Here is a 57,671-nt window from a genome sequence, read left to right as displayed (position 1 = left end):
AACGAAGGACAGCTCAAGCCCGGCCAGGGCGGGCGTGTCTTCCCCGTGGAAGGCAAAGGACCGGATGGAAGCTGCCAGGGCCGGGGTGGCGGTAGCGTGCATGCTAGGTCCCCGCCGCGGTGGTCCAAAGCCGCGCACCAATGGCCGCGACTGCAGCCAGCACCAGCGCGGCGCGCAGGATGTGCTGCCCGCGGGAATCGGGCACTTCCCGGTAGCTGGTGCGCGGACCGCTGCTGCTGAAGCCGCGCGCGTCGAGGGCCGCGGCACGCGTGCCGGCTTCCTCGACGAGCGACAAGACAAGCGGTACCGCCTGCAGCCGGAACGACGCCATCCGGTGGAGGAGCCCGCGGCGGATGACCAGGCCGCGCGCCTCCTGGGCCTGCCGGATCACCGCGGTCCTGGCTGTAATCGCAGGCAGCAGCGTCAGGGTGGATGCCAGGACAAAGGCGACCCTGCCACTGACGCCCCGGGCGGACAGGGCAGCCACCAGGTCCGGCACCCTGACGGTGAAGGAGAACAGCAGCAGGGACACCACCACGGCGGCCAGCAGGGCCGTCCGTTCCAGCGCGAACGCCAGCCCCTCAGCGGTGATCCGCACCGGCCCCCATTGCGCCAGAACAGTACGTCCCTCAGGAAAAAATAACCCATGCACCATGAGCAGCGAGACAGCCAGCGGCAGCAGCACGGCTGCTGCCGCTGGAAGCACCCGGCGCGCCGTCCCGCCCTGAAACGCAAGCGCAGCGCAGCCGGCGGTTACGGCCAGCGAGAGCGGCAGGCTCGCCGCCGCAGTCGTTATGGCCGCAGTGCTGCCGGCCGCTGCCAGCGAGGTCAGCGGGTGTAGACGCATGGATGCTGCCTAGGCGTCCTGTCCGGGAACCTTGCCGGCCAGCACCCTGTGGCGGCGGACGAACGGGAACTGCAGGCGGGCCCGGCGCGGGAGGGCGTAGACCAGGATGGCCACGACAGTGAAGACGATCGCCTTGTCCATCGGGTCAGAAATCAGGGCCTGTTTGGTAATGGCGGTCAGCAGCGAGTCGCCCATGGCGCGGAAGGCGCTGACGATTGCTCCGGTGGCAACGCCGGAGGTGCCGCCGAAGACGAAGGCTGCGACAGGCGCCGAGACCACGCCGGCCAGAATGCCAGTGGCGAAGCCGGCCACGGGGGCCAGGTAGAAGCGGCGGAAGAGCCCGTAACGGGCGGCGAGCCCGGCAAGGCAGCCGATCAGCGCGGCGCCGGCGGCGAAAGGCAGGACCGTGGGGTTGAAGAAGGACCAGACGATGCTGCTGAGAACGCCGGTCGCGGCACCGGCGGCGGGGCCCGCGAGGACTGCGATGAGGACTGTGCCGATCGCGTCCAGGTAGAACGGAACCAGGGTGCTGCCCACGAACTGGCCCAGCACGATGTTCAGCACCAGCGCCACCGGGATCAGCACCAGCGTGGAGGTGGGGAGGGTGGGCAGGACGGCGACGATGAGCAGGACGGCGCCTGCCAGGAAGCCGGAGAGTGCGATCAGGGCCGAGGCGCTGCCGGGGCCCCCTGTGATATCTGCCGGCTGGTTCAGGACAAGGTAGATGTAGGTGCCGGCGATGGCCACGGCGCCGAGGATCTCGAGCAGGCGGCGCCTGCGGGCGGCGGCGGGTGCCGGGGACGGCAACGTCAGGGAGGGCGATGACATGCGGTTTCCTTTGGGTGCAGGCGCGGGAGGCCCGGAGGTTCCGGGCCCTGGGGAACGCCGCCTATGTCACCTCGGCAGCGGCGGCCGGGCAGCAGTGCCTGGCCGGACCGCCCCCATTCTACCGCCGGGACAGGCCGCCGCTCAGCCGCGTTCCCGCGCCAGGCGGCCGACCGTCGACACCAGTTCAGTGAAGGCCTGCGCGGGGTTGTTGTCGGTGACAATGCGGGCATTCGGGGGGAATCCCCAGAGGCCGCGGAAGTCGGCAACGGTTGTCCCGGCCAGCAGCGGCGAATCAGCTTCCACGTCCACCGTGGCAGGCCGGGCAGAATACTCCAGGGTGCCGGCTGCCACGCCCGCAGCGAAGAAGTCGTGGACATGGGCCAGGTAGCCCTGGTCGTAGAGCCGGTGGAACTCGAAGTAAAACCGCAGGGCGTCCGACAGGTGGCGGATAACTATGTTGTCCGAGGTGCTGCGCTGCCCTTCGGGTTGCTCCGGCAGGACCAGCTCAGGTACCGAGGCGCCCGCGGCTTCGGCCAGCAGCCGGAGGTGTTCCGGGCGAAGTTCCATGCGCTCCGTGGTGTCCAGGGAGCAGACGACGGGCAGCCTGTCCACGGGCCGGCCGCGGTACGCGGCGTAGACTTCCTTGGCCGCGTGCGGGTCCACGTGGGTATTCCACTCGGCTGTGGGCGTGGTGTTGCCCTGGTAGTAGAAGGATCCGCCCATGATGACCACCCCCGCGAGCAGTTCCGGCAGGTCCGGCTCCTGCCGCAGGGCCAGGGCGAAGTTGGTCAGCGGCGCGGTGATGAGCGCCGTCAGCTCCCCCGGGCGCCCCCGGGCCTTTTCAATCCAAAGGTCGACGGCGTTGCGCGGCGAGAGCCTTCCCTGCGGTTCCGGCAGGACGGCATGGCCGATGCCCTGCGGCCCATGGGTTTCGGGGGTGGTGAGCAACGGGATGGACAGGGGGGCGCGGGCCCCGATGGCCACCTCCACGTCCGGCCGGCCGCAAAGCTCCAGCAGGGCAAGGGTGTTGCGGGCCACCTGGTCCGCGTCCACGTTGCCGGGCGAGGCCGTGACGGCGGCGAATTCGGTGTCCGGCAGCGCGGCCAGGTACACCAGGGCCAGGGCATCGTCGATGCCGGTGTCCACGTCCAGCAGGAAGGCGGCCACGGCTAGAAGAGGGCCACTTTGGGAACGGGCGGGAAGATGGCGTCCAGTTCCGCGAGATCCTCCACCGACGGCGCCCATCCGGCGGCGGCCGCGTTCTCGCGTATCTGCCCGGGGCTGGTGGCACCGGCGATGACGCTGGCCACGGACGGCTGGGCCGCGAGCCAGGAGAAGGCTACCTGCACCTCGGTCAGCCCGCGCTCCCGTGCGAACAGGCTGAACCTGCCCAACTGGTCCCAGTCGGCGTCTTCCACCATGTGGGTCCGGGTGTGGCTGAGGCGGGATCCCTCCGGAGCCCGGCCCGGAGCGTACTTCCCGGTCAGCAGCCCGTTGGCCAGCGGGAAGTACGGCAACACCCCGAGGCCGAAATCCTCGGCAGCCGGTATGACCTCCAGTTCAGCGCGCCGGTCCAGGAGATTGTAGTGGTTCTGCGTGGAGATGAAGCGGGTGCTGCCGAGTTCGCGGGCAACGTATTCAGCCTGCGCGATCTGCCAGCCGGCCCGGTTGGAGTGGCCGATGTACCGGACCTTGCCGCTGCGGACCAGGCCGTCCAGGGCTGCGAGGGTCTCGTCGATGGGCGTCAGCGGATCCGGCGTATGGAACTGGTAAAGGTCGATCCAGTCTGTCGCCAGCCTGCGGAGGGAGGACTCCACGGCCTGGATGATGTACCGCCGCGAACCCCGCGCGCCGTAGTCGGCGCCGTTGGCCCCCTTCATGTCCATGCCGAACTTGGTGGCCAGCACCGCTTCGGCCCGGCGTCCGCCCAGGGCCCTGCCCAGCATCGTTTCGCTCAGGCCAGGCTCGCGGCCGTAGGTGTCGGCGACGTCAAACAGGGTGATGCCGGCGTCCAGCGCTGCGCGGACCACCGCATCAGTGCCGGCCTGGGATTCGGTGGCCGTGTTGGCACGGCCCAGGTTGTTGCAGCCCAGGCCCACCGCGGAAACAGTAAGTCCGGATTTGCCGACGCGTCGGTACGGGGTCACGGAACCCTCCTAAAGGCTGAAGCTGTTTGCTGGTTTGGCCGAGTGCTTGAGCTTGAACCGGTCCGGCTCCCCGAACGGTGCGGCGCCGATGCTGAGCTTGGTGAAATCCAGGTCCTCGCCGCGGATGCACACCTTGATGGCGTTCACGGCCTTGCTCACTTCCGGAGACAGGCAAAAGATGTTCAGCTTGTAGTCCGTGAATTCCGAACGTTCCACGGTGCCCAGGCCACGCCAGGCCAGGTGGCTGATCAGCGCATCGGTGGCCTTTTCCTGGAGGTAGCGGTCGCGGTCCGTGCCCTCCCGGGTCTTCAGGGCGAACTGGGCAACGACCCAGGACTGCTCCTCGTCCGGGATTTCCTTGTAGCCGTCCTCGGCGCACTGTGCGGCGAAGGCATCCAGCAGGCCCTCCGCGGCGCCGGCATCGGGCACGTCCGTCTCTTCGGTCTTGCTCTGGTGTCCCACCACGCCGTAGTTCATCACGAACTGGCTGTAGTCCTCATCGAACCAGGCCTCCCGGAAGTGCAGGACACCTTCGTCGTCGCGCCGGTAAACCCTGATGATGCCGCTCATGTGCGTCCTTTGGTAAACCATTCGGCGTCGGTGCCGTCGAACGGTGCGTACTGTGCCTTCACTGCGTTTAAAAGCTGGTCTGCTGCCGCCTCGAGCTCTCCGGCCAGCTCCTGCGGGTAGTCCATGGCCACCCGGTGCTGGGCGAACTCGTCCTCATCGTCGATGAAGACGCCGCGACCCGAGGTGCGCACCACGTCCAGGTCCATGTCGATCACATGGAATTCCATCACGTCGGGCCGGATGGATTGCCACTCGTGGGCGACGGCAAGGTCGATGTAGACGCGGACTCCGCCGGGGTGGGCGTCATCGTAGAACGTAGCCACCCATTGTCCTTCGCGGGGTATGAGCAGCACTGCGTCCGACTGCGTGTAGAACGCAGCCCCGGGGCGTGAACAGAATTCGTTGGTGCCCTGGAAGATCCACCAGCCATGCCGGTCCTCCCCCAGGTAGCGGCCCGGCACCACCCAGTGCGCCTTGCCGTTCCACTTCCGGTTCCGCGCCACGACCAACTGGCCGGGCCGGAGTCCTTCCGGCACCCGCGTGGCGCCCGGGTGCCCGGGGCCGGCGGGCTCACCCAGCACCCCGGGGTATTTGAGTTCCGCCTCGCCCCTCACAGGATGGGAAGGCTGCCGGTGGTGGGGTGCTGCTGCCCGGGCAGGGGGCGCGCAAAGGGAACCTTTGTTCCCAGAACCTGCGCAACGACGTCGTGCGTAATCTGCTGGGCGGTGACGCCCACGCGCTCCAGGACCTGGCTGCGCGTGCCGTGGTCCAGGAATTCGACCGGCAGGCCCACTTCGTTCAGGGCTGTGTCTACTCCGGCCGCGCGCATTTCCTGCCGGATGCGCGATCCCACGCCGCCGGCGCGCACGCCGTCCTCAATGCAGACCACCAGGCGGTGGTGCGAGGCCAATGCAACGATCGAACGCCGCACGGGCAGGACCCAGCGCGGATCGACGACGGTGGTGCTGATGCCCTGGGCGCCCAGACGGTTGGAGACATCCAGCGCCAGTTCGGACATGGCGCCCACGCTGACGATCAGGACGTCGTTGTCGGTGGATCCGGCGGGACGGCGGGCCAGGACGTCCACGCCGTCGCTGAGCCGCTCGATCGCTTCGATTTCTGCGCCTACCGATCCCTTGGAGAAGCGGACCACGCTGGGGGCGTCGGTGATGGCCATGGCCTCGCGGAGCTCTTCACCCAGGCGGCTGGCGTCACGTGGCGCGGCAAGGTGCAGGCCGGGCACAATCTGGACCATGGCCATGTCCCACATGCCGTGGTGGCTGGCACCGTCAGGGCCTGTGACTCCGGCCCGGTCCAGGACGATGGTCACCCCGGCCTTGTGCAGCGCCACATCCATGAGCAGCTGGTCGAAAGCCCGGTTTAGGAAGGTGGCATACACGGCCACCACAGGGTGCAGGCCGCCGAATGCCATCCCGGCGGCTGAGGTGAGGGCATGCTGTTCGGCGATGCCGACGTCGATCACCCGGTCCGGGTGGCGGGCCGCGAACTTGTGCAGGCCCACGGGGATGAGCATGGCGCCGGTGATGCCGACCACGTCCTCGCGCTCATCGGCGATGTCCGCGATTTCGTCCGCGAAGACGGACGTCCAGGACTGGGCTCCGCCGCTGCCGGTGGGTTCCCCGGTTTCGGGGTCAATGATGCCGACGGCGTGGAACTGGTCCGCCTCATGGGCGCGGGCCGGGGCGTAGCCGTGGCCCTTCTCCGTCATGGCGTGCACGATGACCGGCCCGTTATAGTTCCGCGCCGTGGACAGGGCGTGCTCCATGGCCTGGAGGTTGTGCCCGTCCACAGGGCCGATGTACTTCATGCCGAGGTCCTCGAACATGCCCTGCGGCGCCCACCAGTCCTTGATGCCCTTCTTCATGGCATGCAGGCTGCGGTAAGTGAACTGGCCGACGGGGCCGCCGTTCTGGAGTTTCTTCTTCCACCAGTCCAGGGCCACCTCGTACGCAGGGGCGGCGCGGAAGGAATCGATGGTGGGGCGCAGCGACGCGAGGTAGTCGGCGAAGCCGCCAACAGTGGGTGCGTAGGAGCGGCCGTTGTCATTGACCACGATCACCACGCGGCGCTTCTTGTCCGCCGCGATGTTGTTGATGGCTTCCCAGGCCATGCCGCCGGTGAGGGCGCCGTCGCCAACCACGGCCACCACATGCCGGTCGCCTTGGCCGGTGAGCTGGCGGGCGCGGGAGATGCCGTCTGCCCAGGACAGGGATGAGGAGGCGTGCGAGCTCTCCACAATGTCGTGCTCCGACTCGGCGCGCGAGGGGTAGCCGGAAAGTCCGCCTTCCTGGCGGAGGGTGCTGAAATCCTGGCGCCCGGTCAGCAGCTTGTGCACGTAGGACTGGTGTCCGGTATCAAAGACGATGCTGTCCCGCGGCGAGTCGAAGATGCGGTGCACGGCGAGCGTCAGTTCCACCACGCCCAAGTTCGGTCCGAGGTGCCCGCCCGTCTGGGAGACGTTCGTGATCAGGAACTCCCTGATCTCCGAAGCCAGCTGTGACAGCTGTTCTTCGGACAACTCGTTCAGGTCCTGCGGATTCCGGATGGTGTCCAAGATTCCCAACGACCCCTCCTTCGGGTGGTAGACGTGCCGTTTAACTCTAACGCCTTGGTTTGGGTGCAAAGCCGAAGCCCCGGCTGGTCGGTGACCGGCCGGGGCTTCGGTAAAAGGGTGCCTGCTGGCGGGATCCGTTAGTTGGCGGAGATCTGGCGCAGGACGTACTGCAGGATGCCGCCGTTGCGGTAGTAGTCCGCTTCGCCCGGGGTATCGATGCGCAGGACGGCATCGAAGGACGTGGCGGTTCCGTCTTCGGCGGTGGCCGTGACCTTGAGGGTCTTCGGCGTGGTGCCCTCGTTCAGCGCGGTGACGCCCTCAACAGAGAAGGTTTCCGTGCCGGACAGGCCCAGGCTGGCGGCGTTCTCACCGGCCGGGAACTGCAGCGGCAGGACGCCCATGCCAATGAGGTTGGAGCGGTGGATGCGCTCGTAGCTCTCGGCGATGACGGCTTTGACGCCCAGCAGGGCGGTACCCTTGGCAGCCCAGTCGCGGGAGGAACCCGAACCGTATTCCTTGCCGGCCAGGACCACCAGCGGGGTTCCCGCTTGCTGGTAGTTCTGCGCAGCATCGTAGACGTAAGCCTGCGGGCCGCCTTCCTGGGTGAAGTCGCGGGTGAAGCCACCCTCGACGCCGTCCAGGATCTGGTTCTTGATGCGGATGTTCGCGAACGTACCGCGGATCATCACCTCATGGTTGCCGCGGCGGGAGCCGTAGGAGTTGAAGTCCTTGCGCTCGACGCCGTTGGCCAGCAGGTACTGGCCGGCCGGGGTGTCGGACTTGAAGGAACCTGCCGGGGAGATGTGGTCGGTGGTGACCGAATCGCCCAGCTTCAGGAGCACGCGGGCGCCCGTGATGTCCTTGACCGGCTCGGGCTGTGCCTGCATGCCCTCGAAGTACGGGGGCTTCCGGACGTAGGTGGAGTTCGGATCCCAGGCGAAGGTGTCGCCGGCCGGGGTGTCCAGCGCCTTCCAACGCTCGTCACCCTCGAAAACGCCTTGGTAACCCCTGGTGAACATGTCCTTGTCGATCGAGGAGTCGATGACCTGCTGGACCTCAACCGGGTTGGGCCAGATGTCCTTCAGGAAGACGTCGTTGCCGGCCTCGTCCTTGCCGAGGGAGTCGGTTTCGAAGTCGAAGTCCATGGATCCGGCCAGGGCGTAGGCGATGACCAGCGGCGGGGAGGCCAGGTAGTTCATCTTGATGTCCGGGTTGATGCGGCCTTCGAAGTTGCGGTTGCCCGAGAGGACGGCCGACACGGCGAGGTCGTTGGCCTGGATGGCCTCGGAGATCTCGGGTTCCAGCGGACCGGAGTTGCCGATACAGGTGGCGCAGCCGTAGCCAACGATGTAGAAGCCCAGCTTCTCCAGGTAGGGGGTCAGCCCGGACTTCTCGTAGTAGTCCGTGACAACCTTGGATCCGGGGGCAACAGAGGTCTTGACCCACGGCTTGGCGGTCAGGCCCTTCTCGACGGCGTTGCGGGCAAGCACTGCGGCGGCCAGCATGACGGACGGGTTGGACGTGTTGGTGCAGGACGTGATGGAGGCGATGGTTACCGCTCCGTGGTCCAGCTCGAACTCGCGTCCGTCCGCCATCTTGACCGGCACGGGCTTGGTGATGCGTCCCGCGCCGCCATGCGCTGCCGAATACTTCGGCGGTTCACGGTCGGTGTCGGAGATATGGGTGGCTCCGGCGGTGAAGGACGGTGCATCGGAAGCGGGGAACGATTCCTCAAGTGACTCGTCCAGGGTGCCGGCGTCCGCTTCGTGGGAGACGTAGTTCTTGAGGTCGTGGCGGAACTCGTCCTTAGCCTCGGTCAGTTCGATGCGGTCCTGCGGGCGCTTGGGGCCGGCGATGGACGGAACAACCGTGGACAGGTCCAGTTCCAGGTACTCGGAGAACTTGATGTCGCGGGAAGGATCGTGCCAGAGGCCCTGTTCCTTGGCGTAGGCCTCCACCAGGGCGACGTTCTGCTCCGAGCGGCCGGTGAGGCGCAGGTAGTCCAGGGTGACGTCGTCGATCGGGAACATGGCGGCGGTGGAACCGAATTCGGGGCTCATGTTGCCGATGGTGGCGCGGTTGGCGAGCGGCACGGCGGCCACACCTTCGCCGTAGAACTCCACGAACTTGCCCACCACACCGTGCTTGCGCAGCATTTCGGTGATGGTCAGCACTACGTCGGTTGCGGTGGCGCCTGCGGGGATGCTGCCGCTGAGCTTGAAGCCCACGACGCGCGGGATCAGCATGGAGACGGGCTGGCCGAGCATGGCCGCCTCGGCTTCAATGCCGCCGACGCCCCAGCCGAGCACGCCCAGGCCGTTGACCATGGTGGTGTGGGAGTCGGTGCCCACGCAGGTGTCGGGGTAGGCGCGGAGGGCGCCGTCCACTTCACGGGTCATGACGGTGCGCGCCAGGTATTCGATGTTGACCTGGTGGACGATGCCGGTTCCCGGGGGAACCACCTTGAAGTCGTCGAACGCGGTCTGGCCCCAGCGCAGGAACTGGTAACGCTCGCCGTTGCGCTGATATTCGATCTCCATGTTGCGCTCCAGTGCGCCGGAGTTGCCGAAGGCATCGATCTGGACCGAGTGGTCGATGACCATCTCGGCAGGCGCCAACGGGTTGACCCGCTTGGGGTCGCCGCCCAGTTCCTTGACCGCTTCACGCATGGTCGCCAGGTCCACCACGCAGGGGACACCGGTGAAGTCCTGCATGATCACGCGGGCAGGCGTGAACTGGATTTCTGTATCGGGCTGGGCGTTGGGATCCCAGCCTGCCAAGGCGCGAACGTGATCGGCAGTGATGTTCGCGCCGTCCTCGGTCCTCAACAGGTTTTCAAGCAATACCTTGAGGCTGAACGGAAGGTTTTCTGCACCTTCAACGGAGTTCAACCGGAAAATTTCATATTCGGTTCCGGCTACATTAAGTTGGCCTTTTGAACCGAAGCTGTCCACAGTGCTCATCGCAGGACTCCTCTCGCAACAGTTTCATCTTTGTCGCGCGGTTGACCGCCTGCTAGTTAGGACGCCCTAATTAGTTCGGGCCCGAAAATTGCACACGGCCGGCCGTGATTACGGGCGCGACGTGGGACTACTACGGCCATCGTAGTCGAAAACCACCTCCGGCATCATGGCGCGGGAGTCAGCAGTGCCACGGTCTCCAGGTGGTGGGTGTGCGGGTAGAGGTCGAACGCGCGCAGCCCGGAAAGCTCCCACCCCACCTGCCGGAAGTAGCCAACGTCCCGGGCAAATGAAGCGGGGTCGCAGGAAACATAGGCGATGGCCCGCGGTGCCGATGCCACCAGCTGCCCCACGACGGCCTTGCCGGCCCCGGCCCGGGGCGGGTCCAGGATGAGGGCGTCGAAGTCCCGCGATTGCTGGCGGAGGACCCGTTCCACCCTGCCCTGCACAATCTCCACCTGGGGCGCGGCGTGCAGGTTCTTGCGTGCGTCGCGGCTGGTTCCGGGCGACCCTTCAACGGAAAGGACGGAGCCTGTCTCGCCCACTGCGTCGGCCAGCACGGCAGTGAACAGGCCGGCGCCGGCGTATAGGTCTGCCACCACCGAGCCGGGGCGGAGGAAACCGCCGTTTCCGAGGAAATCTGTGACCGCACCCACAAGTGTCCCGGGCGCGTCGCGGTGGATCTGCCAGAACCCCGCCCCGGTCACGCGGTATTCATGTCCCGCCGCGGTTTCCTGCACCCAGGTGCGGCCCCGGACCTGGCGCACCTCTTCAGTGGCCGGGTCGAACGTTGCCACGGACACGTCCTGCGGCAGGGCCGCGACGACGGCGCTGAGCCGCTTGCCCTTCGTGCCCTGCAATGGTGCCAACAGGACCAGCGGCCGGCTCCCGTTGGCCGGCGCCGCAACCTCGACGCGCTCGATGCCCTGCAGGTCTGCATCCCACAGCCGCAGCGCGTTGATCGCATCGCTGGCCAGCGGCATCTCCCGCACGGGAACGATGTGGTCGGAGCGGTGGGCGTGCATGCCCAGCCGGCCTGACGGTGTGACCGAGAAGCTCGCCCGGGTGCGCCACCCGAGGCCCCCGCCGCCGTCGGACGCTCCTTGCTGCCGGGGTGTACCGCCCACGGCCTCCACGGTTATTCCCCCACCGCCGGCGGAAAGGTCCGCGCCGGACGGAAGGCGGTCGACGCCGGCCAGCCGCCTCAGCTGCTCAGCCAGCACCTCGGCCTTCAGCCGCCGCTGCCGGGGCAGGGTGATGTGGCCGAATTCAGCGCCGCCTACCGGCGGGTGCCCGTGGGACCAGGCCCGCCCGGAGTCTGCAGGGTGCCAGAAATGCTCCACACGGTCCGGGGAGGCTTCCAGGACCTCCACGACGTCGGCGCGCCAGAACTTGGCACTGTCTTCGGCGTCCGTGAACCGGACCCGGACTTTTTCGCCCGGGATGGCGTGCCGGACGAAGACCACCCGGCCGCCGTCGCGGGCGACGCAGTGCCCGCCGTGGGCCACGGGCCCGATATCCAGGACGGCTTCGCGGACTGCGCCGGCGGGACCATCGGTCCGGGATCCGTTGGTGGAGGGGATGTGGGAGGTCATTGCACGTCCTGCATGTTCTTGGCTTCTTCGGATGATTTGAGCTGCCACGGAACACTGGCCACCATAACGCCTGGTTCAAAGTGCAGCCGGGTCTTGATGCGCAGTGCCGTCTGGTTATGGACCAGCTGCTCCCACCATTTACCCACCACGTACTCGGGGATATAGACCACGATCAGGTCGCGGGGTGAATCGCGCCGCATCTGTTTGATGTACTCCATGATGGGCGTCACCGTCTCCCGGTACGGGCTGGCGAGGACCGTCAGCGGCACCGGGATCCCGAGCTTCTCCCAGTCGGCCACGGTACCGGCCGTCTCCTCCGCATCGATGTCCACGGTGACCGCATCCAGCCTGGACGGGCGCGATGCGCGGGCGTAGGCGAGGGCCCGCAGGACAGGCTTGCGCACGTGCGAGACGAGCAGCACCGCGTGCACCCGGGTGGGCAGGGCCCGCGGGGACGAATCCTCGTCCACGGCAAGTTCCTTGGCCACGTTGTCGTAGTGCGCCCGGATGCTCCACATCATCAGGAACAGGCCCAGCATGACGATCAGCGTGATCCAGGCGCCCTGTTCGAACTTGGTGACGACTACGATGACCAGCACCAGCGCGGTCATGCCGAAGCCCACGCTGTTGATCGCACGCGACTTGGCCATGCGCAGCCGGGTGGGTTTGTCCCTTGCCAGTTTGAGCTTCCTGCCCCAGTGCCGGATCATGCCCAGCTGGCTGGCGGTAAAGGAGATAAAGACGCCCACGATGTACAGCTGGATGAGCTTGGTGACGTCGGCGTTGAACGCCAGGATCAGGACCAGCGCGCCGGCAGCCAGGGCCAGCACTCCGTTGCTGAACGCCAGGCGGTCGCCGCGGGTGCGGAGCTGGCGGGGCAGGTAGCCGTCCTGGGCAAGGATGGAGCCCAGGACCGGGAAGCCATTGAAGGCCGTGTTGGACGCGAAGACCAGGATGAGGCCGGTAGCGGCCACCACCAGATAGAACGGCAGGGATCCGGCCCCGAAAATGGTCTGGGCGATCTGGCTGATGGCCGGGTTCTGGATGTACCCCTCGGGCAACGGTTTGCCGTCCAGGAGGAACTCCGTGGCCGGGTCCAGCACAATGTGGACCTTGGTGGCGTTCGCCAGGTAGATGACCCCGGCAAACATGACGGCACTGAGGAGGCCCAGCAGCAGCAGGGTGGTGGCAGCGTTCCGGCTCTTGGGCGGACGGAAGTTCGGCACCCCGTTGCTGATGGCTTCGACGCCGGTCAGCGCTGCAGCGCCGGAGGAAAAGGCACGCAACAGCAGGAACGCACCGGCCAGGCCCACCAGCCCTTCGTCGAACCCGGGGGCCGGAACAATGGTGAACGCCGCCGACGGCGCTTGGCCCAGGGTGCCGGTGGACGCCTGGAAAAGCCCTACCGCAGTCATGCCCAGGATGGCCACCATGAAGATATAGGAGGGTGCGGCGAACAGGGTTCCGGCTTCCTTCACGCCGCGGAGGTTTACCAGGGCCAGTCCCGCCACCCCGGCTGCCGCCACGAAGGCCTGCTGGCCGTGGAGCGCCGGGATTGCGGTGGTCACGTAGGAAGCGGCCGAGGCCATGGATACCGCCACGGTCATGACGTAGTCCACCAGCAGCGCTGACGCCACCGTCAGGCCGGCGTACTTGCCCAGGTTCTCGTTGGCTATCTGGTAATCGCCTCCCCCGGAGGGATAGGCGTGGACGTTTTGGCGGTAGGAGGCCACCACGGTGAGCAGCACCACCATGACGGCCAGGCCAACCCATGGCGAGAAAGCGACAGCGCTGACGCCGGACAGTGCCAGGGTCAGGAGGATTTCATCGGGCGCGTAGGCTACGGAGGACCAGGCGTCGGACGAGAACACCGGAAGTGCGATCCGCTTGGGCAGCAGCGTGTGGGTCAGCCGGTCATTCCTGAACGGCCTGCCCACCAGCACCCGCTTGGCGGCATTGAATATTGTCAGCACCCCACAAAGCTAGTCTGATTCCCGGGCGATGTCATGACGGCCTGCCCCGGGCGCGATCAGGGGACGGGCCGGTAGAGTTTCGTGCTGCAGCACGTTGTCGGTGATGAAGAGGAGATACGGTGGCGCACTTCGTGATCATGGGATGCGGCCGGGTGGGTGCAACCCTCGCGCACACGCTCGAAGATGCCGGGCATTCCGTGGCCATCATCGACCAGGACGACCGGGCTTTCCGCCGGCTCCGGCAGGGCTTCACCGGCCGCAAGGTGACCGGCGTGGGCTTCGACCGCGATACTCTGCGGCAGGCAGGCGTTGACGAGGCCTACGCCTTCGCCGCCGTGTCCAGCGGGGACAACTCCAACATCCTGGCCACCAGGGTGGCGCGCGAGACGTTCCACGTCCCGCACGTGGTGGCCCGCATTTACGACCCCGGCCGGGCCGAGATCTACCAACGGCTGGGCATTCCCACCGTGGCGGCAGTCCGCTGGAGCGCAGACCAGGTCCTGCGCCGGATCCTTCCCGAACAGCACCTCGCCGGCGACTTCCGCGAACCGTCCGGCCGGCTCGTCCTGGCCGAACTGGACCTGGACGCAGCCTGGGTGGGACATCGGATCAGCAGCATCGAGGCGGCTGCGGGCATCCGGGTGGCGTACCTGACCCGCTTTGGCGAGGGCCTGCTGCCGGAGGCCGGCACCGCCTACCAGGACGGCGATACCGTCCATGCCATGCTGCACGTGGACCGCAGCGCCCAGGTGGCGCAGGTCCTGGCCAAAGCACCCGCCAAGGAGTTTCAGTGAAAGTCGTGATTGTTGGCGCAGGCAGCGTCGGTTCCTCCATTGCCAGGGAACTGCTGGCCCACCGCCACGAAATCCTGCTGATCGACCAGAAGCCGGAGGTCATCGGCCGCAGCGGGCTGCGCGGCGCGCACTGGCTGGTGGGCGACGCCTGCGAACTGAGCACACTCCAGGGCGCCAAAGTCGAGGAGGCGGACGTGGTGGTTTCGGCCACGGGCGACGACAAGGTCAACCTGGTGGTCTCGCTGTTGGCCAAGACGGAGTTTGGAGTGGGCCGGACCGTGGGTCGGGTGAACAATCCGAAGAATGACTGGATGTTCAACGACTCCTGGGGCGTCGACGTCGCCGTCAACACCCCGCAGCTCATGACAGCGCTGGTGGAGGAGGCGGTGGAGATCGGCGACCTGGTCCGGCTCCTCACGCTGCAGACCGGAGTGTCATCGCTGGTGGAGTTCACCGTCCCGCACGATTCGCATGTGATCGGGAAGACGGTAGGCGACATCCGTTGGCCGGAGGATTCCACCCTGGTGGCCATCCTCCGCGACCATGCTCCCATCACCCCCAGCCGGGATGATGTCATCGACGGCGGCGACGAGCTGTTCTTCGTCACGACCATCGCCGCGGAGGACGAACTGCGGGCACTGCTGTCAGCGGAGGAGGCAGAGACCGCTCCGGGCAGGGAAGCCGCAGCCGAGCCGCAACAGGCCCAGGAGGATGACGGCTTCGACGGTTAGGAGGCGGCAGGCGCAGGTTTGGTGACCAGCCAGGCCACCCACACGCCCAGGATGTACAGCGGCGCCCCCATGATGAGCCGTGTCGTGGCTAGGGCGGTGAGTCCGTCCGGGCCCAGCAGGTACAACGGCACCTGGACAACCAGCCGCAGGGCCAGGACAGCCACGATGATCCAGGTACCCAGCCGGTAGGCCTTGAGCCGCCCCGGGTCCTTCCGCCAGTCCAGGCCCTCATTGCGGATGAACCCGAAAAGCAGGCCGGCGACGGGCCACTTGGCCAGGATCGAAATGACCATGGCCACGATGTAGGCGGCGTTTGTGAAGAAACCAGGCAGGTAGAAGTCCTCGGCCCTGCCCGTGGTGTTTGCCAGCCATGCCGAAATTCCAACACCCACCACACCCGCCAGGGCCTGGGTCAGGGGGCGCCGCTGGATAATCCGGACCACAGTGAAGACAGCGGCTCCCGCGAGGGCGGCGACCAGCGACGGGGTCAATTCACGGGTGATGGTGAAGACCACCAGGAACACCAGTCCCGGGACGATGCTTTCGGCAATGCCCTGGACTCCGCCAGCGCTGCGCAGCACGTCCACCCGGCCGTCGTCGGTACGGTGCAGCCCGGCCTTGGCCGCATAGCCGGCCGCGATGTCCGCCATGGGAGTCCCCGCCTGCCGGTCAGCGGCGGCGCTGTCGTTACCGCCAGCGTCGCGGTGGCTTTGGCCACCGGGCGTCGGGTCGGGCTGGGACGATGTCATTCATTCTCCTGGCGGGACAGTATTTCGTAACGCGGGTTATAGATGGTGGGCAGGCCCCGGCTGTGCGAGAGCATGCCTTCTAGCCGCAGCTCCGTCCCCGGTTCGATCCCGGGGACCCGCCGGCGGCCCAGCCACACCACCCGAAGCCGGCCGTGCTCCCCGCCGGGGCGGGCAGCACGGCCCTTCCTGCCCTTAGCGGAGTCCGACACGATGGCGGTGAAGGCCGGGGTTTCACCCGGCGGGACGTATGTCACCGACTCGATCCGGCCGCAGCACAGCACCCGGCCTTTCGCCGGCAGGCGGTCCAGGGACAGGCAGCCGACGTCGCCGTCCGGCTGCGCGGAACCCGGCCCGGTGGCCATCGGATCAGCCAATCTGTGTTGTCTCCGGGCCGCGTTCGGGTTCCTGCAGGGCAGGCACGGCGGCCGGAGGCGTTGCGGTGGCGTCCTTGGGAAGCCGGAGCTGCAGCAGGTCACGCGGGGGCATGGGGTTTTCGCCGCGGACCACCACCACCTGGCGGAACAGCGCCTCGAGCGGTTCAGCAGCGGACCGTTCCAGCGCGGCAGCACCGCCGAGCACACCTCGGAGGAACCAGCGCGGCCCGTCGACACCCACGAAACGGGCCACGCGGTAGCCCTGGCTGCCGTCAGCGGCCGACGCCGGAAGCTTGGCGATGAGTTCAGTCCCGAAGGGACCTTCGATTTCTTCGACCTGGCCGCCCTGTGCGCCCACGGACTGGCCGATCTGGCCGCGGATCTCGTCCCACAGCCCTTCGGTCTTCGGCGCGGCAAAGGCCTGCAGCTGGAGGCTGGAGCCGTTGAGGTCCAGGGTCACGGCCACCACGCGCTGGGTCGCCTCCTCAACTTCGAGGCGCAGCTGGAGGCCTTCGGAGGGGGCAACCAGCAGTGCTCCCAGATCCACGTAGCCGTCGCGGCCCGTCACCTCGGATTCGTCGAACGGGCCGCTGGCCCGCCGGTGGTCGCCTTCGGCAGCCTTGTCCGAAAGCTCCGCGGCAGTCAGGGACTCCTCGGGTTCAGTGGCCTGTTCCTTCTTGGTTTTCCTGCCGAGCCCAAAGACCATGGGGCTGTCTCCTTAGTGTGATGTGCGCCGGCCCGCCTGAGGTGGGTGCCGCCGTCGTGCGTTGCTGCCGCCGTAACGGAAACCGGGAAAGTCAGGTCCCGGGCTGGACGAATCCGCCTGTGGAGCCGAACCCGCCGGTGCCGCGCACCGATCCGCTCAATTCATCCACGGGAACAAACTGTGCATACTCCACGCGCTGAATGACCATTTGGGCAATTCTATCGCCGCGGCGCAGCGCTATCGCCTGCGAGGAGTCTGTATTCAGCAGGGTCACGGCGATTTCGCCGCGGTACCCGGCATCCACTGTTCCCGGGGCGTTGACGATGGTCAGGCCGTGCTTGGTGGCCAGGCCCGAACGTGGGTGGATGAGCGCCACATAGCCGAACGGCAGGGCAATGGAAACTCCCGTGGGGACCATCCTGCGCTCCCCCGGCTGGAGGACAACGTCCTCGCGGGCACGAAGGTCGGCGCCGGCATCACCCGGATGCGCGTAGGAGGGCGCCTCCAGTCCTGGATCCAGCATCTTCAGCCCCACCTGCAGCGTGGGTTCCCATGCTTCGTCTGCGGTGGGGATGTCGTTGATAACGGTACCTGGTGCGGCGGAATGGTCAGTCACAGTCACTCACTCTAACCCGGGCCGTGGTACCTCACCTAGGCGCGCGGGAGGGATCCCGGGCGCGCAGCCGGCAGCCGGGATGAAATAGCACGCCAAAGATGAAAAGCTGTCCCCATGCCCGAATCCAGCCCTGCCGCGCCCCTTCCCAGCATTCCGCCAACCGGCACCGGGGTGATCTACCGCGAGAAGCTGTGGCCCAATGCATGGATCTGGATCATCGCAGCCGGAATCTCCGGAGCAGGCATTCTGGTGTTTGCCCCCATCAGCATGGCTGCGGGCTTCACCGCCGCGGCGGTGCTGTTTGCCGTCATCGCTGTGCTCCTGCTGACCTCCACGCCCGCCATCGAAGTCACCGGTGAGACACTGACGGTGGGCCGGGCCACCATCGAACGCCGCTTCGTGGGCGAGGTGGAGGCCTTCCGCGGTTCCGAAGCGACCGCCGAACGCGGGACCCGGCTCAACGGCCTGGCCTACCTGTGCATCCGCGGCTGGATCGATCCCGTTGTCAGGATCCGGATCACCGACCCCGCAGACCGTACGCCGTACTGGCTCACGTCCACCCGGCACCCGGATCAGTTGACCGCCGCACTCACCCGCCACTAGCGCCTCCCGGCCCTGGCCGCCGCTAATTCGCGGCGCGCCCTGCACCTTGAGCCAATTCCGGGCACGCGGATGGCAGAGTTTCGATTGATAGTAATGCCAGGGTGGAGGATTTGCATGCAGGATCTACGGCTTGTAGGCGTACACGACGACGGGACGCATCTCCTGTTGAGCGGTGCCGGCGGCGAGATGTTCCAGCTGCCGATCGATGAAGCACTCCGGGCGGCGAGCCGCGCACCAGCCAAAAAAACGGTTGAGCGGCCTGCCATTGCCATGTCTCCGCGGGACATCCAGGCGCGGATCCGGGCCGGTGCCACGGCCGCGGACGTCGCTGAGCTTTCCGGGCTGCCGCTGTCCAAGGTGGAACGCTACGAAGGCCCGGTGCTGGCCGAGCGCGAATACGTGGCCCAGCAGGCCCGCAAAATCGAGGTGGCGTCGCCCACTCCCGGACATGATGCCTACCGCGCAGCATTCGGTGACAGCCCGGCCACGCTGGCCGACATGGTGGGGCACCGGCTTTCGGCCCACGGCATCGACCCGGCCGGCGTGGAGTGGGATTCCTGGCGCCGCCAGGACGGCACCTGGACCGTTTCCGCCAGTTTCGAAGCCAACACCGGGGCCGCCGGAATCGGCGAAGAGCCGCCCGCCCTGTGGACCTTCATCCCCTCCCGCAAATCACTGCAGAACGCCAACCGCTGGGCGCAGCAGCTGAGCGAGCTGGAGCCGCTGGACGGACCGGTTCCGGCCCGCCGGCTTTCCGCCGTCTCGGACCGGCCCTTCGATTTCGAGACGGATGCCGACGCCGCCCGTCCCGCCCGTGGTCCGCAGCCTGTGCCGGCCGGCTCCGACGAGGACCCGGCAGCCGGGACCGAACCGGACGAGCTCCTGGACATGCTCCGCTCACGGCGCGGCCAGCGCCTGGGTGTGGACGAGGATTCGGACGACGCCCTGGCGCTCCTCCTGGCCCACGGTGTCCCGGCCGCCCACCCCCGTCCCTCCGAAGTGGTGGCAGAGGAGGAAGAGGAGCCCGAGGTTCCGGAGGAGCCGCAGGAAGCCCCGCCGGGACGGGGCGACTCCTTTATCCGGCGACGCGACGCCCGCCCTTCCATGCTGTCCCGGCTGAGCCTCATCCCGCCGCTGCGCGACACAGCGGACGACGACGGACTGGACGAATCGCTGCGTCTGCACGACGGCGTCAGCACCGCCACGCGGGAGATCACCATCGTGGCGTCTCCGCAAAAGGGCTCCCAAGGAAGCGGCGCAGGCCGCAGTTCAGGCGGCGCGGGGCTGGATGAGCTGCTTGGCGGCAGCCAACGCCGGCCGGCACCACGGCACGACGACGATTCCTCCAACGCATCGTCCCCGCCTGATCCCGAGGTGCCCGAGCGCCAGCCGGCCCGGCCCAAACGGTCCAGCGTCCCGTCCTGGGACGAGATCGTGTTCGGTACCCGCACCGACTAGAAAGCGCCTGAGCCCCGCCACAGGCACGCGTCGACGTCGAACGGCAGCAACTGGTCCTGTCCTGCCATGAGCGCGGCGCCGTGCGCGGTCACGCGGCGCATGTAATGCCGGCGGCAGAGCGTTTCGTATCCCACCACCGGGATGTGGTCGGCGGCCGCTGTGGCAGCGGGGCCAGCCATGTCCACGTCGCCCACCACCACCTGGGCCCCTTCGGTGACCATGACGCCGTCGACCGTCCTGGCATTGTGGGTGGCGCGGCGTCCGCACCAGCACAGCGCCTCCACCTGGAGTACCTGCACCCGGTCAGCGAGCTCGATAAGCCGCTGGGAGCCGGGAAAGAGCCGGGTGCGGAAATCGGCGGTGATGCCGAATGCAAAGACGTCCACGTCAATCTCGTCCACCACCTTGGCAAGCTGTTCAACCTGCGCCGGTGAATAGAACTGCGCCTCGTCGCAGATGAGGTAGTCCACCCGCTGCCCCTGCGTACGGCGGCGCATCACCTCATCCCAGAAATCGGTGCTGTCCAGCACTTCCACCGCGTCCGTCTGCAGCCCCAGCCGGCTGGAAATCCGCGATTCGCCGGCGCGGTCGTTGCGGCTGAACCGCACGCCGCCCCGCCCGCGGGCCCGGTGGTTGTGGTCCATCTGCAGCGCCAGCGTGGACTTGCCGCAGTCCATCGTCCCGGAGAAGAAAACCAGCTCAGCCACGCCGCGCTGTCCTGCCCTGGGCTTGGAAACAGAGCAGGGGAACCTCACGTTCGGCCTTGGTCAGGGAGCCGTGCTGGCCCACCACCTCCATGGCGGCCGGCCGGACGCGGCGGGTGTCGTAGAAGGCCACAGCGTCACGGGCGGCCACCATGACGTCGCCGATCCTGCCCGCGGCTTCCGGCCGGACCGGACCAAAGAGGCCCGCGGCCAGGGCATCGTCCCGGGTGAACGCCCAGATCCGTGCGCCGAAGCGGGCACGCCACGCGTCCGCGAGCCTGGCTGCCGCGTCCGGGCCGGCGTCCCGCTCCAGGTACAGGTGCACCATGCGCGGCTCCCCTGCCGTGTGCCGGACACCCTGGATCAGGGCCGGGTCTGCGGAGTAGTCCAGCCGCTGCTGCTCCTGCACGTCCAGCATGCCGTGGTCCGCGGTCAGGAGGATTGTGGTGCCGGCCGGCAGGGTGGCGTGGAGCCGCTTGAGGGTGGCGTCCAGTTCCTCCAGCTGGTGTTCCCACTGGGCTGACTGGCAGCCGTAGCGATGCCCCGCCTTGTCCAGTTCGTTCACGTAGAAGTACATGAGGGACGCGCCCGGTGCAGCCATGGTTTCGGCTGCGGCTGCTGTCCTGGCATGGGAGGTGGTCCCGGACACGAAGTCTCCACCGCGCAGGACGGCACGCGTCATCGGGGAATCCCCGAACTGGGGAAGGCTGACCGTGGTGACGGTTACGTGGTCTGCGGCGCGTTCCAGGACGGTGGGAAACGGCTGCCAGGCCAGGGGGTCCACGCCGGGATCCCAGTTGCCCAGCAGGTTGACCACCTTGTCCTGGGCCGGGTCCAGGACGTCATAGCCCACCATGCCGTGCTGCCCGGGCGGAAGTCCGGTGCCCAGGCTGGCCAGCGCTGCCGCCGTGGTGGTGGGGAACGCCGAGTCCAGCCAGACGGGAATGTCCCCCTGGCCCGCCTGGATGACGGAGCGAAGGAACGGGGTGTGGGCGGTCTTTTGCTTCAGCAGATTGCGTCCCAGGCCGTCCGCCACCACCACGCAGACCCGGGAAGCGTCGGGCAGGCCGAGGACGTTGGCGAAGCCCGGCACGCCCAGGCTTGCGGCGGCACTTGAGAAGACTTCGGCCACGGAACGCCGTCCATAGGCGGGGGCGGGAGGCAGGTCCGGGGTGTGGACTGCCGGAACAGTGGCGCTGCCGGCCGTGTGGGGTTCCTGGGGCATCTCAGCGCTGCTGGTGCCCGCGGCTGAGGCGGTTGCCGAAGACCCCGGCCCGGGGCCGCGGCGGCAGGGACTGCGGCCGCGGCGCCGGTGCGGCGGAACCCGTATTGACGGCACGGAGGGCTCGGGCGAACAGCTTGGCATCCTGGACAGCCTGCAGGCCGTCCGCTTCGGCGCTGATCCGCAGGACGATGTCCTCCTGGGTGATTGTTCCGCTGTAGCCGTGGTCGGCCTCGCACTGGGGGTCCCCGCACGTGGCGGGTCCCATGTCCAGCCGCTGCCCGCCGGACCAGGCGATGGAGAGCGTCATCTCCCGCACGGGATCAGACGGCTTGTAGTCCTGCGGCTGGGCGTACATGTAGCTCAGCACCACGGAACGGATCTGCGCCACCGGCACCGATTCGGTGGAAATCTGGGCGACGATCTGCTCGCCGGCATCGTCGAGCTGCTGGTCGTCCACATGGGTGATCACCAGCATGTCCGCGGTGAGGACCAGTACGGTGATGTGGCGGCGCACCTCGGCCCGGTCGAAGTGGGTTTCCAGGTGGACCAGGTGCGCTAGGCAGTCGCGGCCGTCCAGCGCGTCATCCACGACGTCGGCGACCAGCCGCGGGTAGAAGCCTGCCTTCTGCAGCGCACCGTCCAGGCTTTGGCCCTGGTCCGTGTGGCTGTGTGAGCTGTGGTGGCGGACTGCCTGGTTTTCGTGGCCGGGCGTTTGCGGCGCCGATGCTGGAGGCTGGGAGCTCATTCCCCCATTTTCACAGATCGGCCGGGCACTTGCTAACCGCTTCAGCCGAGCATGGCCCGTCTGGCGCTGTCCGTGCGCTGGGCGGCGTTGCCAATGCGGACGTCTGCCGCCAGGATGGTCGCGCCCGTGGTGCCGCACAGCACGGGATTGAACTCCACCAGTGCGACTTCCGGGTGGTTGTCCTTGAGCCAGGCCAGCCGGCCGGCCAGGTCCTCCAGCGCCGCGATGTCCACGGCGGGCAGCCCCTGGTAGCCGAACAGCTTCCGTGCGGCCCGGGGCGCCCGAACAAAGTCATGGACGTCCGCGGCGGAAAGTGGCGGAACCCGGTGCGCCCAGTCGTCCAGGAGGTTGACTGCGTCCCCGGCGAGCCCGAAGGAAATTACCGGTCCCAGCAGCGGATCCTCGATGGCCCTGAAGGTGCAGGCCTGCCCCACCGGCGCCATGCTTTGGACTTCCAGGGCCGCGTCGCCGTAGGACGCCAGGGCGCGGCGCATTTGCACCACGTTCTGCCGCAGCGAGCCGGCGTCCTGGATGTCCAGGCGGACCCCGCCCAGGTCCAGCCGGTGCCGGAGTGCCGGCTCGGTGGTCTTGAGCGCTACCGGCCAGCCGAGCGCGTTGGCGGCTTCCACCGCCTCGTCAGGGTTGGTGAAGCCCGCGGAAGGCAGCACGGTGATGCCGTAGTGGCCCAGCAGGGAGGCAGCTGCCGCGTGGTCCAGCTGCATGAGCTGCTCGCCCTTGACGTCCCGCAGCAGCACCTGCAGTTCCTCCCATGCCGCGGCGGGATCGCAGCCGGCCGGTTCCACGAAGTGTCCGTGGTCGCGGGCGGACCATTCTGCGTACCGCACCACGGCCGCCAGTGCCGCCACGGCGGCGCCGGGGTTGGAGAAGCAGGGAACGGCAGTGCCGGCCGGGCCCACCATGCCTTCAACGTAGACGGAGGGGTCGAGGATGCCGGTGAACGCCGCCAGCACGGGCTTGCCGGCGGCTGCTGAACACTCGGCCAGGACTCCGGCGATGCTGTCCACAGTGAGTCCACGGGCCGGCAGCAGCGCGGCCACCACGGCATGCACGGCCGGATCCGAAAGCGCCTCGGTGAGGGCGGAGCGCAGTGCCGGCAGCGCCACGGACTGTCCGGCGTCAAGGTCGATGCCGGTGACCAGGCGGGACACGTTAAGGCCGTGCGCGGCAGCGCTGTCCGCCACGACCTTGCCCAGTGCGTCTGAGTTGCTGAAGAGCGCCAGGCCGGGGCCCGCCGGCAGCGGTTGCCCGGAGACCACCTGCGCCACGTCCACCAGTTGTTCAATGGTTTCCACCCGGATCACGCCGGACTGCCGGAGCATGGCGTCCAGGGCCCCGGCAGGCGCCTGCGTGGTGCGCACTGCGTGCCCGGGAGGCAGCCGCAGGCCCATGGCGTCGGACTTGGCCACGATGACCGGCTTGGTGCGCGCCAGTCGCCGGGCCAGCCGGGAGAATTTGCGCGGGTTCCCGATCGACTCCAGATAGAGTCCCACGGCGGAGGTATCGGCGTCGTCCTCCCAGTACTGCATCATGTCATTGCCGGAGACGTCCGCGCGGTTGCCCGCGGACAGGAACGTGGACAGCCCCAGCCGCCGCCGGCTGGACGCCGCGTAGAGTGAGACCCCAATGGCGGCGGACTGGCTGAACAGCCCCAGTCCCCCGCGGGCGGGCAGTGCAGGGGCCATGGAGGCGTTCAGTGACACATCGGGATGGGTGTTCACAATGCCCAGCGACGCCGGACCGATCACCCGCATGCCGCTGGCCCGTGCCTGCCGTACCAAATCACGCTGCCGCGCCAGGCCTCGTTCGCCGTCCTCGCCGAAACCCGCGGACGCGATCACCAGCCCCTTCACGCCGGCAGCTGCGCACTCGGCCACCACCCCGGCAACTTCCTCATACGGCACGGCGATCACGGCCAGCTGGACCGGCTCGGGAACCTCGGCCAGCTTCCCGAAGGAGAGCATGCCGGCCAGTTCCAGGGCTTCGGGGTTGATGGCATAGATGGGGCCCGGGAAGTGCCCCTCGATGATGTGCTCCAGCAACTGGTAGCCCACCGTTCCCCATTTGCGGCTGGCGCCAATCACGGCAACGGACGACGGCGTCAGCAGGTCCCGCACGCTCCTCGCCTCGGCGCGGTGCTCGCGTGCCTCCATGACCGCCCGGGATTTCTCGGTGGGGTCGATGTTGAACTCCAGGCTGACGACGCCGTCGTCAAAGTGGCGTTTGACGTCGTAGCCGGCATCGGCAAAGACCATCAGCATCTTGCGGTTTTCCGGCAGCACCTCCGCGCTGAACCTGCGGATTCCGTTTTCATGCGCCGCCGCAGCCAGGTGCTCCAGCAGGATGGACCCGATGCCCCGTCCCTGGTGGGCGTCGGCGATATTGAAGGCCACTTCGGCCTCAGTCGGATCGTCCAGTCGGTCGTAGCGCCCGATCCCGATGATGGCGCCGCCGATGGTGATGACGAATGCCACCCGGTCCCTGTAGTCCACCTCCGTGAAGCGCTTGAGCTCCTTACTGGACAGCCGGGCCTTGAAGGCGAAGAAGCGCATGTAGATTGAGTTCTGCGACTGGCCGGTGTGGAATGCCTGGACGGCGTCCGCATCAGAGGGGTGGATGGGCCGCAGGTGGGCCGTTCCGCCGTCACGCAGGACGACATCGGCCTCCCAATGTTCCGGATATTCGCCGTCCCCGGGCCGATCCACCATAGGCTTAGCCTAGCCAAAAACTCCCGCAGCGCACCCGTGGCCTGCACAGTACCCCCAAGAAGGATTTACCAGCCCCATGGCACGCCGCCAATCTTCAGCTCCTCCCGTGGACAGCACGCCTTACACGGAGAACATCGTGGACATCGATGTCACTTCCGAAATGGAAGGCTCCTTCCTGGAGTACGCGTACTCGGTGATCTATTCCCGGGCGCTGCCTGATGCCAGGGACGGGCTGAAGCCGGTGCAGCGGCGGATCCTGTACATGATGAGCGACATGGGCCTGCGCCCGGACCGCGGCCATGTCAAGAGCGCCCGCGTGGTGGGCGAGGTGATGGGCAAGCTGCACCCGCACGGCGACACTGCCATCTATGACGCCATGGTGCGCATGGCGCAGGACTTCTCGCTCCGGCTGCCGCTGATCGATGGACACGGCAACTTTGGATCGCTCGACGACGGCCCGGCAGCTCCGCGGTATACCGAGGCACGATTGGCGGCGGCTGCGCTGACGCTGACCGACCATCTCGATGAAGACGTGGTGGACTTTGTCCCCAACTACGACAACCAGCTCACCCAGCCGGACGTCCTTCCCGCGGCGTTCCCCAACCTGCTGGTCAACGGCGCGACGGGCATCGCCGTCGGCATGGCCACCAACATGGCCCCCCACAACCTGGTGGAAGTAATCAACGCCGCCCGGCACCTGATCGCCCACCCGGACGCCACGCTGGATGACGTCATGCGCTTCGTGCCGGGGCCGGACCTGCCCAGCGGCGGCCGGATTGTCGGTCTGGACGGCATCCGCGACGCCTACGCCACGGGACGCGGCTCCTTCAAGACCCGCGCCAAGGTGGAAATCGAGCAGCTTTCAGCGCGGCGGACCGGTCTCGTAGTCACGGAACTCCCCTACATGGTGGGCCCGGAGAAGGTGATCGAGAAGATCAAGGACGCCGTCAACGCCAAGAAGCTGACCGGCATCAGCGACATCGTGGACCTGACGGACCGGAAGCACGGCCTGCGGCTGGTCATCGAACTCAAGAACGGCTTCAACCCCAACGCTGTGCTCCAGCAGCTGTACCGCTACTCGCCGATGGAGGACTCCTTCGGCATCAACAACGTCACCCTGGTGGACGGCCAGCCGCAGACCCTGGGACTGGTCCAGCTGCTCACCGTCTACGTCAACCACCGCATTGACGTGGTCCGCCGCCGCACCGTCTTCCGGCTGGGGAAGAAGAAGGACCGCCTGCACCTGGTGGAAGGCCTCCTCATCGCCATCGTGGACATCGACGAGGTCATCCAGATCATCCGTTCCTCGGACGAGGCCGCCGCCGCGCGTGAACGGCTGATGTCCATCTACGACCTGTCCGAAGTCCAGGCCAACTACATCCTGGAGCTGCGGCTCCGGCAGCTGACCAAGTATTCCCGGATCGAGCTGGAGAAGGAACAGGACGAACTCCGCCGCGAGATCGCGGAGCTGGAGGCCATCCTCGGCTCCGATGAGCGGCTGCGGGCACTGGTGTCCGACGAGCTTGCGGCCATCGCCGAAGCGCACGGCACGCCCCGGCGCACCGTGCTGCTGGAGTCCGAGGCGGTCTCCCCCACGGTTGCCGCCGAGGTGGCCGGCTCCAGGAAGGGCAAGGCCGCCCCGCTTGCGCTGGAAATCGCCGATGATCCCTGCTGGGCCATCCTGACCGCCTCGGGCCAGGTGGCCCGCACCAGCAACCAGGAACCGCTGGCCGAGGCCGGTCCCCGGGGCAAGCATGATGTGTACAACTCCGTAGTGAAGACGACGGCGCGCGGCGAAATCGCGGCGGTCACCTCACTGGGCCGGATGCTGCGGCTGCAGGTCATGGACATGCCGGTGCTGCCGCCGGTGGCGGGCCTGCCCAACCTCGCCGGGGGCGTCCCCGCCAAGGAGTTCCTGACGCTGCTCAAGGGCGAGTCGCTGGTGGCGTTCGTTCCACTGGACGAGGTGCTGGCCATCGGGACGGCCCAGGGCGTGGTGAAGCGCGTCCAGCCGGACTATCCGCTCAACCGCGAGGACTGGGAGATCATCTCCCTGAAGGACAAGGATTTTGTGGTGGGCGTGGCTCCGGCCGGGGCAGACGACGCGGACCTCGTGTTCGTCACCGTTCAGGCGCAGCTGCTGAAGTTTCCGGCCGCTGCCGTCCGCCCGCAGGGCCGCACCGCCGGCGGCATGGCCGGCATTAAACTCGCCGCTGACGACCGCGTCATCTCCTTCGGCGTCGTAGCGCCCAAGGACGAGGCCGCCGTCGTGGTCACCATCGCCGGTACCGTGGGTGCCCTGCCCGGCACAGCCCCGGGAACCGCCAAGGTGACCGCGTTCTCGGAGTACCCTGCCAAGGGCCGCGCCACCTCCGGTGTCCGCGCGCACCGGTTCCTGAAGGGTGAGGACACCCTGCTGCTGGCCTGGGCCGGCCACGGTCCTGCCAAGGCTTCCTCCGCCGCCGGGGTGGCCCGCTCGCTGCCCCAGGAGCACGGCCGGCGTGACGGCTCGGGCGTACCGCTCTCGCAGGCGGTGGATGCGGTGGGTCCCGCCATGGCGTGGCCCGATCAGGCCTAGACTGCTGGCATGCCTATCGTTCCTGATGACAAGGACTGGACCTGGGTCCTGACGCGCCCCTGCCCGGAGTGCTCGTTCGATTCCGCCACGGCCACACCGGCGACGGTGCCTGGCGTGATCGAAAACATGCTGCCGCGGTGGCGCGCGGTCCTGCGCCGGCCGGACGCCGTGGAGCGGCCTGATGACCACACCTGGTCCCCGCTGGAATACGCGTGCCACGCGCGGGATGTCTTCGGCCTGTTCGACCAGCGGCTGAACCTGATGCTTGACCAGGACGACGCACAGTTCGAGAACTGGGACCAGGACCAGACGGCCATTGACCAGGACTATGCCGGCGCCGACCCCGCGGTGGTCAGCGCCCAGCTGACGGCGGAGGGCAGGCAGGTGGCGGAGTCCTTCGCCGGCGTCCGGGAGCAGGACTGGGGCCGGAAGGGGCTGCGCAGCAACGGTTCGGAGTTCACCGTGCTGACGCTCGCCCAATATTTCCTGCACGATGTGGTCCACCACCTCCACGACGTAGACGGCTGACTACCCCGCAGCAGCCCCCGCCCCGGCCCGGACACGCGGGCTCCCGGCATCCGTGGTTCCGGCCGCGGTGTTGCCGGCGCCGGGACCCAGGACCAGCCGGGCGTCCTCCGGCCTGATATCCGCCGCATGATGGGTTACCAGGACCACGGTCCGGTCCCGCAGGCCTGATCTCAGGTCAGCCAGCATGGCGGCCGCGGATTCGTTGTCCAGGTGCCCTGTGGGCTCATCGAGCAGGATCACCGCGGCTCCCGTCATGAGGGTGCGGGCCACGGCCAGTCGCTGGCGTTCCCCGCCGCTGAGGAAGGCCCCGCCGGGACCGATCCGCGTGTCCAGCCCGGCCGGCAGCCGGTCCACCAGCGGAGTGAGTCCGACGGCGGCAAGGGCCTGGCGCATGTCCGTTTCCGCAGGCTCGCTGCCGCCCTGCGGACGTCCCAACAGCAGGTTTCCCCGGATGGTCGAGTCGAACAGGTGCGCTTCCTGCGGGCACCACGCCACCCGGCCCGTGGCCCGCACCGCGCCGGCGGCGGCCGGCAGGAATCCCAGCAGCACGGACAGCAGCGTGGACTTTCCGGAGCCGGACGGCCCGGTCACGGCCAGCCACCGTCCAGGTTTCCCTGCGGCGTCCAGCCCGGAGAAGACGTCCGGTCCTCCCGGCCACGCAGCGGCAAGGCCCAAAAGTTCGACGCCGGCCTGCCCGCCAGGGCGTGCAGGTACCGGGACGCGGCCGTCACCGGCCGATCCATCACCGCCCGCTTCGTCCGTTCTGCCGCCGGCCGGACTTCCCAGCACTCCGGACTCCCCTATCCGGCGCAGGACGGTGCTGAGCGCCGGCATTTGGCGTACCGCCGTCGTCATCGCCGCGTAGGGTTCCACAAGCGCCGGCAGGAGCAGGACCACCACGGCCGCGGTGGCCGGTGCGGTCACTCCGGCAAGAACACCCGGCGCCGCAAGCCCGGCAGCGGCGAAGGCCGCAGTGCCGCAGGCTGCCGTGGCTGCGGCATGGCCCAGCCCGTCCGCCCAGGCGGAACGCCGGGACGCTGCCGTAGCGAGGCGGTCGCGGCGCAGCAGGCCGGCCAGCACCCGGAGAGCCACACCATTGACGTGCAGGTCTGCCCGGGCATCAAGTGCCGACGCAACACGGCCCAGGACGTCCCGGCGCAGCGCCTGCTCGGCGGAGGCCGACGCGCGGTCCGCCCACAGGGCAAGTGCCGGGGCCAGCAGCAGGCTTGCGCCTCCTGCGGCCACGACGGCGGGCAACGCGGCAGGGACGAGGAGGCCCGTGGCGGCCACGGCCAGGACAGTCACCGCGACGGCTGTGACCGGCGGCAGGACGACGCGAGGCAGCAGGTCGCGCACGGTGTCGACATCGTCGATGACTGTTCCCAGGACGTTCCCGCCCTGGAGCAGGCGCCGCACGGCGAGCGCCTTCCGGCTCAGCGATTCCCAGAGCCGTCCGCGCAGCCGGGTCAGGGCGGCGAAAACGGCGTCGTGGAGCAGGAGCCGTTCCCAGTAACGCAGCACCGCCCGGCCGATGCCGAAGAAGCGGACACCGACGATGGCGGTCAGCAGATACAGGATGGGCGGCTGTTCGCTGGCCCGGATGATCAGCCAGCCGGACAGCCCGGACAGTGCGACGGCGAACACCGCGGCCAGGGTCCCAATCACCGCGGCGGCCAGGAACCTGCCGCGGACCGGCGCCACGAGGCCGGCCAGCAGGCGCAGCGGAGCGGATGGAACGGCAACGCCGGGCGTGTCCGGTCCGCGGCGGCTGGCGGTCTGCGCCGTGCCATCCGCCGTCGCAGCTTCCGCGGCAACGGGTCGGGGTAGTCCTGCGTGCGTTCCGGCCCCGGCTGCGGCACCCGGAACCGCAGTGGTCGCGGGTGCGTCCGGCGCGATCTGGACGATGTGGTCGGCGAGCGCGCGGGTGCGGTCCTCGTGCGCCACCAGGATCACGGTGACCCGGCCACGCAGCCGCGCGACTGCCTCTTCGACGGCGATGGCGGAGGCCTCGTCCAGGTGGGCTGTGGGTTCATCGAGCAGCAGGACGGTGGCTCCGGCCGCCACCCGGGCAAGGCCGCGCGCCAGGGCAACGCGGCGCAGCTCGCCGGGGCTGAGTTCGGCGGGGTGCCTCGCTGCCAGGTGTCCGGCCGCGGCCAGTTCCAGGCATTCCCGGGCGGCTCCGGCGCCCGGGAGCGCCGGCGCGTCCGGAGTTGTCGCTGCAGCCGGAGCGGCAACAGGGCCTTGACAGTACAGCTCGACCTCGCCGAGGACCGTATCCGCTACCGCCGCAGGGTGCTGCGGCACCCAGGCCACCATGCTCCTGTCCAGGCCGGTGAGGGCGCCGGTGACGGTGGTGCCTGCCCCCTGGCCCACGGTGCCTGCCAGGACACCCAGGACGGTGCTCTTGCCGGCGCCGCTGGGGCCTGCCAGGGCGGTGATCCTGCCTGCCGGCGCCACGAAGGACAGCGGGCCGACCGCGGCCCTACCCCCGTACGTGACCGTAAGCCCCCTGACGCCGACCGCCCCGGCGGAGGCACCGCCGTCGTTCGCTGCCCCGTGGATCGCTGCTGCGGCGGCCCGGGATACGGGAAGGGGTGCGGGCTCCGGCGCGTCCAGCACGGCGTTGGTTTCGGCGAGCGCAACCCTTCCGTCGTCGCTCGCGTGGTGGGCCGTGCCGAGCTCCCGCAGCGGGAGGTAGCAGTCCGGCGCCAGGATCAAAGCCAGCAGTCCTGCCTCCAGCGGCATGTCGCCGTGCACCAGCCGTACACCGATGAACACGGCAACCACGGCCACGGAGATGGTGGCGATGAGTTCCAGCGCCAGCGCGGACAGGAATGCGGTGCGCAGTGTTCCCGTCGTGCGTGAGCGGTATTCCTCGGAGATCTCCTCCAGGGCCTTGCGCTGGGCAGTGGCCCGGCCCAGGCCAACGAGCACCGGCAGGCCCCTGGCCAGCTCCAGCATGTGCGCGGACAGCCTGGCCAGCGCCCCCTGGGCTTCGCGGACGCGGTCCTCCGTATACCGGCCGATCAGCACCATGAACAGCGGCACCAGCGGCACGGTCAGCATCACCACCACCGTGCTGAGCCAGTCCGCGAACAGGATCCGGACGCCGAGGAGCAGCGGCACCACCGCGCAGTTCACCAGGGCGGGCAGGAACTGGGTGTAGTAGCTGTCGAGGGCATCCAGACCCCGGGTGGCCAGCACGGCCAGGCCACCGTCAGCCGGCCCCTCCGCGCGAACGCCGTTCCGCAGCGCCCGCTCCAGCAGCTGCGCGCGCAGTTCCTCCTTGACCCCCAGCGCCGCCCTCCGTGCGGCCACAGCCTGCCCCCACACGGTCATGGAGCGGAGGACGACGCCGGCAGCGCCCGCCGCCATGCCCTCACCCCAGGCGGGGTCCCCGGCGGAGAGGCCGGCCAGCGCGGCTGCGAGCGCGCTGCCGATCAGCACCAGGGACAGGGCCTTGAGGGCGGCCAGGAGGCCCAGCAGGTAGAGTGCGGCGCGGGTTGACGGGCCGGACGGGAACTCGGGGCGCACGTCAGCCCTTCGTGGTCAGGGCCCTGGCGGCCACCGCGGGCAGGAAGCTGTGCGCTTCGGGGATGGAGGCTGCACTGACCCGGCGCCGGAACACCCAGTATGTCCAGGCCTGGTAGGCGATCACCAGCGGCAGCCCCACCGCGGCCACGATGCTCATCAGGCCCAGGGTGTAGTCCGAGGAGGAGGCGTTGGTGACCGTGAGGTCGAACGCCGCGTCGATGGTGGAGGGCAGCACCACAGGGAACACGGCTCCGAAGATGGCAGTGGTCCCCAGCACCAGGAAGGCGCCCAGCGCAAGGAAAGCCCTGCCTTCCGCGCCGGACCGCGCCAGCAGCCAGGCAGCGGCAGCGGCGGCCACTGCCAGGAGCACGGCCGCCCAGGTCCAGGGCTTGCCGGCCTCCCACTGGATGGCCAGCGCCCACGCAGCGATCGGCAGCAGGAGCAGCGGAAGCAGCCGCACAAACCAGCGCCTGGCCCGGTGGCGGATACCGCCGTCGGTCTTCAGGGCGATGAAGGCGAGCGCATGCAGCAGGGAGAAACCCGCCACGGCCAGTCCGCCCAGCAAGGCATAGCCGCTGAACCAGGACAGCGGGCCGCCCACGCGGTCGCCGTTGGCGTTCAGGGGCAGTCCGGTGGTGGTCAGCGCCAGGGCGGCACCCACGCCGAAGGCTGCGAAGAAGGAGCCCAGCCCGATGGCCCAGTCCCAGGTGGCACGCCACCGGTCGGTGTCCACTTTGCCGCGGTATTCGAAGGCCACCGCGCGGAAGATCAGGGCAACCAGGACCACCAGCAGCGGAAGGTAGAGGGCGGAGAAGAGCGAGGCATACCACAGCGGAAAGGCCGCAAAGGTGGCGCCGCCGGCCGTCAGCAGCCACACTTCGTTGCCGTCCCACACCGGGCCGATAGTGTTCAGCAGGACGCGCCGTTCAGTATCGTTGCGGGCGAAGACCTTCATCAGCATTCCCACGCCCAGGTCGAAGCCCTCCAGGAAGAGATACCCCGTCCACAGCACCGCGATGGCGACGAACCAGATGGTTGGCAGCAGTTCCATTTGTCGATTCCTCTGCTTTTTGTTCTGTGCGCTTAGTAGGCGAAGGCCAGGACGTCGCCGGCGTGCGTCGTGCCGCCTCGTCCGTCATCGCGGGATGTCGCGTCTTCGTTTTCGTCCACGGGGGCGTGGTTAAGTTCCGGCATGGCCGAGGCAACTCCGCCGCGGATGAACTTCACCAGGAGCTTGACCTCCACCACCAACAGGACGGCGTAGACGACGGTCAAAGTGATCAGGGAGCCGAGCAGTTCCCCTGCCGATACCCTGGGGGATACTGCCGCGGCGGTGAACATGAAGACCTGGTCGATGCCGTTGGGATCCGGATTCGGGGCTACCACGAACGGCTGGCGGCCCATCTCGGTGAAAATCCAGCCGGCGGCATTGGCTCCGAAGGGTGCCAGGATCCCGAAGATGGCCAGGCGCATGAGCCAGCGGGACTGCGGCACGGTGCCCTTCCGGGTCAGCCACAGTGCCACCAGTGCGGCCAGGGCAGCGAGGACTCCAAACCCGATCATCATCCGGAAGCCCCAGTAGGTGACTTCCATGACCGGCAGGTATTCGATTTCCTGGCCGGCGCGCTCGCCGTAGATGGGGTTGTCCGGCAGGTGCGTGCCGTACTTCTCCTGGTACTGCGGCAGGAGCGTGTTCACACCCGGGACTTCGGTGCTGAAGTCGCCCTTGGCGAGGAAGGAGAGGATGCCCGGCACTTCCACCACGGCAACGATGTCATCGCAGTTCTGCGAGCCCAGGTTGCCGATGCTAAGGACGGAGAATCCGGTGCCGTCGTGGCACGCTGCTTCTGCGGCGGCCATCTTCATGGGTTGCTGTTCGAACATCAGCTTGCCCTGGATATCTCCTGTGACGGCGGTGCCGGCGAAGGAGGTCATCGCCACCACCGCGCCGATGCGCAGGGAGCGGATCCACACGCTGTGGTCCGTGCGGTCGCGGCCCGGAATGTGGGGGGCGGCACCCGGGATCACCGTGCCGTCCGGCCCCACGGTGTCGATGCCGTCACGCCGTCTCCGCCACAGGTGGTACCAGGCGATGCCGAGGAGGAAGCCCCCGGCCACGGCCAGCGCGCCGAACAGGGTGTGCGGAACCGCAACCAGTGCGGTGTTGTTGGTGAACACGGCCCAGGCATCGGTCATGACGGGGCGCCCGTCAACCATCTCCACTCCTACAGGGTGCTGCATCCAACTGTTGGCCACGATGATGAAGTAGGCGGAAAACATGGAGCCGACCACTGCCACCCACAGGCAGGCGAGGTGGATCTGCGGTTTGAGCTGCTTCCAGCCGAAGATCCAGAGTCCCAGGAATGTGGACTCAACAAAGAAGGCCAGCAGCGCCTCGAGCGCCAGTGGAGCACCGAACACGTCGCCCACGAACCGGCTGTACTCGCTCCAGGCCATACCGAACTGGAATTCCTGGACGATGCCGGTGGCCACGCCCATGATGAAGTTGATGAGGAACAGCTTTCCCCAAAACTTGGTCATCCGGAGGTATTCATGATTTCCGGTGCGGTGCCAGATGGTCTGCATGACGGCCACCACCAGGCCCAGGCCGATGGTCAGCGGGACCATCATGAAGTGGTAGACGGTGGTGATACCGAATTGCCAGCGTGCGATTTCCAAGGCGTCCAAGGCTGTCCCTACTGTTGGCCGAAAGGATTTTCTACGTTTCGTAGAACACCGATTTCTACCGAGTGTAGAACACGACGCGCCACGTGTTCTACCTGACGTAGAAAGTGCCGCGTTTTCGGGGTAAATTGGTAGTCATAGTTGAAGCGACACCGCATTGGCACCGCCCCCGAGGGAAGCCAATGCGGGAGGAGACAAAGGAAAAGTGCAATGGCGAGTCTTGGTGAACTGGAACGGGCAGTGATGGATCTGCTCTGGGCGGGCCAGGAAGCGGCCACGGCCAACACCCTCCGGGACCAGCTGGCCCGGACATCGGGTGTGCAGGACGGCGCCGGGCACGAGGGCAAGGAACTGGCGGTGACCACGGTGCTGACGGTGCTGTCCCGGCTGGAAAAGAAGGGGCTGGTGGAGCGGGAACGCGGTACCCGCCCGCACCGCTACCAGGCCGTCTCCAGCCGCGAGGAGCACACCGCCGAGCTGATGCATGAGGTCCTCGGCTCCGCCCCTGACCGCGAGGCCGTACTGGCCCGCTTCATCGGTTCCGTCTCCGAGGGCGAAGCAGAGACGCTGCGCAAGCTGCTGGGCCACTCCTAGCAGCCCATGTTCTGGGCCTCGTACCTCCTGGCGGTCCTGGCGATCATGCTGGCGTGGCCGGTGCCGGTCTTGCTGTCGCGGGCCCAGTGGCCGGCGCGTTCGCCCTTCACCGCCATGCTGCTGTGGCAGGCCATCGCGCTCGCGGGCGGGCTCTCCATGATCGGGGCCATGCTGGTGTACGGGCTGGAACCCATCGGCGATAACCTGATAGCCGGCCTCCGCGCCCTGGCCGGCATGGTCCTTTTCAACGCCCCCACCACCGCCTTGGGCTTCTGGCACATCTTCGCGCTGTCGGCCGCAGCACTGCTGACCGCGCACCTCGTATTTACCCTTCTGCTGACCTATTACCGGATTGAGCGCCAGCGCCGGCGGCACCGCGAACTCCTGGCACTGCTGGCCTCCCCGTCGGCGCAAAGTGCAGGAACCCTGGTCATCAACCACGACTCGCCCGTGGCCTACTGCCTCCCCGGCGGCGCGCGCTCCGTCACTGTCCTCTCGGACGGGCTCATGGCAGCCCTGGAGCCGGCGGAACTCCGCGCCGTCCTGATCCACGAAAACGCCCATCTCAGCCAGCGGCACCACCTGCTGCTGTGGGCGTTCGCCGCGTGGCGTCAGGCCCTTCCGTGGCTCCCCACCACCCGGCTGGCGCAGGAATCGGTGAGCTCCCTGATCGAAATGCTCGCGGACGACGCCGCCTTGAAGACAGAGGGAAAAGCCGCCCTGATCAAGGCGATCGCCATCGTAGCCAGCGGCTCCCGGTCCGCCCCCAGGGAACAGGGGTACCAGCAGGCCACTGCGGGACCCGACGCGCTGTCCGGCAGCGGCGGGGCGGACTCGGCCCGCACCACCGCGTCCCGGGTCAGCAGGCTTCTTGCTGCGGAGCCGGAACTGCCTGCCCCTGTCCGCGCGCTCGTCCTGGCCGGATCGCTGCTGCTCCTGGCCATTCCCACAGCCCTCCTGGTGGTGCCGGGGCTGCTGTCCTGAGCCCGGCCATCAGGCGTCGATGCGCTCCCGGTCCAGGCTGGAGGCGCCTGCGATGATGAAGTCCTTGCGCGGGGCAACATCCGAGCCCATCAGCAGGTCGAAGATCTCTTCGGCCTGCTTGGCATTCTCGATGCCCACCTTGCGCAGCGTGCGGTGCCGGGGGTCCATGGTGGTCTCGGCGAGCTGTTCGGCATCCATCTCCCCCAGGCCCTTGTACCGCTGGATGGGTTCCTTGTACCGCTTGCCCTCCTTCACCAGGCGCGCCAGCAGCGCGTGCAGCTCCGCCTCGGAATAGGTGTAGATCATCTCGTTGGCCTTCTGGCCGGGATTGATGACTTCCACCCGGTGCAGCGGCGGGACCGCGGCGAACACCCGGCCCTCGTCGATCATGGGTCGCATGTAGCGGAAGAACAGCGTCAGCAGCAGGGTGCGGATGTGGGCGCCATCGACGTCGGCGTCGGTCATCAGGATGACCTTGCCGTACCGCGCCGCCGAGATGTCGAAGCTGCGGCCGGAACCCGCCCCCACCACCTGGATCAGCGCGGCACACTCGGCGTTGGAGAGCATGTCCCCCACGGACGCCTTCTGGACGTTGAGGATCTTGCCGCGGATGGGCAGCAGCGCCTGGAAGTCCGAGGACCTGGCGAGCTTGGCCGTCCCCAGCGCGGAGTCGCCCTCCACGATGAACAGTTCCGAGCGTTCGACGTCGTCCGTCCGGCAGTCTGCGAGCTTGGTGGGCATGGACGACGTCTCCAGCGCGTTCTTGCGCCGCTGTGTCTCCTTGTGGACCCGGGCAGAGATGCGGGACTTCATCTCGCTGACGATCTTTTCCAGCAGCAAGGCGGCCTGGGCTTTGTCGTTCCGGTTGGATGAGGTCAGCCTGGCTGAGATCTCCCGCTCCACCACCTTGGCGACGATGGCCCGCACGGCCGATGTGCCCAGGATCTCCTTCGTCTGGCCTTCGAACTGAGGTTCGGCCAGGCGCACGGTCAGCACCGCGGTGAGGCCCGCGAAGATGTCGTCCTTTTCGATCTTGTCATTGCCGGCCTTGAGCTTGCGCGCGTTGGTTTCCACGGCTTTGCGGAAAGTCTTCACCAGCGCCTGCTCCAAGCCGGACTGGTGGGTGCCGCCCTTGGGCGTGGAGATGATGTTGACGAAGCTGCGGACGGTGCTGTCATAGCCGATGCCCCAGCGGAGGGCAACGTCCACCTCGCAATCCCGCTCCACCTCGGCCAGCTGGCTGTGCCCGCGCTCGTCCAGGACAGGAACGGTCTCCTTGAACTTTCCGGAGCCATGCAGCCGCCACACATCCGTGACGGCGGGATCCGCGGCCAGGAATTCGACGAACTCGGAGATGCCGCCGTCGTGGTGGAAGACTTCCTCGTGGGGGCCCGCTTCACCGGGGGTTCCGGGCAGTTTCCGCTCGTCCCGGACGGTGAGCTTCAGTCCAGGCACCAGGAAGGACGTCTGGCGGGCCCGGGCGGCGAGCTCTTCGTAGGAGAACCTGGCGTCCGGGGTGAAGATCTGCCGGTCGGACCAGTACCGGATACGGGTGCCCGTGACTCCCCGCTTGGCCTTGCCCACGACGTCCAGCACGGAGTCGTCAACGAAGGGCGTGAAGGGCGCCGCCGGGTCGGACCGCGTCCCGGTGTCCTTGAAGCGTCCGGGCTCGCCGCGGCGGAAGGACATCCGGTAGGTCTTGCCGCCGCGGTCCACCTCCACGTCAAGGCGGGCGGACAGGGCATTCACCACGGAGGCGCCGACGCCATGCAGGCCGCCGGAGGCGGTGTAGGACCCGCCGCCGAACTTTCCGCCGGCGTGAAGCTTGGTGAATACCACCTCGACGCCAGTGAGTCCCGTCTTTGGTTCCTTGTCGATGGGAATGCCGCGGCCGTCATCGTGGATCTCCACGGAGTTGTCCGCGTGGAGGATGATCTTGATGTCGTGCCCGAAGCCGGCCAGTGCCTCGTCCACGGAGTTGTCGATGATTTCCCAGAGGCAGTGCATGAGGCCGCGGGAGTCGGTGGAGCCGATGTACATGCCCGGGCGCTTGCGGACTGCTTCAAGTCCTTCCAGAACGGACAGGTGCCGGGCAGTGTACTCAGAGCTGGGTGCCACCGGTGATGAACTCCTTCAGGGGACGGAACTGCGGGCGCCGGAAGCGCCTTCTCTAGGATAGTCGGCCCGCAGGGTGCGCCGAACTTGAGCAAACTTTGCAGGTACGCGCACAGCGAACTTGCCCCATCCTTGCGATGGATCTGTTACGAATGCTGGTTATATAGACATACAGATCTACTAAGGAGGCCGACATGACTACAGCAGTGGCAGACCGCACACTTGATGCACTTGACCGGTGCGACCGTTGCGGAGCCCAGGCATATGTCCGGGTAGTACTCGAGTCCTCCGGTGGTGAGCTGCTCTTCTGCGGCCACCACGCACGTGCCGTGGAGCCCACGCTTAAGCCGCTGAGCTCGGACTGGCACGACGAAACGGGCCGGCTGCACGAGAAAGCCACCGTCGAGATCGATTAGCGTACCCACAAGAAGAAGCCCCGCCGGATCTGGCTGATCCAGATCCGGCGGGGCTTCTTTGTGGCGTTTAGCCCCAAACGCTTTGTCACTTCAGGGCCCTCCCCCGGGGGATTTTTCGGCCGGATGTGACCCCGCGTTTGGGGCTGTCCTTTAGTCCAGGTAGTCGCGCAGCACCTGTGACCGGGACGGGTGGCGCAGCTTGGACATGGTCTTCGATTCGATCTGTCGGATCCGCTCGCGGGTGACTCCGTAGACCTTTCCGATTTCGTCTAAAGTCTTCGGCTGGCCGTCGGTGAGGCCAAAGCGCATGGCCACCACGCCGGCTTCGCGCTCGGACAGGGTGTCCAGCACGGAATGCAGCTGCTCCTGCAGCAGCGTGAAGCTCACTGCGTCGGCGGGAACCACGGCTTCGGAATCCTCGATCAGGTCACCGAACTCGGAGTCGCCGTCCTCACCCAGCGGCGTGTGCAGCGAGATGGGCTCGCGGCCGTACTTCTGGACCTCGACTACCTTTTCGGGGGTCATGTCCAGTTCGAGGGCGAGCTCTTCAGGCGTGGGTTCGCGGCCCAGGTCCTGAAGCATCTGGCGCTGGACGCGGGCCAGCTTGTTGATGACTTCCACCATGTGCACGGGGATACGGATCGTGCGGGCCTGGTCTGCCATGGCGCGGGTGATCGCCTGGCGGATCCACCAGGTGGCATAGGTGGAGAACTTGAAGCCCTTGGTGTAGTCGAACTTCTCCACGGCGCGGATCAAACCGAGGTTGCCTTCCTGGATCAGGTCGAGGAAGAGCATGCCGCGCCCGGTGTAACGCTTGGCCAGCGATACCACCAGGCGGAGGTTGGCCTCGAGCAGGTGGTTCTTGGCCCGCTTGCCGTCATGGATGATGAATTCGAGCTCACGCCTGTACTTCGGATCCATGGATCCGTCGTCAGCGTTGATCTTCTCTTCGGCGAACAGGCCGGCCTCGATGCGCAGCGCCAGGTCGACTTCCTGCTCGGCGTTGAGCAGTGCCACCTTGCCGATCTGCTTCAGGTAGTCCTTGACCGGGTCCGCCGTGGCGCCGGCGGACATGACCTGCTGGACGGGAGCATCGTCGTCGTCCGCGTCGGAGTAGACAAAGCCCTTCCCGCTTCCCACTGCGCCCTTGGCGGTTTCGGCTTCGGTTTCGTCGGCTGCGTCGGGACCGTCTGCGGGCATGTCGTCGAGCTCGGCGTCAACGTCCTCGACCTCATCCGGTTCGGTTTCCCCGGCGGCGGCCTTCGCGGCGGCAGCCTTGGCTCCGGGCTTGGGTCCGCGCTTCTTCGGCTCGCGCTTGCCCTCGTCCGCTCCCTGTCCGGCGGAAGCCTTGTTGGCTGCACGCGTGGCTGCGCGCTTGGCGTTGGCAGCAGCCTGCTTCTCCTCAGCGGACAGTTCGTCCTTTGCGGCGGGGTCCTTCTTCGTGGAAGACGGGGTCACAGAAAACCTTTCTAGCGGCGGTCTGTGGAATCGCCATACGGGCAACACCACTATGACCCTGTCAAGTCCGTGGTGGAAACCAAGCGCCACCACGGCCGGCAGAGTCACTCAAGACAACTGACGGAGTGGCGATAATGTTCCCGTTGGGAACACCACCAGGCACTCGATACACGGACCCAACCGGGTCTCGGCATCCATTGTCTCATGATTTCGCCGTTTGGGGCCTCTCCCGTTCCCAAAGAAGTCTCCGGCAGCGGACTGCGCTGGTTCAGCGGGCCATGCTCCCACGGGAATCAGGCGGCGTCCGGCCCGGACTTACGCCATGCTGCTTCCTGACGGCCCGCCCAGCCGCACAGCGTCCCACGCCCGGCCATCTCCAGCAGGAGGCCGGCGAGCCGGTAACCCGGCACAATTTCCAGCGACTGCTTAAAGTAGGCGGCGGCATAGGAACCCCTGCCCCGACACCAGGCAATCCAGCCCCGTCCGGTCAGGGAGGCGGCCGCCGCCGGGCCGCCCAGCGCCGCCAACTGTTCCAGGAGCGCATCGAGCGCCTCCATCCGTCCCCAGTGGGGCACGGCTGGTTCAAGGCCCAGCAGCACCTCGCCGTAACCGGGCGGATCGCTGCCGGCCCCCAGCCAGTCATCAATGCTTTCCGCACCGGCACCGGAACCGGGCTCCACGGCGTCCGCGCCCTCGCCCTGGCTGAACAGGCCGAAGCGCTCCGCTCCCGCCTCGGCCGCCTCGGTTCCGGCTGCCGCCATCACCAGGACGGCATCGCGCCAAGCCGGGACCAGGAGCGTTGCCCGCAGGAAAGCGTCGCGTTGTGCCACCGGGCGGACCGGCAGCCCGCCCGGGCGGGACAGGACCTCCAGCCACGTGCGGAGGACCGCCCGGAACTGGGACCTGCTTTCCCGGCGGGGTTCCAGGTTGGCCGACCACTCCGCCTCGGCCGCCAGGACCGCCCCGCGGTACTCCTCGGGAACTGGCAGTGCAGTGCCCGGCAACTCTCCCGGAGCCGCACCCACACTGCTGCCCAGGTAAACCATCTCCGCGTTGAGCGCGCTGTCCTTGATCTGTTGCACTGGACGGCCTGGTAAGGGGCAGCAGGACAGGTCCTGGCACAGGGCGTCGCGCCAGAACCTGTCCCCGACGTACCACGCCTCGAGGACCGGCATACCGGCGTCACCGAGAACGTCCCGCAGCAACGCGAGCAGGCCGTCGTATCCGCACGGCGCCGCGTTGCGGCTCTGGGGCGTAAAGACGGCCAGGAGCGTCCCGGTGGCCTGCCGGTCGGCCTGCAGGTAGGAGCACACGGACGAGGCGAATCCGGCGGGGTCGGCCAGGACGTCGGATCCGGGCAGGTCCACGCGCAGCGTTGCTCCCAGCGACCGGCCCTGCATGGTCATCGCCACCAGGCTGGACGCCGGCCAGTAGCCGAGCGTGTGGGGAATGAACCCGAGGATGTCTTCGGGACCGCGGACTTTCAGGTGCTGGGGCTTTGTCATGGCAACAGCTTTGGCCCTTGGTTCCGCTGCCGTCAGGGTGCTGCTGCCGCAAGTGGATAACCGGGGCTGTGGAGGACGGGTCAGTCGTCGAGCCGGGTTGCCTGCCGCCGGCGGGCAAGGTTCTCCCGGCGCTGCCGGGCGAGAGCGCTGCGGAGCGGCGGCACCACAATGCCCTGCTCGGCCATCTGCCGGCGGACCTTCCGGCGGCAGGCCACGATGGCGGCGGCACCGGAGCCCAGGAGAAGGAACTGGGCGCTCAGCGCGATCCGGAAGGGGTCCAGCCCGTACAGGACGCCGCCGGAAAAACCGGCGGCATACAGGATGTCCAGCACCAGCCCGATCAGGAAGATCGCCACCAGGGCGGCGATGAACCCGCCAACATTAACGATGCCCGTCGCTGTCCCGATGCGGTGCGCGGGATTGAAGGTCCGGGCGAAATCGAAGCCGATCATGGATCCGGGGCCACCTGCGGACAGGACCACCACCAGTGCCGCCAACAGCCACAGCGGCGCAGGACCCGGCAGGGCCAGGACCGCGGCCCAGGCCCCTGCCGTGCCGCCGGCGATGAGGAGGACCATGGTGGAGCGGCGCAGCGGATGCCGCGAGACGAACCGGCCAATGAACGGCCCCATGGCCAGGCCGGCCCCCACGTAGAGGGCCAGCAGTGCAGCCACCGTGCCGCCGTCGAGCCCCTGCCCCGAGATCAGGAACGGATAACCCCATGTCATGGCGAACACCGTCCCGCTGAACTGGATGGTGAAATGGCTCCACAGGCCCAGCCGGGTTCCGGGCTGGGCCCAGGCCCGGGCAAGCGACACACCCGTTGCCCTGAGCCCCTGCCGCGATTGGGGCCTCTCAGTGCCGGGCGGAACATCCTGCAGGAACACCAGGACCAGCACGACGGCGGCAGCTGACATCCCGGCGAGCATCAGGAACGCCGAGGTCCAGCCCGCCAGGTGGAGCACATAGGCGAATGGGATGACGCTGAACAGCTGGCCGAGCTGGCCGGTCATGCCAGTCAGCTGGGTAACCAGCGGCACCTTGGCCGGGGCGAACCAGAGTGGCACCAGCCGGATGACGGAAATGAACGTCATGGCATCGCCAGCGCCCACCAGGACCCGCCCCGCAACGCCGCCGGGAACAGTGTCCGCAAATGCCAGCTGGAGCTGACCCAGGCCCATCAGCAGGGCGCCGCCGGCAATCATGGCGCGGGAGCCAAACCGGTCCACCAGCAGGCCCACGGGGATCTGCAGCCCTGCATATACCAGCAACTGGAGCACGGTGAAGAACGAAATCGCAGAGGCGCTGGCCTGAAACCGTTCGGTGGCTTCGAGGCCCACCACTCCGAAGGACGTGCGCTGCGCCACCGCAACCAGGTACCCGAAAACCCCGATGGTCCAAATCAGCCAGGCGCGGGGTGCAGTCATCAGTTCATTATGCCCGCGCCGCAGAACGGAATCGGAAGTGCCACGGCTTGTTGCGTCCTGCTACGCTGGCGGAATTTCCCTCGCCAGGTAGGCCTCGACGGCGGCACCCAGCACATCGGCGTCGGGCAGTTCATCATTCTCATCGGCCAGCAGCGAGCGGCGGACGGTTCCCTCCGCTTTCTCGTCGTAGCGCTCCTCAAGGCGGGAGACCACCTGGCGCACGTCGTCGGACGCCTCCATCTGCTCATCGATCTGCCGGGTGACGTCCCGCCCCGTTTCCCGGAGCCGGTCAGAAGGAAGCATGAGGGATGTGGCCGCGCCCAGGTACTCCAGGCCGGCCACCGCCGCGGTGGGGTACTCCGCCTCGGCGAGGTAGTGCGGCACATGGATGACGTAACCGGCCACGCTGCGGCCCGCCTCGGCCAAGCGCAACTCGAGGATGTGGCCTACGGCTGCGGGGACTTCCACCGTAGGCTTCCATACCGATATGCCCTCGATGAGGTCCGGCCGGTTGCCGTGGACCGTCACGCCGACCGGCCGGGTGTGCGGGACGGGCATGGGAATCGAATGGATCCATGTGACCAGGTTGACGTCGAGGTGCTCCACGATGCCCACCACGGCCCGCGCAAAACGTTCCCACTGCAGGTCCGGTTCGAAGCCCGCAAGAAGCAGGAAGGGTTTGCCCAGCCCATCCACCAGCCGGTACAGCGCCAGCCGCGGCTCCTGGTAGTCCTGGAGGTGGTCTTCAACGAACGTCAGGTGCGGACGGCGCGACCGGTAGTCGATCAGCTGGTCCGCATCAAAGACCGCGACTGGCCGGGCGTCCAGAGAGTCCAGCAATTCAGCATTGATCTGCCTGACCACGTGGCCGGCGTCGGCGAACCCGGTAAACCCCATCACCAGGTCCAGACCGCGCAGGGACGGATCGTAGAAGAGTTCGGTGTCCCGCGCGTACAGCGCTTCGGGGTCCAGCAGGGAGCCGGAAATTCGTTCAAGCACGGCTTGTTCCTTTCATGGACGCAGGCAGGCATCGTCTTCAACGCTCATCAGGCGCGGCGCATTCCGGGGCGCCGTGTGGCGCGTGTCTCAGTAATCCCGGTGCCCGTGGGGGCGACGGGCTACGATCGGAACTGGCCTGCCCGGCAGGCCTGCACTCCCCCGGACTGCGCCCGACCGGCAGGGTCCGGGCCCTGCGCGGAGAGCCAAACACGCTTCCCTGCCCAACCGACGTCGAGAATTGAGGACTCATCCCTGTGGTAAAGAATACTGAAATCAACCTTAGTACCCTCTCGCGGGACGTGAAGAAGGCGCCCAGCGACGCAGTGATCATCGGGGTGGCGCAGGCCTCCGGCGGACCCGTCCTCCTGGACAACCCGCTGACGGCCAAGTCAGCCGAGGCGCTGGCTGACTCCCTTAAGGCGCTCGCTATCACCGGCGCCGCAGACCAGGTGGTGCGGCTTCCCGGCCTTCCCGAGACCGGCGCCGGCATCCTCGTCCTCGCCGGCGTGGGCAAGCTTGGGGATGGTGAGTCCGCCAGCGGCGAGGCGCTCCGCCGCGCCGCCGGGTCCGCCGTCCGGCAGCTTGCCGGGCTGGCCACCGTAACGCTGGCATTCCCGACGGCGTCCGTTGCCGATGTGGCGGCTGTCGCCGAGGGTGCCGCGCTGGGCGCCTACGCCTACACCGAGTTCCGCACTTCCCGGGAAGGCCTCAAGGATCCGGTCCGCAACGCCATCATCTTTACGGAGCTCTCCGGCAAGGAGGTTGACAGCGCGCTGGAGCGCGCCGCGGTCGTAGGTACCGCCGTCAACGCCACCCGTTCGCTGGTCAACCAGCCGCCCAGCCATTTGTACCCCGAGTCCTTCGCCGAGGCTGCCCGCGAGCTCGCGAAGGGGCTGCCCGTAAAGGTCACCGTGTGGGACGAGAAGCGGCTGGAAAAGGAAGGCTTCGGCGGCATTATGGGCGTGGGCAAGGGTTCGGCCCGCCAGCCGCGCCTGGTCAAGGTGGAATACGCCCCCGCCAAGGCAGGCTCCAAGGTGGCATTCGTGGGCAAGGGCATTACGTTCGACACCGGCGGAATTTCCATCAAGCCGGCCCAGGGCATGGGTGACATGAAGAGCGACATGGCGGGCGCCGCCGTCGTCCTTAACACCGTCCTGGCCCTGGCCCGGCTGCGTGTGCCCGTGAAGGCGTCCGCGTGGCTCTGCATTGCCGAGAACATGCCCTCGGGCGCCGCCTCCCGCCCCGCCGATGTCCTCACCATGTTCGGCGGCAAGACCGTCGAGGTGCTTAATACGGATGCCGAGGGACGCCTGGTGATGGCGGACGGCATCGTCGCCGCGAGCCAGGAATATCCGGACGCCATCATCGACGTCGCCACCCTCACCGGCGCCCAGCTGATCGCCCTGGGAAACCGGACTGCCGGCATCATGGGCTCGGACGAGATCACCCGAGCCCTCAAGGCCGCCGCGGACCGCGCAGGCGAACTGGTATGGCCCATGCCGCTGCCTGAGGAACTGCGGCCCAGCCTCGACTCGCAGGTGGCCGACCTTGCCAACATCGGCGAACGCCACGGCGGCATGATGACCGCGGCCGTCTTCCTGCGCGAGTTCGTGGGCAAGGACAAGGCGGGCGAACAGATCCCCTGGGCGCACATCGACATCGCCGGCCCGTCATTCAACAACGGCAGCCCGTACGGCTACACGCACAAGCAGGGCACCGGCTGCACGGTCCGTACACTGCTGGCCTACGCTGAGGACCTCGCGGCCGCTGCCGGATGACACCGGCGAGGGCGGCGTCGCGCCCGGCTTCCCGGCCAAAGACCGCGTGACACTCGACACAAGCGCTCCACAAAAGCAGCGCCAAGGTGGAGCATAGACAAGTGGTTCGCTAAGGTGAACCACGATAGTCACAAATGCAAGAAAACCCGCCTGCTGGCAGAATCACGGCAGTTCAGGTTCCAAGACCAGATGATGCGCAGGACCGCGTCATCGTTCACGCGAGGGAGCGTCTAAGTGGCCGATCAGGCAACTGCGCAAGAATTCGACATCCTGGTACTCGGTGGCGGCAGCGGCGGTTACGCTGCGGCGCTGCGGGCCGTACAGCTCGGTCTCACCGTCGGCCTCGTGGAGAAGGCCAAGCTGGGCGGCACCTGCCTCCACAACGGCTGCATTCCCACCAAGGCGCTGCTCCACTCCGCCGAACTGGCCGACCACGCCCGCGACTCCGCCAAGTACGGCGTGAACGTCACCCTGGACGGCATCGACATCAACGCGGTCAACGCGTACAAGGACGGCATCATCGCCGGCAAGTTCAAGGGCCTGCAGGGGCTCATCAAGTCCAAGGGCATCACCGTCATCGAGGGCGAAGGCAAGCTCCAGGGCACCGACACCATCGTGGTGGACGGCACCGCCTACAAGGCCAAGAACATCGTCCTGGCCACCGGTTCCTATTCCCGCACCCTTCCGGGCCTGGAAATCGGCGGCAAGGTCATCACCTCCGACGAAGCCCTGAAGATGGATTCCATCCCCAAGAGCGCCATCATCCTGGGCGGCGGCGTCATCGGCGTCGAGTTCGCCTCGGTGTGGAAGTCCTTCGGCGTGGACGTCACCATCGTTGAGGGCCTCCCCTCGCTGGTCCCCAACGAGGACGCCACCATCGTCAAGAACTTCGAGCGGGCGTTCAAGAAGCGCGGTATCAAGTTCTCCACCGGCGTGTTCTTCCAGGGCGTCGAGCAGAATGACGACGGCGTCAAGGTCACCCTGGTGGACGGCAAGACCTTCGAAGCTGACCTCCTGCTGGTCGCAGTGGGCCGTGGCCCTGTCACCGCCAACCTCGGCTACGAGGAAGCCGGCATCACCATCGACCGCGGCTTCGTCATCACCAACGACCGCCTGCACACCGGCGTCGGCAACATCTACGCCGTCGGCGACATCGTTCCCGGCGTCCAGCTTGCGCACCGCGGCTACCAGCAGGGCATTTTCGTGGCCGAGGAGATCGCCGGCCTGAAGCCCGTGATCGTCGAGGACATCAACATCCCCAAGGTCACCTACTCCGAGCCTGAAATCGCCACTGTGGGCTACACCGAAAAGGCCGCCAAGGAGAAGTTCGGCGAGGACCAGGTCCAGACCCAGGAATACAACCTTGCCGGCAACGGCAAGAGCTCCATCCTGGGCACGGCGGGCCTGGTCAAGCTGGTCCGCCAGAAGGACGGCCCCGTGGTGGGCGTCCACATGATCGGCGCCCGCATGGGTGAGCAGGTGGGCGAGGCCCAGCTGATCGTCAACTGGGAAGCCTACCCCGAGGATGTGGCCCAGCTGCTGCACGCCCACCCGACCCAGAACGAGTCCCTGGGTGAAGCCCACCTGGCACTCGCGGGCAAGCCCCTTCACGGCTGATATCCCCCAGCACTAAAAGGGCCTGGTGCACCCGGCACGACATGCCGGGTGCACTAGGCTTCCACCTAAGCAGCAACCATCCGCACTAAAGATCAATAAGGAGAACGGGGACGACATGTCTGAATCCGTTAACTTGCCCGCCCTCGGTGAGAGCGTCACCGAAGGAACCGTCACCCGCTGGCTGAAGCAGGTAGGTGACCGGGTAGAGGTGGACGAGCCGCTGCTCGAGGTCTCCACCGACAAAGTCGACACCGAAATCCCCTCTCCTGTCGCCGGCGTGATCGAGGAAATCCTGGTCGCCGAAGACGAGACCGCCGAGGTGGGCGCTCCCCTGGTCCGCATCGGCGACGGCTCCGGCACCGGTTCCGCTGCGCCCGCCGAAGAAGCCCCCGCCGAGGAAGCCCCGGCTGAAGCTCCCGCACAGGAGGCCCCCGCCGCGGAGGCGCCTTCCCCGGATGCACCCGCCGAAGCACCGGCCCAGGAAGCCCCCGCGGCTTCCGGCGACAGCCACGAGGTCACCCTCCCCGCACTGGGCGAGAGCGTCACCGAAGGCACTGTCACCCGATGGCTCAAGGCCGTCGGCGACACCGTCGAGGTCGACGAGCCGCTGCTGGAAGTGTCCACCGACAAGGTAGACACCGAGATCCCCTCCCCCGTGGCAGGCACCCTCCAGGAAATCCGCGTGAACGAGGACGAGACCGCAGAGGTTGGCTCCGTCCTGGCCGTCATCGGATCCGGCGCCGCCCCGAAGGCCGAAGCCCCCAAGGCGGAAGCGCCGAAGGCCGAGGAAGCCCCGGCACCGGAAGCACCTCAGGAAGAAGCCCCACAGGCTGAAGCTCCGAAGGCCGCCCCGGCGCCTGAGGCTCCGAAGGAAGAAGCTCCCAAGGCTGAGGCACCAAAGGCTGCGCCCGCCGCCGCCGAGGGTGGCTCCGAGTCCAGCTACGTCACTCCCCTGGTCCGCAAGCTGGCAAATCAGCACGGCGTGGACATTGCCGGCCTGTCCGGGACCGGCGTGGGCGGCCGCATCCGGAAGCAGGACGTCATCGCCGCAGCCGAGGCTAAGGCCGCTCCCGCAGCAGCTTCGGCCGCCGCGGCACCGGCACCGGCCGCAGCCGGCGCTGCAGCGTCCTCCCTGCGTGGCACCACCCAGAAGGCGCCCCGCATCCGCCAGGTCATCGCCCGCCGTATGCGGGAGTCCCTGGAAATCTCCACGCAGCTGACGCAGGTCCACGAAGTGGACATGACCAAGGTCGCCAAGCTCCGGGCCCGCGCGAAGAACTCGTTCCAGGCCCAGAACGGCACCAAGCTGACGTTCCTGCCGTTCATTGCCAAGGCTGTTGCCGAAGCGCTCAAGCAGCACCCCAAGCTCAACGCTGCCTATGACGAGGACAAGCAGGAGATCACCTACCACAACGCCGAGCACCTGGCGATTGCGGTGGACACGGACAAGGGCCTCCTGGTTCCGGTCATCTCGGATGCAGGCAGCCTGAACCTCGCCGGCCTCGCCGGCAAGATCGCCGACGTCGCCTCCCGCACCCGTGACGGGAAAATCGGCCCGGACGAGCTCTCCGGCGGCACGTTCAGCATCACCAATATCGGTTCGGTGGGCGCGCTGTTCGACACCCCGATCATCAACCAGCCGCAGGTGGGAATTCTGGGCACCGGCGCCATCGTCAAGCGCGCCGTGGTGGTTGCCGATGAAAATGGGGATGACTCGATCGCGATCCGCTCGATGATGTACCTGTCGCTGACGTACGACCACCGTCTGGTGGACGGCGCGGACGCCGGCCGGTTCCTGCAGACGCTGAAGGCGCGCCTCGAAGAGGGAGCCTTCGAGGCGGACCTGGGGCTGTAACGGCCTGACCGCATGACCGCACGACGGCGGTCCGGTACCCGGCGGGAAATCCCGCCAGGGTTCCGGGCCGCCGTCGGCCGTTAACGACGTGGCACACCCGGCACCGTGACGTTGCGCGTGGCCTACTACCGGGTGTAGAAGGACTGGCTACACTGGTCACATGGATATCGTCTATAACATCGTGGTTTTCCTGCACATCGTCGGCGCGGCCATGATCGTCGGCCTCTGGATTGGCCAGATGAAGAAGCCCACCGTCCACCCCCGCCAGTTCGACGGCGCCATGCTGCAGCTCCTTACCGGCATCGCACTCATGGGCCTCATCCCCGCCCTCGACATGGACGCGAACTACTTCAAACTCGGCATCAAGTTCGCCATTGCACTGGCTGTCGGCGTCCTTGCGTTCATCGGCCGCCGCAAGTACAAGAAGGACGAGCCCATCAGCGCCGGCCTCGCGCACGGCGTGGGCGGCCTCGCGCTGCTGAACATCGCGATCGCGACAATCTGGCAATAGCCGCCCCGCGCCCAGAGATGACGGCGACGCTCCCTCGCAGGAGACGGCGCCGTCGTCTGTTTAACGGCCCGGTCATAATCCTCTGACAGCGGACAGCCGATGCATGCCACAGGTGAAATCCCTAGGATGGAAAACGGCGGGTCCAGGCAGCAGCCTGTCCCGGTATACATCGACCCTGAGGAGTGAACATGGCAGCAACACGTTCAGCAAACGCAGTATGGAACGGCAACCTGACGGAGGGTTCCGGTACAACCAGCCTGGCAACCTCAGGCCTGGGAACCTTCGACGTCACCTGGAAAGCCCGCACTGAAGCGGCCGACGGCAAGACCAGCCCGGAGGAACTTATCGCCGCAGCCCACGCCGCGTGTTTCTCCATGGCCTTCAGCAACGAACTTGATAAGGCCGGCCACACGCCCGAGGAAGTCCGCACCAAGGCCGACGTGACATTTGTCCCCGGCACCGGCATCACCGGCAGCCACCTGACGATGACGGCGCGGATCCCTGGCATTTCCGAGGAGGAATTCCAGAAAATCGCAGGCGAGGCAAAGGTAGGCTGCCCCGTGTCCGGCGCCCTGGCCAGCATCGACATCACCCTGGATGCGACTTTGGCCTCCTAATTCCGGAATAGTGATCAGCCCCTGCCCGGCGGCTCCGGCCGGGCAGGGGCTGATCACTGCACTGCCCCTTTGCGTGCAGGAATTACATGCCCTGGCTGCGTGCAGGGAGCGGCGCCGGGCGCACCAGACGGTAGCCTTCACGGGCCGGCGGCCGGTCCGTGGGCAGTTCCTGGATCATTTCCTTCAGTGCGCCGATGCCGTATTCCAGCTGTGGGTCGCGGCCGGCCGCGTAAGCGTGGGGCGGGAAGACGACCTCAATGTCCGGGTCAACGCCGTAGTTCTCCACGCTCCAGCCCACTCCGCCGCCGAACCAGGTGGCGTACCGCGGCTGGGTGACGCCGGTACCGTCGGCCAGGGCGAACCGGTTGTCGATGCCCACCACGCCACCCCAGGTTCGCGTACCAATGACGGGACCGATCCCGCGGAGCTTGGACACCTGGGTGATGATGTCACCGTCCGAACCGGCGAATTCATCCGCCAGGATGATGACCGGCCCCCGCGGGGCATGGTGCGGGTACGTGCGGGGCTTCTCGCCGCGCGGCATGCTCCACCCGGTGACCTTCCGGCCAATCAGTTCGGCCACCAGCTGTGAAGTGTGACCGCCCCGGTTGCGGCGGACGTCCACGATCAGCCCGTCCAGGGCGGTCTCGGTGTCAAGGTCACGGTGCAGCTGTGCCCAGCCGTTGGCCATCATGTCCGGAACGTGCAGGTATCCGAACGTGCCGCCCGAAGCTTCCCGCACGGTCCTGCGGTTGCCGGCCACCCATTCCTGGTAGCGCAGGCGCTGCTCGTCCTTGACGGGTACGACGGCGACACGGCGTTGGGTGCCGGCAGCGGCCTCATGGGCGGGGCCGTTGAGCAGGGTCAGCTCTACGGCCCGGCCGGCAGCACCCACCAGCTGCATGGCCGGGGTCACTTCCGCGGAAAGCGGGACGCCGTCGATGGCCAGGAGGATATCGCCGGCCTTCGCGCCGACCCCTGGCCGGGTCAGCGGCGATGTTGCGAGGGGGTCGGACGACTCACCGGCAAGGACGCGGGTGATCGCCCAGCCGGATGCCGTCAGGTTGAGGTCGGCGCCCAGCCGGCCCTGTCCGCGGCTGCCCCGCTCCGTCACGGCTGCGGGCCGGACGTAGGCGTGGGACGTGCCGAGCTCGCCGTGCAGTTCCCACAGCAGATCCACCAGGTCGTCGTGGGAGCCCAGCCGGTCTACGAGCGGGCGGTACCGCATCCGGACCGCCTCCCAGTCCTGCCCGGCCATGTCCTCGGCCCAGAAGAAGTCACGCTGCAGCCGCCATGCCTCGTCAAAGGCCTGGCCCCAGACGCTGACCGGGTCCATCATCACCCGGATACGCCCCAGGTCCACCTTCACCAGCTTCCCTGAGTCCTCGTCCGCCTTGGCGTCCGCCGGAACCGCCGTCACCTGCTTGTCCTTGATGAAGACCACAGCGGCGCCGTCGCCGGAGATCCGGTAACTGTCCAGCGCTTCCACCAGGGTGGACTGCTTCCGGCGGGCGAGGTCGAATCGCGCCAGCGACGGGCGGGCGTCCTTGTCCTCCTGGCTGGCTTTGCCGTCCCCGGTCACGCCGGCAAGGGCCCAGTCGAGCCACAGGAGCGCGCCGCTCGTGGCCCTCAGGGCCGTGTAGTTGCCCTGCGGCACGGGGACCGTGATAACCCTGTGGGCCAGTCCTTCGGCATCGACCCGCACGGCTGGCGTCGCGCCGCCGTCGGTTCCCTCCGTTGCCTCCTCCGGTTGCTCCGTCCCGGCAGGATCCACGTCGGGGCCAAAGGGCGACGGCGTATCCGCCGCGAGTGCCACCAGGTATGGCTTGATGGGGCTGGGGAAGGAAAGATCAAAGGAATGCCCGTCGTACACCGGGTCGAAGCTCCGGTTGGACAGGAAGGCCAGAAACTTGCCGTCCGGGGTGAACGCCGGGGAGGCGTCGCGGAAGCGCCCGTCCGTCACATCCACGGGTGCGCTGTCCGGGGCTGTGGCGTCCACCAGGCGCAGGCGGCTGCGCGAGCCGAAGGAGGTCACCGGCTCCGACCACGCCAGCCAGCGGGAGTCGGCCGACCAGGCAAGGTCCGACACGGTTCCTTCCCCGATGCTGGCCCGCAGGCCGAGTTCGCCGGTTCCGGTGTTGGCCAGGAAGACCTCACCAAAAGTGGTTCCTACGGCAATCCACCGGCCGTTGGGGCTGGCCTCCAGTGCGCTGGCCCGCGAGGTCCCTGGGAACGCAATCCGCTTGCCCCGGGATGGGCTCTGCTGGGCTTCCGCTGCGCCCGCGGAGTCGCCGGGCGCCACGTCGGCCCGCTGCTCATCGGTCGCGGGAACGACGGGGGCCGCGGTGGCGGCCGATCCGGCAGCCGGGACTGGCCGCGGCAGGGGCACAGCATCCCCTGCCGGTGCCGTCGCTGCTGCCGCCGCGGGGACGGCCGTTGCCGCCGAAGGAAGATCAGGCGCAATGTCCTTGATGTACAGCGCTTCCTCGCCGCCGTGGTCCGCCACGTAGGCAATTCGGCCATCGCCCAGCGGGCGCGGCAGGCGGGCACGAACGCCCGGGGCAGCCTCAATAATCCGGGAGGGGCCATCCTTGTGCCGCACCCAGTGGACCGTGCCGTGGGCTTCCACGGCGCTGGCCAGTCCCGCCGTGTCCGGGACGACGTCTCCCAGGTACCGTGCGGCGTCGAGCAGCGCCGGGCGCCGGGACTGCGAAGCCGACCCCAGGGTGATGTCGAGGCGGACAGCTTCAGCCTCCAGGTGGGGCAAAACCCAGAGTTCGCCTGCGGACTCGAAGATCACACGCTTTCCGTCCGTGGACGCATGGCGGACGTAGAAGTCCTGGTGGTCCGTATGCCGGCGCAGGTCCTGCCCGTTCGGAAGCACAGAGTAGAGGTTCCCATAGCCTTCGTGGTCGGAGAGGAAAGCGATGCGGCCGTCCACCCAGAGGGGATCAGTGAGGTTGCCGTCCAGCTCAGGCAGGAGCCGTTCGAATTCCCCGTTTCCGTCCGAATCAAGCCACAGCTTCCCTGCGGTGCCGCCGCGGTAACGCTTCCACCAGGCCGGCTCGCGTGAGAGGACGCTGGCGACCACCACCGGGCGTTCGTCTCCTACTTCCGGGCCGAAAGCCACCGACTCCACGGGTCCGAAGGGAAGCTCTTCGGCAGAGCCGCCGTCGAGTGGGACGCTGTACGCGTACGTGTGCCTGCTTTCGGCCTGGCGGAAGGCGCTGGTGACCACAACGGCGCCGTTCGCCGTGAAGCCCTTTACTCGGGTGGTGTCATGGCCGAAGTAGGTCAGCTGGCGGTACCCGCCGCCTCCGACCTCGGCAGACACGACCTCCGGAGCGGCTCCCTGGATGACCGTCCACACCAGCCGCTTGCCGTCCGGGGTAAAGCGCGGGTTGCGGGCCGGCAGCTGAAGCGCGGAAACGCGCCAGGCGCGTCCCCCGTCCAAGGGCGCGGTCCACACATCGTCCTCGGCCACGAAGGTGACCAGATCGCCGTGCAGATGCGGGAAACGGAAGTAGCTCGAAGAGGTCATCGTACGATCATAGTCAACCGTTTCGGGCCCGCCGGCGTCAGTTGAGGCGCCCCCACGTGATCGGATGGACCATGCGCATCGTCATTAGCGGAGCTTCCGGCCTTCTCGGCACCCACATGTCCCATACCTTCCAGGAGGCAGGACACGACGTCGTCCGACTGGTCCGCAGGAAGCCGGCCGGCCCGGCGGAAATCGAGTGGGACCCGGCGGCCGGGCGGCTGGACGCTGCGGCACTCCAGGGCGCCCACGCCGTCGTGAACCTTTCCGGTGCGGGCATCGGGGACTGGCCGTGGACGCGCAGGCGGGTGGCGGAACTGTTCAGCTCGCGCATTGGACCCACCCGGACCCTGGCGGCCGCGATGCACCGCATGGATTCGCCCCCGCCGGTATTCCTCAGCCAGTCGGGCTCCGGATACTACGGCGACGGCGGCACTACGGTCCTGCGGGAGACCTCACCGCCGGGAACCGGGACCCTGGCCCGGATTTGCCGTGAGTGGGAAGCAGCGGCAGCGTCAGCTCCCGATGGAGTCCGCGTGGTGACACCCAGGACCGGCGTGGTACTCAGCCGTTCCGGCGGAGCGCTGGGCCGGCTGATGCCCCTGCTGCGGGCAGGAGTAGGGGGGCCGCTGGGGAACGGCCGGCAATACTGGCCGTGGGTGACGCTGCCGGATGTCTCCGCGGCGTTCCTGTTCCTTCTCACCGCGCCCGTGAACGGCCCCGTAAACCTCTGCGCGCCGGAACAGGCCGACGTCAACACGCTGGTCCGCGCCTTGGGCCAGGCGCTTCACCGGCCGACTGCGCTGCGCGTCCCCGCTCCGGCACTGCGGCTGCTCCTGCGGGATCTCGCCGAGGAACTCCTGCTGGCCAGCCAGCGCATGGAGCCCGGTGTACTGGCCGGTCAGGGATTCGTGTGGCAACACCCGGATGTTGTCTCTGCAGCGGCATGGGTTGCCAGCCGAAAGGGCTGACCGACGACGGAGCGGTGTCCGCTGCCGGTCAGGGACCCCCGGCAAGAATCTCGGTGATGCGCCAGTTCCCGGCATCCGAAACCAGCACCAGCCGCAGTGGCTGGGGCCGGCTTGCCCGGCCCACGCCCACCACCGTCCCGGTGGAGTCCCGCTCCTCGTAGGCCGAAGTTGTGGAGGTGGCCTGAACCACTGCCCCGCCCCCACTGGCGCCGGCTTCACTCCTGACGTCCGAAAGAGCCGTGGTGAATCCCGCCAGCACAGTGTCCGAGGCAATCAGCTGATTCACCGTCCTGCGGTCCGCAGCGTCCGCGGGTGAACCGGTCCGGTTGACTTCGTCCAGCAGCTCCGGACGGCCCAGGCTGAACGCGAGGCTCCGGAGCGCCGCCAGTCCGAGGACAGCGTCGGCGGGATCCGGCGCCGACGCAAGTTTCCTGGCCTCCTTCACTTGTCCTGTGGCCCGCTCTTCCGGAGTGCCTGCGCCCCTCGTTGCTTCCTCCGGTGCACCTGTTGCCTGCGATGACACGGTCCCGTCAACTGATCCCGCGCTGCCCTGCGGTGCCGACACGCCGGCGGAGAGCCCCCAACCGGCGGCGGCCAACAGAGCCACCGCGCCCAGGGCAAGCGGCCGGAGCCTGGAGGGCCGGCGCGCTGGCCCGGTGCCGGTGCCGTGGTGCCTCGGGTGTTCGGCGGCGTGCCTTCCTCGAACGTGTGCCGTCTCTGGTGTCACTGCCGGAAACGGCATCCGCGGGGGCCGCCTGTATCTGCCGGGAAGCTTTGCGGTAAACGTCCTGGCCACGCCGGCCAGCCGCGCCCGGAGCGGGCCGGCTTGCTTCGCGGGGACATGCCGGCGCGTCAGCAACTCGGGGATCACGGTGGGATGGACGGCTGCAGCGAGATCCAGCGGCAGCGGCGCGGCGCTCCTGTAAACCGCTGCGGCCAGTTCCGCGGCGGCAGGCCGCAACCGCCGGTCCTCATTGAGCCCGGCTTCCAGGGCTGCGGCCATTTCCTTGGGGACCTCAGGGCGCAGCAGTGTGAGAGGCGGCCGCACGGCGGACCGGGGCGGGGCACTGCCTGTCAGACAAAACCAGCCCACGGCAGCCGCCCCATAAACATCGCCCTCCGGGTGGAGTCCTGCCCGGACCGCATCCACCGGCACGGGGTCCGTGAATCCAGGTGTGCCGTGGCCGGCGTTTCCGGCGGGATCCCCGACCAGGCGGGTGATGCCGAGATCGGAAAGCAACGGTTTCCCCTGGCCTGTGAACAATACGTTTCCCGGCGAGACGTCCGAATGGGCCATACCCTTCCCGTGCAGGTATCCCAGGACCTGAGCGAGTGGCGTGAGGACGGTGACCACCTCCCCCACGGTCAGTTGTCCCCGGGCAGACACGAGGGAAGCCAGCGAACCGCCGGAGGCGTAATCCATCAGCAGCGCCTGGCGTTCACCGCAGGAATCGATCACCGTGACCGCCTTGTGAGCCCGTACCAGGTGAGGGTGTTCCAGGACAGAGAGGATACGGATTTCGCGCCGGATCCCGTCCGCGGTCAATGAGTCCGAAAGAATATCCCCGTTATCCTGGGGCGGGGCACCGCCGTCAAAGCACTTCATCGCGAACCTGAGCCCTGTATGCTCCTGGCGCACCAGCCATACGGTGGCGCTGCTGCCGCGCCCCAGCAACCGGTCAACGCTGAATCCGGGAACGTCCGGAGCCTTTGCACCATCCATGCCTTATGTCTAACGGAATTCCCGACGGCCTGCAGAAGTTATCCACAGGCTGCAGGACCGGAGCAGAAGAGTGCCGGGCCGCGGTGAGTTTAAGCACTAAACCAGGCGCCATACGCTGCGGGGTCTAAGCTTGAAGGCATGACTCTTGAGTTTTCACAGCTCGGTCTTGCGCCTGATTTCGTCGACTACACCCGTGGTTGGGAAATCCAAAGCGAACTCCACGCCAAAGTGGTGGCGGGCGAAGCGCCGAGCACAGTCCTGCTCCTGGAACACGCAGCCGTGTACACAGCCGGCAAACGGACAGAGGACCACGAACGGCCTTTTGACGGCACACCAGTGGTCCCCGTGGACCGTGGCGGCAAACTCACCTGGCACGGTCCCGGCCAGCTGGTGGGCTACCCCATCATCAAACTTAAGAACCGCGCGGGAATCCGTGACTATGTGGAGCGGCTCGAAGCCGTGATCATCGCCGTCCTGGCGGACTATGGCATCGAGGCGGACCGAATCAAGGGCCGGGCCGGAGTGTGGATCAAGGCTGATGCCAATGGCCCGGACCGTAAGATCGCTGCGATCGGGATCCGCGTCCACGAGAGCGTCACCATGCACGGGTTTGCCATTAACTGCAATAACGATCTTGCCCCCTACGGCCAGATCATCGCGTGCGGAATCACCGACGCGGGTGTGACCACCATTGCCCGGGAAACGGGCAGGGACGTGGCCCCCGCGGATCTCGTCGACAGGGTCGTCGAGGAACTGAAGAAGCACGAAGAAGCCCTCGTGGCCGTCCCCGAAGGAGTTTTACAGTGACATTGGCACCTGAGGGCCGGAAGATGCTGCGGATTGAGCAGCGTAACGCGGCTGTCCCGGTGGAGCGGAAGCCGGAGTGGATCAAGGCGAAGGTCCAGATGGGGCCGGAGTTCGTCGGACTGAAGAACCTGGTCAAGAAAGAGGGCCTGCACACGGTGTGTGAGGAGGCCGGCTGCCCGAACATCTTCGAGTGCTGGGAAGACCGGGAAGCGACGTTCCTGATCGGCGGGTCCGAATGCACGCGGCGGTGTGATTTCTGCCAGATCGATACCGGCAAGCCGTCCCCGGTGGACATGTTCGAACCCACCAAGGTGGCCCGGTCGGTCCAGTCGATGAACCTGCGCTACGCCACCGTGACCGGCGTGGCCCGCGATGACCTCGCCGATGAGGGTGTGTGGCTGTACGCCGAGACGGTCCGGAAGATCCACGAACTGAACCCCGGCACCGGGGTGGAGCTGCTGATCCCGGACTTCTCCGGCAACCCCGGGCACATCAAGGCGATCTG

Annotated in this window: 46 protein-coding genes (1 of these 46 running past the window's edge); 17 read left to right on the top strand and 29 right to left on the bottom strand. The window is 67.6% G+C overall.

Annotated features, from left to right (window positions below; translation table 11 throughout):
* The 11 genes from ACFWIX_RS07830 to ACFWIX_RS07780 all read right to left on the bottom strand — a co-directional run.
* Positions 1-102, bottom strand: partial view of an ABC transporter ATP-binding protein gene (locus tag ACFWIX_RS07830; protein WP_377215565.1) — the 5' portion only. It extends 1,419 nt beyond the left edge of the window; the window shows 102 of its 1,521 coding nt (coding positions 1-102); the start codon lies at positions 100-102; its stop codon lies off the left edge, out of view.
* A 1-nt stretch (position 103) separates the two neighbouring features.
* Positions 104-847, bottom strand: a complete 744-nt coding sequence (locus ACFWIX_RS07825; protein WP_377215564.1) for an energy-coupling factor transporter transmembrane component T — start codon at positions 845-847, stop codon at positions 104-106.
* Positions 848-856: 9 nt separating this feature from the next.
* On the bottom strand, positions 857-1,675 hold the full coding sequence (locus ACFWIX_RS07820) for an ECF transporter S component (RefSeq protein WP_377215563.1): 819 nt from the start codon (positions 1,673-1,675) through the stop codon (positions 857-859).
* A gap of 141 nt (positions 1,676-1,816) precedes the next feature.
* A complete protein-coding gene (locus tag ACFWIX_RS07815; protein WP_377215562.1) occupies positions 1,817-2,842 on the bottom strand; it encodes a nucleoside hydrolase in 1,026 nt (341 codons plus the stop codon).
* A gap of 2 nt (positions 2,843-2,844) precedes the next feature.
* Complete coding sequence (locus ACFWIX_RS07810) at positions 2,845-3,822, bottom strand: aldo/keto reductase (protein WP_377215561.1); 978 nt, start codon at positions 3,820-3,822, stop codon at positions 2,845-2,847.
* A 9-nt stretch (positions 3,823-3,831) separates the two neighbouring features.
* Complete coding sequence (locus ACFWIX_RS07805; RefSeq protein WP_377215560.1) at positions 3,832-4,392, bottom strand: hypothetical protein; 561 nt, start codon at positions 4,390-4,392, stop codon at positions 3,832-3,834.
* Positions 4,389-5,006 (bottom strand): DUF402 domain-containing protein, encoded by a 618-nt coding sequence (locus ACFWIX_RS07800; RefSeq protein ID WP_377215559.1) that lies wholly within the window; start codon positions 5,004-5,006, stop codon positions 4,389-4,391. Before ACFWIX_RS07800 ends, ACFWIX_RS07805 begins: the two co-directional genes overlap by 4 nt.
* On the bottom strand, positions 5,003-6,976 hold the full coding sequence (gene dxs, locus ACFWIX_RS07795) for a 1-deoxy-D-xylulose-5-phosphate synthase (protein WP_377215558.1): 1,974 nt from the start codon (positions 6,974-6,976) through the stop codon (positions 5,003-5,005). The genes ACFWIX_RS07800 and dxs overlap by 4 nt, the downstream gene beginning before the upstream one ends.
* A 128-nt stretch (positions 6,977-7,104) precedes the next feature.
* Positions 7,105-9,930, bottom strand: coding sequence for an aconitate hydratase (locus tag ACFWIX_RS07790; RefSeq protein WP_377215557.1), 2,826 nt, complete (start codon positions 9,928-9,930; stop codon positions 7,105-7,107).
* 164 nt (positions 9,931-10,094) lie between these two features.
* Positions 10,095-11,522: a class I SAM-dependent RNA methyltransferase gene (locus tag ACFWIX_RS07785; RefSeq protein WP_377215556.1), complete on the bottom strand. Its 1,428-nt coding sequence runs from the start codon at positions 11,520-11,522 to the stop codon at positions 10,095-10,097.
* Positions 11,519-13,495, bottom strand: a complete 1,977-nt coding sequence (locus tag ACFWIX_RS07780; protein WP_377215555.1) for an APC family permease — start codon at positions 13,493-13,495, stop codon at positions 11,519-11,521. Before ACFWIX_RS07780 ends, ACFWIX_RS07785 begins: the two co-directional genes overlap by 4 nt.
* Positions 13,496-13,614: 119 nt before the next feature.
* Here ACFWIX_RS07780 and ACFWIX_RS07775 point away from each other — a divergent pair, with 119 nt between their 5' ends.
* The gene (locus ACFWIX_RS07775) at positions 13,615-14,289 is read left to right on the top strand and encodes a potassium channel family protein (protein WP_377215554.1); all 675 of its coding nucleotides are present in this window, start codon (positions 13,615-13,617) and stop codon (positions 14,287-14,289) included.
* Entirely contained in the window at positions 14,286-15,020 is a 735-nt protein-coding gene (locus ACFWIX_RS07770) for a potassium channel family protein (protein ID WP_377215553.1), read from the top strand. The genes ACFWIX_RS07775 and ACFWIX_RS07770 overlap by 4 nt, the downstream gene beginning before the upstream one ends.
* Here ACFWIX_RS07770 and ACFWIX_RS07765 read toward each other — a convergent pair.
* The 4 genes from ACFWIX_RS07765 to dut all read right to left on the bottom strand — a co-directional run bounded on the left by ACFWIX_RS07765 (position 15,017) and on the right by dut (position 17,465).
* The gene (locus ACFWIX_RS07765; RefSeq protein WP_377215900.1) at positions 15,017-15,670 is read right to left on the bottom strand and encodes a DUF3159 domain-containing protein; all 654 of its coding nucleotides are present in this window, start codon (positions 15,668-15,670) and stop codon (positions 15,017-15,019) included. The genes ACFWIX_RS07770 and ACFWIX_RS07765 overlap by 4 nt on opposite strands.
* Positions 15,671-15,765: 95 nt before the next feature.
* A complete protein-coding gene (locus tag ACFWIX_RS07760) occupies positions 15,766-16,143 on the bottom strand; it encodes an OB-fold nucleic acid binding domain-containing protein (RefSeq protein WP_377215552.1) in 378 nt (125 codons plus the stop codon).
* Positions 16,136-16,849: a DUF3710 domain-containing protein gene (locus tag ACFWIX_RS07755; RefSeq protein ID WP_377215551.1), complete on the bottom strand. Its 714-nt coding sequence runs from the start codon at positions 16,847-16,849 to the stop codon at positions 16,136-16,138. The genes ACFWIX_RS07760 and ACFWIX_RS07755 overlap by 8 nt, the downstream gene beginning before the upstream one ends.
* Positions 16,850-16,940: 91 nt before the next feature.
* On the bottom strand, positions 16,941-17,465 hold the full coding sequence (gene dut, locus ACFWIX_RS07750) for a dUTP diphosphatase (RefSeq protein WP_377215550.1): 525 nt from the start codon (positions 17,463-17,465) through the stop codon (positions 16,941-16,943).
* A 114-nt stretch (positions 17,466-17,579) separates the two neighbouring features.
* Between dut and ACFWIX_RS07745 the strand changes: the two genes are divergently transcribed.
* Complete coding sequence (locus ACFWIX_RS07745) at positions 17,580-18,068, top strand: DUF3093 domain-containing protein (RefSeq protein ID WP_377215549.1); 489 nt, start codon at positions 17,580-17,582, stop codon at positions 18,066-18,068.
* Positions 18,069-18,182: 114 nt separating this feature from the next.
* Positions 18,183-19,526 (top strand): septation protein SepH, encoded by a 1,344-nt coding sequence (gene sepH, locus ACFWIX_RS07740; protein WP_377215548.1) that lies wholly within the window; start codon positions 18,183-18,185, stop codon positions 19,524-19,526.
* Here sepH and ACFWIX_RS07735 read toward each other — a convergent pair.
* The 4 genes from ACFWIX_RS07735 to ACFWIX_RS07720 are packed head-to-tail and all read right to left on the bottom strand — an operon-like array spanning position 19,523 to position 24,926.
* A complete protein-coding gene (locus ACFWIX_RS07735) occupies positions 19,523-20,233 on the bottom strand; it encodes a thymidine kinase (protein WP_377215547.1) in 711 nt (236 codons plus the stop codon). The two genes, sepH and ACFWIX_RS07735, sit on opposite strands and share 4 nt — an antisense overlap.
* A complete protein-coding gene (locus ACFWIX_RS07730) occupies positions 20,226-21,455 on the bottom strand; it encodes an alkaline phosphatase family protein (RefSeq protein WP_377215546.1) in 1,230 nt (409 codons plus the stop codon). The genes ACFWIX_RS07735 and ACFWIX_RS07730 overlap by 8 nt, the downstream gene beginning before the upstream one ends.
* 1 nt (position 21,456) lies before the next feature.
* Positions 21,457-22,200 (bottom strand): DUF5998 family protein, encoded by a 744-nt coding sequence (locus tag ACFWIX_RS07725; RefSeq protein ID WP_377215545.1) that lies wholly within the window; start codon positions 22,198-22,200, stop codon positions 21,457-21,459.
* 41 nt (positions 22,201-22,241) lie between these two features.
* Positions 22,242-24,926, bottom strand: a complete 2,685-nt coding sequence (locus ACFWIX_RS07720; protein WP_377215544.1) for a GNAT family N-acetyltransferase — start codon at positions 24,924-24,926, stop codon at positions 22,242-22,244.
* 76 nt (positions 24,927-25,002) lie between these two features.
* Between ACFWIX_RS07720 and ACFWIX_RS07715 the strand changes: the two genes are divergently transcribed.
* On the top strand, positions 25,003-27,504 hold the full coding sequence (locus ACFWIX_RS07715) for a DNA topoisomerase (ATP-hydrolyzing) subunit A (protein ID WP_377215543.1): 2,502 nt from the start codon (positions 25,003-25,005) through the stop codon (positions 27,502-27,504).
* A 9-nt stretch (positions 27,505-27,513) separates the two neighbouring features.
* Positions 27,514-28,032, top strand: a complete 519-nt coding sequence (locus tag ACFWIX_RS07710; RefSeq protein ID WP_377215542.1) for a DinB family protein — start codon at positions 27,514-27,516, stop codon at positions 28,030-28,032.
* Here the strand turns inward: ACFWIX_RS07710 and cydD are convergent, their stop codons facing one another.
* The 3 genes from cydD to ACFWIX_RS07695 are packed head-to-tail and all read right to left on the bottom strand — an operon-like array spanning position 28,033 to position 34,254.
* Entirely contained in the window at positions 28,033-31,566 is a 3,534-nt protein-coding gene (gene cydD, locus ACFWIX_RS07705) for a thiol reductant ABC exporter subunit CydD (protein ID WP_377215541.1), read from the bottom strand. It lies immediately after the preceding gene.
* 1 nt (position 31,567) lies between these two features.
* Complete coding sequence (gene cydB / locus ACFWIX_RS07700; RefSeq protein ID WP_377215540.1) at positions 31,568-32,617, bottom strand: cytochrome d ubiquinol oxidase subunit II; 1,050 nt, start codon at positions 32,615-32,617, stop codon at positions 31,568-31,570.
* 32 nt (positions 32,618-32,649) lie between these two features.
* Complete coding sequence (locus ACFWIX_RS07695; RefSeq protein ID WP_377215539.1) at positions 32,650-34,254, bottom strand: cytochrome ubiquinol oxidase subunit I; 1,605 nt, start codon at positions 34,252-34,254, stop codon at positions 32,650-32,652.
* Between the two features lie 207 nt (positions 34,255-34,461).
* On the opposite strand from ACFWIX_RS07695, the gene ACFWIX_RS07690 reads away from it, so the two are divergent.
* Entirely contained in the window at positions 34,462-34,845 is a 384-nt protein-coding gene (locus ACFWIX_RS07690) for a BlaI/MecI/CopY family transcriptional regulator (protein WP_377215538.1), read from the top strand.
* A gap of 6 nt (positions 34,846-34,851) precedes the next feature.
* Positions 34,852-35,829 carry a M56 family metallopeptidase gene (locus tag ACFWIX_RS07685; RefSeq protein ID WP_377215537.1) on the top strand — a complete coding sequence of 326 codons (978 nt, stop codon included), beginning with the start codon at positions 34,852-34,854 and terminating at the stop codon, positions 35,827-35,829.
* Between the two features lie 9 nt (positions 35,830-35,838).
* Here ACFWIX_RS07685 and ACFWIX_RS07680 read toward each other — a convergent pair whose 3' ends face one another.
* Entirely contained in the window at positions 35,839-37,947 is a 2,109-nt protein-coding gene (locus ACFWIX_RS07680; protein WP_377215536.1) for a type IIA DNA topoisomerase subunit B, read from the bottom strand.
* A 191-nt stretch (positions 37,948-38,138) separates the two neighbouring features.
* On the opposite strand from ACFWIX_RS07680, the gene ACFWIX_RS07675 reads away from it, so the two are divergent.
* Positions 38,139-38,360, top strand: a complete 222-nt coding sequence (locus ACFWIX_RS07675) for a hypothetical protein (RefSeq protein ID WP_377215535.1) — start codon at positions 38,139-38,141, stop codon at positions 38,358-38,360.
* Positions 38,361-38,510: 150 nt separating this feature from the next.
* Here ACFWIX_RS07675 and ACFWIX_RS07670 read toward each other — a convergent pair whose 3' ends face one another.
* From ACFWIX_RS07670 to ACFWIX_RS07655, 4 genes are all read right to left on the bottom strand, one after another.
* Entirely contained in the window at positions 38,511-39,818 is a 1,308-nt protein-coding gene (locus ACFWIX_RS07670; RefSeq protein ID WP_377215534.1) for an RNA polymerase sigma factor, read from the bottom strand.
* Positions 39,819-40,111: 293 nt separating this feature from the next.
* On the bottom strand, positions 40,112-41,323 hold the full coding sequence (locus ACFWIX_RS07665) for a DUF4192 domain-containing protein (RefSeq protein WP_377215533.1): 1,212 nt from the start codon (positions 41,321-41,323) through the stop codon (positions 40,112-40,114).
* Between the two features lie 80 nt (positions 41,324-41,403).
* Positions 41,404-42,750: a nitrate/nitrite transporter gene (locus tag ACFWIX_RS07660; protein WP_377215532.1), complete on the bottom strand. Its 1,347-nt coding sequence runs from the start codon at positions 42,748-42,750 to the stop codon at positions 41,404-41,406.
* 60 nt (positions 42,751-42,810) lie between these two features.
* A complete protein-coding gene (locus ACFWIX_RS07655) occupies positions 42,811-43,749 on the bottom strand; it encodes a proteasome assembly chaperone family protein (RefSeq protein WP_377215531.1) in 939 nt (312 codons plus the stop codon).
* A gap of 254 nt (positions 43,750-44,003) precedes the next feature.
* Here ACFWIX_RS07655 and ACFWIX_RS07650 point away from each other — a divergent pair, with 254 nt between their 5' ends.
* The 5 genes from ACFWIX_RS07650 to ACFWIX_RS07630 all read left to right on the top strand — a co-directional run bounded on the left by ACFWIX_RS07650 (position 44,004) and on the right by ACFWIX_RS07630 (position 50,127).
* A complete protein-coding gene (locus ACFWIX_RS07650) occupies positions 44,004-45,527 on the top strand; it encodes a leucyl aminopeptidase (RefSeq protein ID WP_377215530.1) in 1,524 nt (507 codons plus the stop codon).
* Positions 45,528-45,761: 234 nt separating this feature from the next.
* Positions 45,762-47,144: a dihydrolipoyl dehydrogenase gene (gene lpdA, locus ACFWIX_RS07645; RefSeq protein WP_377215529.1), complete on the top strand. Its 1,383-nt coding sequence runs from the start codon at positions 45,762-45,764 to the stop codon at positions 47,142-47,144.
* A gap of 115 nt (positions 47,145-47,259) precedes the next feature.
* On the top strand, positions 47,260-48,999 hold the full coding sequence (sucB, locus tag ACFWIX_RS07640) for a 2-oxoglutarate dehydrogenase, E2 component, dihydrolipoamide succinyltransferase (protein WP_377215528.1): 1,740 nt from the start codon (positions 47,260-47,262) through the stop codon (positions 48,997-48,999).
* Between the two features lie 160 nt (positions 49,000-49,159).
* Positions 49,160-49,510 carry a hypothetical protein gene (locus tag ACFWIX_RS07635; protein WP_377215527.1) on the top strand — a complete coding sequence of 117 codons (351 nt, stop codon included), beginning with the start codon at positions 49,160-49,162 and terminating at the stop codon, positions 49,508-49,510.
* A 188-nt stretch (positions 49,511-49,698) separates the two neighbouring features.
* The gene (locus ACFWIX_RS07630) at positions 49,699-50,127 is read left to right on the top strand and encodes an OsmC family protein (protein WP_377215526.1); all 429 of its coding nucleotides are present in this window, start codon (positions 49,699-49,701) and stop codon (positions 50,125-50,127) included.
* Positions 50,128-50,209: 82 nt separating this feature from the next.
* On the opposite strand, the gene ACFWIX_RS07625 is transcribed toward ACFWIX_RS07630, so the two are convergent.
* On the bottom strand, positions 50,210-53,668 hold the full coding sequence (locus tag ACFWIX_RS07625) for a S41 family peptidase (RefSeq protein WP_377215525.1): 3,459 nt from the start codon (positions 53,666-53,668) through the stop codon (positions 50,210-50,212).
* 71 nt (positions 53,669-53,739) lie between these two features.
* On the opposite strand from ACFWIX_RS07625, the gene ACFWIX_RS07620 reads away from it, so the two are divergent.
* Positions 53,740-54,636, top strand: a complete 897-nt coding sequence (locus ACFWIX_RS07620; RefSeq protein WP_377215899.1) for a TIGR01777 family oxidoreductase — start codon at positions 53,740-53,742, stop codon at positions 54,634-54,636.
* Between the two features lie 28 nt (positions 54,637-54,664).
* On the opposite strand, the gene ACFWIX_RS07615 is transcribed toward ACFWIX_RS07620, so the two are convergent.
* On the bottom strand, positions 54,665-56,359 hold the full coding sequence (locus ACFWIX_RS07615; RefSeq protein WP_377215524.1) for a serine/threonine protein kinase: 1,695 nt from the start codon (positions 56,357-56,359) through the stop codon (positions 54,665-54,667).
* A 138-nt stretch (positions 56,360-56,497) separates the two neighbouring features.
* On the opposite strand from ACFWIX_RS07615, the gene lipB reads away from it, so the two are divergent.
* Both lipB and ACFWIX_RS07605 read left to right on the top strand, forming a co-directional pair.
* Complete coding sequence (lipB, locus tag ACFWIX_RS07610; RefSeq protein WP_377215523.1) at positions 56,498-57,166, top strand: lipoyl(octanoyl) transferase LipB; 669 nt, start codon at positions 56,498-56,500, stop codon at positions 57,164-57,166.
* Positions 57,163-57,671: lipoyl synthase (locus tag ACFWIX_RS07605; RefSeq protein WP_377215522.1), on the top strand; the 509-nt coding region annotated here is incomplete at its 3' end. The genes lipB and ACFWIX_RS07605, both read left to right, overlap by 4 nt.

It is taken from the genome of Pseudarthrobacter sp. NPDC058362 (genome assembly GCF_042723515.1).
GTDB lineage: Bacteria > Actinomycetota > Actinomycetes > Actinomycetales > Micrococcaceae > Arthrobacter.
This window is presented reverse-complemented; position numbering and strand designations above follow the sequence as displayed.

Coding starts and splice junctions, on each gene's coding strand:
- ACFWIX_RS07615 (WP_377215524.1), bottom strand. CDS start 56,359: ATGGATGGTGCAAAGGCTCCGGACGTTCCCGGATTCAGCGTTGACCGG.
- ACFWIX_RS07725 (WP_377215545.1), bottom strand. CDS start 22,200: ATGAGCTCCCAGCCTCCAGCATCGGCGCCGCAAACGCCCGGCCACGAA.
- ACFWIX_RS07675 (WP_377215535.1), top strand. CDS start 38,139: ATGACTACAGCAGTGGCAGACCGCACACTTGATGCACTTGACCGGTGC.
- sucB (WP_377215528.1), top strand. CDS start 47,260: ATGTCTGAATCCGTTAACTTGCCCGCCCTCGGTGAGAGCGTCACCGAA.
- ACFWIX_RS07620 (WP_377215899.1), top strand. CDS start 53,740: ATGCGCATCGTCATTAGCGGAGCTTCCGGCCTTCTCGGCACCCACATG.
- ACFWIX_RS07745 (WP_377215549.1), top strand. CDS start 17,580: ATGCCCGAATCCAGCCCTGCCGCGCCCCTTCCCAGCATTCCGCCAACC.
- ACFWIX_RS07690 (WP_377215538.1), top strand. CDS start 34,462: ATGGCGAGTCTTGGTGAACTGGAACGGGCAGTGATGGATCTGCTCTGG.
- ACFWIX_RS07625 (WP_377215525.1), bottom strand. CDS start 53,668: ATGACCTCTTCGAGCTACTTCCGTTTCCCGCATCTGCACGGCGATCTG.
- ACFWIX_RS07685 (WP_377215537.1), top strand. CDS start 34,852: ATGTTCTGGGCCTCGTACCTCCTGGCGGTCCTGGCGATCATGCTGGCG.
- ACFWIX_RS07630 (WP_377215526.1), top strand. CDS start 49,699: ATGGCAGCAACACGTTCAGCAAACGCAGTATGGAACGGCAACCTGACG.
- ACFWIX_RS07730 (WP_377215546.1), bottom strand. CDS start 21,455: ATGCCCCAGGAACCCCACACGGCCGGCAGCGCCACTGTTCCGGCAGTC.
- ACFWIX_RS07765 (WP_377215900.1), bottom strand. CDS start 15,670: ATGGCGGACATCGCGGCCGGCTATGCGGCCAAGGCCGGGCTGCACCGT.
- ACFWIX_RS07665 (WP_377215533.1), bottom strand. CDS start 41,323: ATGACAAAGCCCCAGCACCTGAAAGTCCGCGGTCCCGAAGACATCCTC.
- ACFWIX_RS07805 (WP_377215560.1), bottom strand. CDS start 4,392: ATGAGCGGCATCATCAGGGTTTACCGGCGCGACGACGAAGGTGTCCTG.
- ACFWIX_RS07635 (WP_377215527.1), top strand. CDS start 49,160: ATGGATATCGTCTATAACATCGTGGTTTTCCTGCACATCGTCGGCGCG.
- ACFWIX_RS07820 (WP_377215563.1), bottom strand. CDS start 1,675: ATGTCATCGCCCTCCCTGACGTTGCCGTCCCCGGCACCCGCCGCCGCC.
- ACFWIX_RS07755 (WP_377215551.1), bottom strand. CDS start 16,849: ATGGTCTTTGGGCTCGGCAGGAAAACCAAGAAGGAACAGGCCACTGAA.
- ACFWIX_RS07660 (WP_377215532.1), bottom strand. CDS start 42,750: ATGACTGCACCCCGCGCCTGGCTGATTTGGACCATCGGGGTTTTCGGG.
- sepH (WP_377215548.1), top strand. CDS start 18,183: ATGCAGGATCTACGGCTTGTAGGCGTACACGACGACGGGACGCATCTC.
- ACFWIX_RS07790 (WP_377215557.1), bottom strand. CDS start 9,930: ATGAGCACTGTGGACAGCTTCGGTTCAAAAGGCCAACTTAATGTAGCC.
- ACFWIX_RS07720 (WP_377215544.1), bottom strand. CDS start 24,926: ATGGTGGATCGGCCCGGGGACGGCGAATATCCGGAACATTGGGAGGCC.
- ACFWIX_RS07715 (WP_377215543.1), top strand. CDS start 25,003: ATGGCACGCCGCCAATCTTCAGCTCCTCCCGTGGACAGCACGCCTTAC.
- ACFWIX_RS07785 (WP_377215556.1), bottom strand. CDS start 11,522: ATGACCTCCCACATCCCCTCCACCAACGGATCCCGGACCGATGGTCCC.
- lipB (WP_377215523.1), top strand. CDS start 56,498: ATGACTCTTGAGTTTTCACAGCTCGGTCTTGCGCCTGATTTCGTCGAC.
- ACFWIX_RS07825 (WP_377215564.1), bottom strand. CDS start 847: ATGCGTCTACACCCGCTGACCTCGCTGGCAGCGGCCGGCAGCACTGCG.
- cydB (WP_377215540.1), bottom strand. CDS start 32,617: ATGGAACTGCTGCCAACCATCTGGTTCGTCGCCATCGCGGTGCTGTGG.
- ACFWIX_RS07710 (WP_377215542.1), top strand. CDS start 27,514: ATGCCTATCGTTCCTGATGACAAGGACTGGACCTGGGTCCTGACGCGC.